Source organism: Actinopolyspora mortivallis (genome assembly GCF_003001495.1).
GTDB classification, from domain to species: domain Bacteria; phylum Actinomycetota; class Actinomycetes; order Mycobacteriales; family Pseudonocardiaceae; genus Actinopolyspora; species Actinopolyspora mortivallis_A.
Map to the genome: position 1 here is coordinate 1 of NZ_PVSR01000028.1, position 52,928 is coordinate 52,928.

The 52,928-nt window shown below is 69.0% G+C and carries 47 protein-coding genes and 4 tRNA genes; 17 read left to right on the forward strand and 34 right to left on the reverse strand.

What is annotated here, in order from left to right:
• On the reverse strand, positions 1 to 960 hold a 960-nt coding region (locus CEP50_RS14380; RefSeq protein WP_146134814.1), incomplete at its 3' end, for a DAK2 domain-containing protein.
• Positions 961 to 1,398: 438 nt separating this feature from the next.
• Here CEP50_RS14380 and rpmB point away from each other — a divergent pair.
• Positions 1,399 to 1,590, forward strand: coding sequence for a 50S ribosomal protein L28 (gene rpmB / locus CEP50_RS14385; RefSeq protein ID WP_106114476.1), 192 nt, complete (start codon positions 1,399 to 1,401; stop codon positions 1,588 to 1,590).
• Positions 1,591 to 1,732: 142 nt separating this feature from the next.
• On the opposite strand, the gene CEP50_RS14390 is transcribed toward rpmB, so the two are convergent.
• Together CEP50_RS14390 and CEP50_RS14395 are read right to left on the reverse strand one after the other, a co-directional pair.
• Positions 1,733 to 2,410, reverse strand: a complete 678-nt coding sequence (locus tag CEP50_RS14390; RefSeq protein ID WP_106114477.1) for a uracil-DNA glycosylase — start codon at positions 2,408 to 2,410, stop codon at positions 1,733 to 1,735.
• A 96-nt stretch (positions 2,411 to 2,506) separates the two neighbouring features.
• The gene (locus CEP50_RS14395; RefSeq protein WP_106114478.1) at positions 2,507 to 3,475 is read right to left on the reverse strand and encodes a thiamine-phosphate kinase; all 969 of its coding nucleotides are present in this window, start codon (positions 3,473 to 3,475) and stop codon (positions 2,507 to 2,509) included.
• Positions 3,476 to 3,577: 102 nt separating this feature from the next.
• Here CEP50_RS14395 and CEP50_RS14400 point away from each other — a divergent pair, with 102 nt between their 5' ends.
• Positions 3,578 to 3,811 (forward strand): Lrp/AsnC ligand binding domain-containing protein, encoded by a 234-nt coding sequence (locus tag CEP50_RS14400; protein ID WP_019854895.1) that lies wholly within the window; start codon positions 3,578 to 3,580, stop codon positions 3,809 to 3,811.
• A 69-nt stretch (positions 3,812 to 3,880) separates the two neighbouring features.
• On the forward strand, positions 3,881 to 4,468 hold the full coding sequence (locus tag CEP50_RS14405; protein ID WP_258175253.1) for a DUF3515 domain-containing protein: 588 nt from the start codon (positions 3,881 to 3,883) through the stop codon (positions 4,466 to 4,468).
• An 80-nt stretch (positions 4,469 to 4,548) separates the two neighbouring features.
• Here the strand turns inward: CEP50_RS14405 and CEP50_RS14410 are convergent, their stop codons facing one another.
• Together CEP50_RS14410 and pdxR are read right to left on the reverse strand one after the other, a co-directional pair.
• Positions 4,549 to 5,640, reverse strand: coding sequence for a D-alanine--D-alanine ligase family protein (locus CEP50_RS14410; protein WP_106114508.1), 1,092 nt, complete (start codon positions 5,638 to 5,640; stop codon positions 4,549 to 4,551).
• A gap of 46 nt (positions 5,641 to 5,686) precedes the next feature.
• Entirely contained in the window at positions 5,687 to 7,096 is a 1,410-nt protein-coding gene (gene pdxR / locus CEP50_RS14415) for a MocR-like pyridoxine biosynthesis transcription factor PdxR (protein WP_106114480.1), read from the reverse strand.
• A 59-nt stretch (positions 7,097 to 7,155) separates the two neighbouring features.
• Here pdxR and CEP50_RS14420 point away from each other — a divergent pair, with 59 nt between their 5' ends.
• Both CEP50_RS14420 and CEP50_RS14425 read left to right on the forward strand, forming a co-directional pair.
• The gene (locus CEP50_RS14420) at positions 7,156 to 7,818 is read left to right on the forward strand and encodes a pyridoxamine 5'-phosphate oxidase family protein (protein WP_106114481.1); all 663 of its coding nucleotides are present in this window, start codon (positions 7,156 to 7,158) and stop codon (positions 7,816 to 7,818) included.
• Positions 7,815 to 8,267, forward strand: a complete 453-nt coding sequence (locus CEP50_RS14425) for a GNAT family N-acetyltransferase (RefSeq protein ID WP_106114482.1) — start codon at positions 7,815 to 7,817, stop codon at positions 8,265 to 8,267. Before CEP50_RS14420 ends, CEP50_RS14425 begins: the two co-directional genes overlap by 4 nt.
• A 47-nt stretch (positions 8,268 to 8,314) precedes the next feature.
• On the opposite strand, the gene CEP50_RS14430 is transcribed toward CEP50_RS14425, so the two are convergent.
• From CEP50_RS14430 to CEP50_RS14445, 4 genes are all read right to left on the reverse strand, one after another.
• On the reverse strand, positions 8,315 to 8,761 hold the full coding sequence (locus CEP50_RS14430; RefSeq protein WP_106114509.1) for a cysteine dioxygenase: 447 nt from the start codon (positions 8,759 to 8,761) through the stop codon (positions 8,315 to 8,317).
• Between the two features lie 343 nt (positions 8,762 to 9,104).
• The gene (locus CEP50_RS14435; protein WP_219905487.1) at positions 9,105 to 10,253 is read right to left on the reverse strand and encodes a cystathionine gamma-lyase; all 1,149 of its coding nucleotides are present in this window, start codon (positions 10,251 to 10,253) and stop codon (positions 9,105 to 9,107) included.
• A 37-nt stretch (positions 10,254 to 10,290) separates the two neighbouring features.
• Positions 10,291 to 11,325: an NAD(P)H-dependent glycerol-3-phosphate dehydrogenase gene (locus CEP50_RS14440; RefSeq protein WP_106114483.1), complete on the reverse strand. Its 1,035-nt coding sequence runs from the start codon at positions 11,323 to 11,325 to the stop codon at positions 10,291 to 10,293.
• Entirely contained in the window at positions 11,318 to 12,097 is a 780-nt protein-coding gene (locus tag CEP50_RS14445; protein WP_181188399.1) for a lysophospholipid acyltransferase family protein, read from the reverse strand. The genes CEP50_RS14440 and CEP50_RS14445 overlap by 8 nt, the downstream gene beginning before the upstream one ends.
• 106 nt (positions 12,098 to 12,203) lie before the next feature.
• Here CEP50_RS14445 and cofC point away from each other — a divergent pair, with 106 nt between their 5' ends.
• The 3 genes from cofC to CEP50_RS14460 all read left to right on the forward strand — a co-directional run bounded on the left by cofC (position 12,204) and on the right by CEP50_RS14460 (position 16,283).
• Entirely contained in the window at positions 12,204 to 12,860 is a 657-nt protein-coding gene (gene cofC, locus CEP50_RS14450) for a 2-phospho-L-lactate guanylyltransferase (RefSeq protein ID WP_106114484.1), read from the forward strand.
• A 93-nt stretch (positions 12,861 to 12,953) separates the two neighbouring features.
• Entirely contained in the window at positions 12,954 to 15,248 is a 2,295-nt protein-coding gene (locus tag CEP50_RS14455; protein WP_106114485.1) for an RNA degradosome polyphosphate kinase, read from the forward strand.
• Between the two features lie 6 nt (positions 15,249 to 15,254).
• Positions 15,255 to 16,283, forward strand: coding sequence for an NUDIX hydrolase (locus CEP50_RS14460; RefSeq protein ID WP_106114486.1), 1,029 nt, complete (start codon positions 15,255 to 15,257; stop codon positions 16,281 to 16,283).
• A 186-nt stretch (positions 16,284 to 16,469) separates the two neighbouring features.
• Here the strand turns inward: CEP50_RS14460 and CEP50_RS14465 are convergent, their stop codons facing one another.
• The 3 genes from CEP50_RS14465 to leuC all read right to left on the reverse strand — a co-directional run bounded on the left by CEP50_RS14465 (position 16,470) and on the right by leuC (position 19,418).
• On the reverse strand, positions 16,470 to 17,084 hold the full coding sequence (locus CEP50_RS14465; protein WP_106114487.1) for an HU family DNA-binding protein: 615 nt from the start codon (positions 17,082 to 17,084) through the stop codon (positions 16,470 to 16,472).
• Between the two features lie 208 nt (positions 17,085 to 17,292).
• On the reverse strand, positions 17,293 to 17,895 hold the full coding sequence (leuD, locus tag CEP50_RS14470) for a 3-isopropylmalate dehydratase small subunit (protein ID WP_106114488.1): 603 nt from the start codon (positions 17,893 to 17,895) through the stop codon (positions 17,293 to 17,295).
• Between the two features lie 122 nt (positions 17,896 to 18,017).
• On the reverse strand, positions 18,018 to 19,418 hold the full coding sequence (gene leuC, locus CEP50_RS14475) for a 3-isopropylmalate dehydratase large subunit (RefSeq protein WP_106114489.1): 1,401 nt from the start codon (positions 19,416 to 19,418) through the stop codon (positions 18,018 to 18,020).
• A gap of 86 nt (positions 19,419 to 19,504) precedes the next feature.
• Here leuC and CEP50_RS14480 point away from each other — a divergent pair, with 86 nt between their 5' ends.
• Entirely contained in the window at positions 19,505 to 20,206 is a 702-nt protein-coding gene (locus tag CEP50_RS14480; RefSeq protein WP_181188400.1) for an IclR family transcriptional regulator, read from the forward strand.
• 146 nt (positions 20,207 to 20,352) lie between these two features.
• Here CEP50_RS14480 and CEP50_RS14485 read toward each other — a convergent pair.
• The 5 genes from CEP50_RS14485 to gltX all read right to left on the reverse strand — a co-directional run bounded on the left by CEP50_RS14485 (position 20,353) and on the right by gltX (position 23,417).
• Positions 20,353 to 20,425: transfer RNA gene (locus CEP50_RS14485), tRNA-Glu, on the reverse strand.
• An 86-nt stretch (positions 20,426 to 20,511) separates the two neighbouring features.
• Positions 20,512 to 20,584, reverse strand: a tRNA-Glu gene (locus CEP50_RS14490).
• 42 nt (positions 20,585 to 20,626) lie between these two features.
• Positions 20,627 to 20,698, reverse strand: a tRNA-Gln gene (locus CEP50_RS14495).
• Between the two features lie 203 nt (positions 20,699 to 20,901).
• Positions 20,902 to 21,690 carry an HAD family hydrolase gene (locus CEP50_RS14500; RefSeq protein WP_106114491.1) on the reverse strand — a complete coding sequence of 263 codons (789 nt, stop codon included), beginning with the start codon at positions 21,688 to 21,690 and terminating at the stop codon, positions 20,902 to 20,904.
• A gap of 194 nt (positions 21,691 to 21,884) precedes the next feature.
• A complete protein-coding gene (gltX, locus tag CEP50_RS14505; protein ID WP_106114492.1) occupies positions 21,885 to 23,417 on the reverse strand; it encodes a glutamate--tRNA ligase in 1,533 nt (510 codons plus the stop codon).
• A gap of 99 nt (positions 23,418 to 23,516) precedes the next feature.
• On the opposite strand from gltX, the gene CEP50_RS14510 reads away from it, so the two are divergent.
• The gene (locus CEP50_RS14510) at positions 23,517 to 24,755 is read left to right on the forward strand and encodes an FAD-dependent oxidoreductase (RefSeq protein WP_106114493.1); all 1,239 of its coding nucleotides are present in this window, start codon (positions 23,517 to 23,519) and stop codon (positions 24,753 to 24,755) included.
• Between the two features lie 141 nt (positions 24,756 to 24,896).
• On the opposite strand, the gene CEP50_RS14515 is transcribed toward CEP50_RS14510, so the two are convergent.
• The 8 genes from CEP50_RS14515 to CEP50_RS14550 all read right to left on the reverse strand — a co-directional run bounded on the left by CEP50_RS14515 (position 24,897) and on the right by CEP50_RS14550 (position 34,637).
• Positions 24,897 to 25,679, reverse strand: a complete 783-nt coding sequence (locus tag CEP50_RS14515) for a fumarylacetoacetate hydrolase family protein (protein ID WP_106114494.1) — start codon at positions 25,677 to 25,679, stop codon at positions 24,897 to 24,899.
• 67 nt (positions 25,680 to 25,746) lie between these two features.
• Entirely contained in the window at positions 25,747 to 27,432 is a 1,686-nt protein-coding gene (gene cimA / locus CEP50_RS14520; RefSeq protein ID WP_106114495.1) for a citramalate synthase, read from the reverse strand.
• A gap of 304 nt (positions 27,433 to 27,736) precedes the next feature.
• Complete coding sequence (locus CEP50_RS14525) at positions 27,737 to 28,780, reverse strand: 3-isopropylmalate dehydrogenase (RefSeq protein WP_106114496.1); 1,044 nt, start codon at positions 28,778 to 28,780, stop codon at positions 27,737 to 27,739.
• Positions 28,781 to 29,041: 261 nt separating this feature from the next.
• Positions 29,042 to 30,637, reverse strand: coding sequence for a phosphoglycerate dehydrogenase (gene serA / locus CEP50_RS14530; protein WP_106114497.1), 1,596 nt, complete (start codon positions 30,635 to 30,637; stop codon positions 29,042 to 29,044).
• Positions 30,638 to 30,891: 254 nt separating this feature from the next.
• Complete coding sequence (locus CEP50_RS14535) at positions 30,892 to 31,137, reverse strand: DUF397 domain-containing protein (protein WP_026449144.1); 246 nt, start codon at positions 31,135 to 31,137, stop codon at positions 30,892 to 30,894.
• 114 nt (positions 31,138 to 31,251) lie between these two features.
• Complete coding sequence (gene ilvC, locus CEP50_RS14540) at positions 31,252 to 32,247, reverse strand: ketol-acid reductoisomerase (protein ID WP_106114498.1); 996 nt, start codon at positions 32,245 to 32,247, stop codon at positions 31,252 to 31,254.
• 42 nt (positions 32,248 to 32,289) lie between these two features.
• Positions 32,290 to 32,796: an acetolactate synthase small subunit gene (gene ilvN / locus CEP50_RS14545; RefSeq protein ID WP_019854921.1), complete on the reverse strand. Its 507-nt coding sequence runs from the start codon at positions 32,794 to 32,796 to the stop codon at positions 32,290 to 32,292.
• An 8-nt stretch (positions 32,797 to 32,804) separates the two neighbouring features.
• Entirely contained in the window at positions 32,805 to 34,637 is a 1,833-nt protein-coding gene (locus CEP50_RS14550) for an acetolactate synthase large subunit (protein ID WP_106114499.1), read from the reverse strand.
• 296 nt (positions 34,638 to 34,933) lie between these two features.
• On the opposite strand from CEP50_RS14550, the gene CEP50_RS14555 reads away from it, so the two are divergent.
• Together CEP50_RS14555 and ilvD (CEP50_RS14560) are read left to right on the forward strand one after the other, a co-directional pair.
• Positions 34,934 to 35,509 (forward strand): PH domain-containing protein, encoded by a 576-nt coding sequence (locus CEP50_RS14555; protein WP_106114500.1) that lies wholly within the window; start codon positions 34,934 to 34,936, stop codon positions 35,507 to 35,509.
• Positions 35,510 to 35,676: 167 nt separating this feature from the next.
• Positions 35,677 to 37,521 (forward strand): dihydroxy-acid dehydratase, encoded by a 1,845-nt coding sequence (ilvD, locus tag CEP50_RS14560; RefSeq protein WP_106114501.1) that lies wholly within the window; start codon positions 35,677 to 35,679, stop codon positions 37,519 to 37,521.
• Positions 37,522 to 37,573: 52 nt separating this feature from the next.
• Here ilvD (CEP50_RS14560) and CEP50_RS14565 read toward each other — a convergent pair whose 3' ends face one another.
• The gene (locus CEP50_RS14565; RefSeq protein ID WP_258175256.1) at positions 37,574 to 38,281 is read right to left on the reverse strand and encodes a DoxX family protein; all 708 of its coding nucleotides are present in this window, start codon (positions 38,279 to 38,281) and stop codon (positions 37,574 to 37,576) included.
• Between the two features lie 196 nt (positions 38,282 to 38,477).
• Here CEP50_RS14565 and CEP50_RS14570 point away from each other — a divergent pair, with 196 nt between their 5' ends.
• Entirely contained in the window at positions 38,478 to 39,668 is a 1,191-nt protein-coding gene (locus CEP50_RS14570; RefSeq protein ID WP_258175258.1) for a PQQ-dependent sugar dehydrogenase, read from the forward strand.
• Between the two features lie 66 nt (positions 39,669 to 39,734).
• Here CEP50_RS14570 and gatB read toward each other — a convergent pair whose 3' ends face one another.
• The 4 genes from gatB to gatC are packed head-to-tail and all read right to left on the reverse strand — an operon-like array spanning position 39,735 to position 43,280.
• Positions 39,735 to 41,243: an Asp-tRNA(Asn)/Glu-tRNA(Gln) amidotransferase subunit GatB gene (gene gatB, locus CEP50_RS14575; protein WP_106114502.1), complete on the reverse strand. Its 1,509-nt coding sequence runs from the start codon at positions 41,241 to 41,243 to the stop codon at positions 39,735 to 39,737.
• Positions 41,240 to 41,434, reverse strand: coding sequence for a hypothetical protein (locus CEP50_RS14580; RefSeq protein WP_106114503.1), 195 nt, complete (start codon positions 41,432 to 41,434; stop codon positions 41,240 to 41,242). Before CEP50_RS14580 ends, gatB begins: the two co-directional genes overlap by 4 nt.
• Positions 41,431 to 42,981 (reverse strand): Asp-tRNA(Asn)/Glu-tRNA(Gln) amidotransferase subunit GatA, encoded by a 1,551-nt coding sequence (gene gatA / locus CEP50_RS14585; RefSeq protein WP_106114504.1) that lies wholly within the window; start codon positions 42,979 to 42,981, stop codon positions 41,431 to 41,433. Before gatA ends, CEP50_RS14580 begins: the two co-directional genes overlap by 4 nt.
• Positions 42,981 to 43,280, reverse strand: a complete 300-nt coding sequence (gatC, locus tag CEP50_RS14590) for an Asp-tRNA(Asn)/Glu-tRNA(Gln) amidotransferase subunit GatC (protein WP_019854930.1) — start codon at positions 43,278 to 43,280, stop codon at positions 42,981 to 42,983. Before gatC ends, gatA begins: the two co-directional genes overlap by 1 nt.
• A gap of 295 nt (positions 43,281 to 43,575) precedes the next feature.
• On the opposite strand from gatC, the gene CEP50_RS14595 reads away from it, so the two are divergent.
• On the forward strand, positions 43,576 to 44,229 hold the full coding sequence (locus tag CEP50_RS14595) for an amino acid-binding protein (protein WP_026449145.1): 654 nt from the start codon (positions 43,576 to 43,578) through the stop codon (positions 44,227 to 44,229).
• An 82-nt stretch (positions 44,230 to 44,311) separates the two neighbouring features.
• Here CEP50_RS14595 and ligA read toward each other — a convergent pair whose 3' ends face one another.
• The 3 genes from ligA to CEP50_RS14610 form a co-directional block, all read right to left on the reverse strand.
• Positions 44,312 to 46,456, reverse strand: a complete 2,145-nt coding sequence (gene ligA / locus CEP50_RS14600) for an NAD-dependent DNA ligase LigA (RefSeq protein ID WP_106114514.1) — start codon at positions 46,454 to 46,456, stop codon at positions 44,312 to 44,314.
• Between the two features lie 195 nt (positions 46,457 to 46,651).
• The gene (locus CEP50_RS14605) at positions 46,652 to 47,356 is read right to left on the reverse strand and encodes a hypothetical protein (protein WP_106114505.1); all 705 of its coding nucleotides are present in this window, start codon (positions 47,354 to 47,356) and stop codon (positions 46,652 to 46,654) included.
• 254 nt (positions 47,357 to 47,610) lie between these two features.
• Complete coding sequence (locus tag CEP50_RS14610; RefSeq protein ID WP_181188402.1) at positions 47,611 to 48,819, reverse strand: L,D-transpeptidase; 1,209 nt, start codon at positions 48,817 to 48,819, stop codon at positions 47,611 to 47,613.
• 420 nt (positions 48,820 to 49,239) lie between these two features.
• On the opposite strand from CEP50_RS14610, the gene CEP50_RS14615 reads away from it, so the two are divergent.
• From CEP50_RS14615 to CEP50_RS14625, 3 genes are all read left to right on the forward strand, one after another.
• Positions 49,240 to 49,312: transfer RNA gene (locus CEP50_RS14615), tRNA-Lys, on the forward strand.
• A gap of 114 nt (positions 49,313 to 49,426) precedes the next feature.
• Positions 49,427 to 50,263 carry a phosphatase PAP2 family protein gene (locus tag CEP50_RS14620; protein ID WP_106114507.1) on the forward strand — a complete coding sequence of 279 codons (837 nt, stop codon included), beginning with the start codon at positions 49,427 to 49,429 and terminating at the stop codon, positions 50,261 to 50,263.
• 115 nt (positions 50,264 to 50,378) lie between these two features.
• Positions 50,379 to 51,056, forward strand: a complete 678-nt coding sequence (locus tag CEP50_RS14625) for an alpha/beta hydrolase (RefSeq protein ID WP_106114515.1) — start codon at positions 50,379 to 50,381, stop codon at positions 51,054 to 51,056.
• Between the two features lie 14 nt (positions 51,057 to 51,070).
• Here the strand turns inward: CEP50_RS14625 and ilvD (CEP50_RS14630) are convergent, their stop codons facing one another.
• Positions 51,071 to 52,747: a dihydroxy-acid dehydratase gene (ilvD, locus tag CEP50_RS14630; RefSeq protein ID WP_106114516.1), complete on the reverse strand. Its 1,677-nt coding sequence runs from the start codon at positions 52,745 to 52,747 to the stop codon at positions 51,071 to 51,073.
• Between the last annotated feature and the right edge of the window lie 181 nt (positions 52,748 to 52,928).

Here is a 52,928-nt window from a genome sequence, read left to right on the forward strand (position 1 = left end):
GGCCTGCCGCCCGTCCCCGTTCCCCGTGTTCCCCGCGGCCGGTTGGTCCGCGAACCGGGTAACCCGGATACCGTGCGGCCTTCCCAGTTCGACACCGATCTCGATCGCGGCACCGACGTCGTCGCAGTGCACGTGCACCGCCCAGAGGTCCGCGGAGGACCCCACACCGGTGCTCTCCCCCGTGTCCGCCACGGACACGCAGTCCCCGATGCGCCCCAGACGTTCCCGCAGCTCCCCCGCCGTGGCGCGGACCTCGGACAGCAGGTACATCACCTCGTAGGAGTACGCGGAGTCGTGACCGTGCGCGGCGGGGACGACGGCATCCCCCGGATCGGGGACCTCGGGGACCAGTCGTCCACCGTCCCGGACCACAGCGTGCAGCGCGTCCAGGACGAGGAGCAGTCCGCGTCCGCCGGCGTCCACCACCCCGGCAGCGGCCAGTTCGGGACGTTGCTCCGGCGTTCTCCGCAGGGCGGTGATCGCCGCGGTGGTGGCCGCGTGTACCGCCGCGGAAAGTTCCGTGCCGTCCTCGCAGGCGTCGACCGCGGCGCGCAACACCGTCAACATGCTGCCCTCCACCGGTTCGGCGACGGAGGCCGCGGCCAGCTCGTGTCCCCGTTCCAGCGCCGACCGGAAACACCGCCCGTTCACCACGGGCCGCTCGCGGGCCCCCAGCGCGAACCCGCGCAACATCTGGGCCAGCAGCAGACCGGAGTTGCCGACCGCCCCGTGCAGCGCCCCTTCCGCGAACACGGACAGGGCGGACTCCGGGTCCCCGGCGGGGTTCCGCTCCAGACGCAGCACCGCCGAACGCAACGTCCGCACCAGGTTGGTTCCGGTGTCGTTGTCCGCGACGGGGAACACGTTGATCCGATCCAGCGCGGCACGGTTGGCGGTCAGGGCGAGCACGGAGACTTCGCCCCATCTGCGTACGGCGGATCCGTCCAGCGCGTGCAGCACGAATTCCTCCCTGAGTCGGCCACCTCGCCGCGGGTGCCGCCGAGAATAGTCCTTTGCTTCCGCACGGACGTCACGGGCGGGACAACGGCGTGCGGGAGGGGATGACGGCCGGTCCGCACGGCCGGGCGGTGTTGAGCGACCGCCCCTTCCGGAAGGGCTTTCCTCCCGCTCCGGAGGGCGGGGCGGCCCCGGCGGGGACAAGGTGAGCGCGGCCGGGCGTACTCGGTGGGTTAGAATAGGGCGGTTCCCGGAGGTCGTGTACCGATTACCGGGTCGGTGCCACCGGAGGAGCGGTGCACGGGCACGCAGTCACCCCTGGGTGGACGGCTTCACCAACGTGGGGGGCGCCGCGTGGCCTCTCAGCGCTGTCACCGCACGAGCATGGCCCGCGCCGGGCGGCGCGGGATGGACATTCGAGCGAAGTTAGGGGTGTCTGACGTGGCTGCCGTCTGCGACGTCTGCAACAAGGGACCGGGTTTCGGTATGGCTGTCTCCCACTCGCACCGGCGTACCAAGCGCCGGTGGAACCCGAACATCCAGACCGTGCGCGCCAAGGTCAGCACGACCCAGCGCAAGCGGCTGAATGTGTGCACCTCCTGCCTGAAGGCAGGCAAGGTCGTGCGCGGCTGAGCCGCCGTACCGACCGTGAGGTCCCGCGAAACCACGAACGCTCGGCCGGTGGAACCGGCCGAGCGTTCGTCGTGAGAGGGGTCGGGGACCTCCGCCCCGTGGCGGAACGACGCTCCGTCCCGCCACGGGTACGGCTTCGGGCTCAGGTGAGTTTCCAGTCGACCGGCTCCGCCCCTCGTTCCCGCAGCAGTTCGTTGGCCCGACTGAAGGGACGCGAACCGAAGAAGCCACGATCGGCCGACATGGGGCTCGGATGCGGAGACTCCACACACCCCACTCCGGGCATCAGCGGACGCAGACTGCGCGCGTCCCTGCCCCACAGGATCGCCACCATGGGCTGCGGCCGTTGTGCCAAGGCCCGGATGGCCTGGTCGGTCACCACCTCCCAGCCCTTGCCCCGGTGCGAGGCCGACTTGCCCGGCTGCACCGTCAGCACGCGGTTCAACAGCAGCACACCGCGCTCGGTCCACGGAGTCAGGTCGCCGTTCGAGGGCTGCGGATATCCGAGATCGTTGCTGTACTCCCAGAAAATATTGGCCAGACTACGCGGAACCGGGTCGACGTCCGGGGCCACCGAGAAACTCAGCCCGACGGGATGCCCCGGCGTGGGGTAGGGATCCTGGCCGACTATGAGCACCCGCACGTCCTCGAACGGCTGCTGGAAAGCACGCAGCACGTTCTCACCGGCGGGAAGGTACTCCCTGCCCGCGGCGACCTCCTCGCGCAGGAAGTCCCCCATCGTGGCGATCTGGTCCGCCACCGGTGCGAGCGCTTCGGCCCAGCCTGGTTCCACAATCTCATGCAACGGGCTCCTGGTCACGAACCACGACCCTAGCTACCTCCGCGATCATCGCTGTCAACCCCCTGGTGGGAGTACCCCGCAGACACGGGCATCCCTGTCTGCGTTCTCGGCGCGTCAGCCCGTCCAGTGCTGCCAGCCGGTCTCCTCGGCGTACTCCGAGCCGTCCACGGTCACCCCGCTGCCCTCGGTCACAGCACCGATCGGCTGCCAGCCGGGCGGAAGAACCGCGTCGTGGGGGAAACTCGCCACCAGGGCCTGGTCCTCCCCTCCGGTCAGCACCCAACGCCAGGGGTTCGCCCCCAACGCGGAGGCCACTTCCGACAGCCGCTGGGGAACACCGATCCGGTCGCTGTGGAGGTCGATGGCGACCCCGGAGGCCTCGGCGATGTGTCCCAGATCCGCGAGCAGTCCGTCCGAGACGTCGATCATCGCCGTGGCCCCGGCGTCGGCGGCCAGCGGCCCCGCCGAGTAGGGCGGTTCGGGAACCCGGTGCGCCCCGACCACCGCCAACGGGGAACGGAACCCCCGGGCCAGCACGGCCCAGCCCGCCGCGGCCCAACCGAGCCGTCCCGCGACGGCCACCACGTCTCCGGGACGAGCTCCGCCGCGGGTCACCGGAGCTCTCCCCTGGAGATCCCCCAGGGCGGTGACGGAGATCGTCAGGGTGGTCGAGGTCACCATGTCGCCCCCGACCACGTCGGTACCGACCAGCCCGGCCTCCTCCCGCATACCGGACGCGAGTCCGTCCACCAGCTCGGTCGGCGCGTCCGAGGCGCACCCCAGCCCGACGAGCAGGCCGGTGGGCACCGCCCCCATGGCGGCCACGTCCGAGAGGTTCACGGCCACCGCCTTGCGTCCCACCTGGTGGGGGCTGGACCAGTCCAGCCTGAAGTGCACGTCCTGCACGAGCACGTCGGTGGTGGCGACCACCCTGCCGTCCGGGGCGGCGAGCACGGCGGCGTCGTCCCCCGGGCCGAGAAGTGTGTTCGTCGAGCCGGTTCCCTGGGCGGTGACTCTCCGGATGAGGCCGAACTCGCCGAGCTGGGAGACAGTTCGCTCGTTCGGTCTCTGCTCGGACTCCACTGGATCTTCCTTTCCTGAGGCATCGACTCGGGGCGATGCGGTAACTTGCCTGCCTGGTTTCCTGTCTCGGACACAGTCGACCGGACGAAGGGACGTACTCCCATGGTGCAGGCCTACATACTCATCCAGACCGAAGTCGGCAAGGCGGCCGAGGTCGCCGGCGAGATCTCCGGCGGAACCGGAATCATCAGTGCCGAGGACGTCACCGGCCCCTACGACGTCATCGTGCGTGCCGAGGCCGAGAACGTGGACCAGTTGGGGAAGATGGTGGTGGCCAACATCCAGAACGTCGAGGGCATCACCCGCACCCTCACCTGCCCCGTGGTGCATCTGTGAGCACCACCTCCCCCGGGCCGCGACCCGGCCGGTGTGCCCCGGACGAGGCGCACGTGCTGTAGTGGTGGCGTGCAGAAGCAATCCGGATCAGGGCTGCCGAGGAGTGTGGTGGCCGTGGCGGTCTCGCTGGGAGTGCTGCTGGCCCTCGGCGTGGCCGCGCTCGGCCTCCTCCACGGATCCGGCGGCTCCCACCAGCAGGAAGCGGCCAGGGAGAGCTCGACCCCCGATCCGCGTGCCGGGAACGGCCCGCTGGCGCTGCCGCCGGTCGACGCGCCGGAGGCCGACTCCTCCGCCTGCGCCGAGGTGCTGGAGGAGCTGCCCGCCGAGCTGGACGTCCGGGGAACCGGTGTCGCCCGCAGGGAGCTCGCACGGCCGGCTCCTCCCGGAACCCTGGCCTGGGGGGACGCGGAGCACGCCCCGATCACCCTCCGGTGCGGGATCACGGCACCGGCCGAGCTGACCAGGACCTCCGAGCTGATGAACGTCTCGGGAGTCGACTGGTTGCCGATCAGCAGCGGCGGGACCACCAGCTGGATAGCGGTCGACCGACCCGTCTACGTGGCGCTCACCGCCTCGGAGGAGATCGGGAGCGGACCGGTGCAGGAGATCTCCGAAACACTGCGCGGAACGCTCGCCAAGCAGGAGGTCTTTCCCTGAACCGAGCCCGTTCGCCGGAGCCGGCCTGGTGGCGTGACCGCCCCGGCGCCGGGAGGCGGCCACGCCGGTGAGCGACGGGCTCAGCGCAGACCGGTTCCACGGGCCAGGGCGGTGTCTATCAGCGTGCTCAACAGCTCGGAGTACTCGACCCCCGCGTGAGCCCACATGCGCGGATACAGGGAGATCGAGGTGAATCCCGGCATGGTGTTCACCTCGTTGACCACCACCTCCCCGGAGTCGGTGAGGAAGAAGTCGACCCTGGCCAGCCCCTGGCAGTCCAGGGCGCGGAAGGCGGTCAACGCCGCCTGGCGCAGGCGCTCCGTCTCGCTGTCGGAGACTTTGGCCGGGATGTCGAACTCGGTGACGTCCTCCAGGTACTTGGACTCGAAGTCGTACCACCCCGAGTTCCCCTCCACCCGCAGTTCGGCGGGCATCGAGGCGGACACCCCGCCGTCCGGGAACTCCAGCACACCGCACTCGATCTCGCGCCCGGAAACGGCGGACTCGACCAGCACCTTGGGGTCCGTCCGTCGTGCCTCGGCGATCGCCTCGTCCAGGTCGGCGTGGTCGGTGACCCTCGTGATCCCCACCGAGGAACCGGCGCGAGCCGGTTTGACGAACACCGGCAGTCCGAGACGTTCTCTGCGCGCGGCGTCGAGAGTCCCCTCGTCGGGACGCAGTACCTCGTAGTGACCCACGTCCAGCCCCGCTGCTGAGAGCAGCTTCTTGGCGAACTCCTTGTCCATGGCCACCGCGCTGGACAACACTCCGGGGCCGGCGTAGGGGACACCGGCCATTTCGAGCAGTCCCTGGATGGTGCCGTCCTCGCCGTAGGAACCGTGCAGCATCGGAAGCACCACGTCCACGGCGGACAACACCTCCCCCACACTGCCCTGGTGCAGCGAGATCAGTTCCCTGCGAGAGGGGTCCGCCGGGAGCGCGAGCTCGGTGCCCTCGCTGATCTCGGGGACCTCCCGGTTCCGGATCCGCAGTGGTTCCGGGGAGTCCGGGCCGAGCACCCAGCTCCCCCTCCGGGTGATGCCGACGGGAACGACCTCGAAACGGTCCCGATCCAGATGCTCCAGCGCGCTCGCGGCCGAGGCACAGGAGACGCCGTGCTCGTCGCTGCGTCCACCGAAGACAAGGGCCACCCGGATCCTGCGTTCTACCATGGGCCAGACGATACCCGCGTCGGCGGACACGTCGCCGGGCGGCCGATCACTTTCCGGTGAACTCCCGAACCAGCAACGGCAGGGTCTCGAGCAGCTCCCGCCGCGAGCAGGCCGCGTAACCGAGCGCCACTCCGTACCACTGTTGCGTGAAACGATGGTGTCTGGCCAAACCGTCCACCACCACACCGTGTTCCCGGAGTGCGGCTATGGTGGCGCGTTCCGCGGACGCCTCCTCCAGCGGGATCACGACATGGGCACCAGCGCGGTCTCCGACCGGTTCGATCCCGGCCCGCCCCAGCGCGTTCACGAGCAGCTCCCTGCGGCCGGAGAGCTCCCGACGCAGCCTCCGCAGATGCCGTCCCAGATCGCCGTTCCTGGCCAGCTCGGTGAGCAGCCACTGCCCCGCCGGGGCCGGACGGGTACCCGTCCGTTCCCGGTACTCCAGAATGGCCTCGGTCACCCGTTCGGGAGCCAACAGCCACCCCACCCCGAGGGTGGGGGTGAGGATCTTGCTCGTGGTGCCCAGGTGAACCACCACGTCCGGGGCCATCGAGGCCAGCACCGGAAGCGGGGCCACGTCGTAGCGCAGCTCCCCGTCGTAGTCGTCCTCCACGATCAACCAGCCGGAGCGGCGGGCGCGTTCGATCAGCGCTATCCGTCGCCGGGCGGGCAGTCGCCCCCCGAGGGGGTACTGGTGGGCGGGGGAACAGTAGACGGCGCTGACGTGTTCGGGAATGTCCTCCACCACCACCCCGGCGTGGTCCACCGGCACGGGAACCACCTCGATCCCCACCGCGCACAGCGCCTCGGCCGCTCGTTGGTAGCCGGGCTCCTCCACGGCCACCCGGGCTCCGCGGGGAAGGACCGAGGCGGCGAGCTCCGCCACGGCGCTGGTCGTGCCGCCCGTGGCCAGCACCGAGTTCTCCGCCGGGCCCTCCACGACCAGTCCCCGGTGCCGCAGCAGGTGTTCCACCACGGCGGCCCGGTACTCGGGAACACCGGCACGGTGCGGCAGGGTGTCCGGGGCGCGGTCCCCCGCGGCTCTCCAAGCCCGCCGCCAGGCGGCGCGATCCACTCCCTCCGCCCACGGAGCTCCGGGGGTGAGCAGCACGCGGAACGAGGGGGTCGCCTCCTCCTGCACCTCCCCTCCCCGGTGGGAGTGTTCACTGCCCGGAGGTGCCGCGGTGACGTAGGTGCCGGATCCGCGTCGCCCCGAGATCCAGCCCTCGGCGTGCAGCTGGTCGTAGGCGGCGGCCGTGACCGTACGGCTGACGGAGAGGTGGCGGGCCAGCGCGCGTGTGGACGGAAGTCTGTCCCCGGTGCGCAGCTGCCCGCGGGTGGCGGCCCTGCGCAGCGCGTCGGCCAGCTGGACCGCCAGCGGACGCTTCGCCGTGCGGTCGAGTTCGATCACCAGCTCCAGGAGGGGGGAACTGGGAGCGGGAATACTGGGTGGCATCTCGAAACACTCCCTGATTGGCCCTTCAATAATGCCACTCGGGAGCGGATCTTCGTCGTGTGTCCCACGAAGAGCTCTCCCCCACGGAACGCAGTACGGTGCGACGCGGCAAACACCGCGCTCGTTCGGAACGCGCGGAACTCCACGAGGTGCTGGACAACGCCCTGCTGTGCCACGTCGGTTTCACCGTCTCCGGTCACCCCCGTGTCCTGCCGACGGCGTTCGCACGGGTGGACGAAACGATGTATCTGCACGGCTCCACGGGCTCACGCCTGCTGCGCGAGGCGGCGAACGGGACCGAGATGTGCGTGGCGGTGACCCTGTTGGACGGCGTCGTCTACGCCAGAGCGACCGCCCACAACTCGGTCAACTACCGTTCGGCGGTCATCCACGGCCGCCCGTTCGCCGTCACCGACCCGGAGGCCAAGTGGAGCGCCCTGCGCGCGATCACCGAACACCTGGCCCCCGGCTCCTGGGAACACGCCAGACACCCGGACCGCCGTGAACTCGCGGGCACCGCCGTGGTCGGCCTGGACCTGGCCGAGGCCTCGGTCAAGACACGCGAGGGCGATCCCGGCGACACTCCGGAGGACGTCGCCGAGGACCGGGTGTGGGCCGGCGTACTGCCCCTGCACAGCTACTGGGGAACCCCCCGACCGAGTTCGGAACAGCCCCGGCGACGCCCCGTACCGGAACACGTGAGCACGCGGAGGACCCCGTGAACATCCGAGAACTGGACCGTGCCGAAGCCCGGATCGCCCACCCGGTACTGCGCGAACTCCGCCCCTGGCTCGAGTCCCCCGAGGACTTCCTGGCCGCCGTGACCCCTCAGTTCGACCAGGGGTACCGCCTGGCCTGTGTGTTCGACACCGGTCCCGAGGCCCTGGCCGCCGTCGGTTTCCGTGTCGGCGACACACTGGCCTGGGGCCGTCATCTCTACGTCGACGACCTGTGCACGCTGCCCGAAGCTCGGGGAAACGGGTACGCGACCGGGCTGCTGGAGTGGGTGGAACGCGAGGCCGTACGGCTCGGTGTCCGGCAGCTGCACCTCGACTCGGGAACCCAGCGCCACACCGCGCACCGGCTCTACACCGGCAACGGGTTCGTCATCTCCTCGCTGCACTTCACCAAAACGCTCGACGAGGCGGTCACCGAACCGGAACGGAACTGACCGGGCTCCCTTCCGGAGGCCGCCGACGGCTTTCCCCGGCGACGTGTTCAGGTCGTCGGGGTGACGGCCCGTCCCGGGCGGTACACGTGCACGCTGATCGCCGGATCCGGTCCCTCGTTGTGCACCTGGTGCGCGTAGTGCGGGCCGAACACCCGCGACTGTCCGGGCACGAGGACGTGCAGCGCCTCGGCGTTGTGCCGGCCGGAGTCCGAACGCACCGCCCGTTCGGTCAGCACCCCCGAGACCACGGTGAAGGCCCCGTCGGAGCCTCCGTGGTCGTGCAGTTCGGTGCGCTGACCCGGCAGCCAGCTCAACACCCACACCTCGTACTCGTCGGTGCTGTACAGCAGCAGGGACCAGCGTGTGTCCCGGTCGTAACGCACCCGGTGGGCCCAGCGGCGGCGGTCCTCCGCGACCTCGCGGGCGACACGGACGGGGTGCGCCAGGCCGGACTCGGACGCGTTCGGAAGCGTGTTCGGGGGAACGGCGAACAAGGAGGGGTCCTTCGTGGTCGAGGGAATCGGGGACTGAACACGTGACGCGGGCGGATCGATCACTCGTCTCCGCCGATCCGCGTCGTTCAACACGAAGGACACAGCGCGCTGGACACCAGGCGTAGCTCGACGTGGCGACGCGCACCCTGCCGGGTCCGCTCCGCCGTCGGGAAAGCCTTCCGCACACGCGCCAACACGACGTCGAGTCAAGCAACGGCCTTCCCCTACGTCAAGGCCGATTCCGGCACGCGCGTGCGATATCACACGGTCGTGGGTCCTCCGGAACCACAGGCAGGCGGTCCCCCCTTCGAGGGGACACCGTCGGCGAGGCCCCGTCGGCTCCTCAGTCCAGCGCGCCGAGCACGTCCGCCACCAGGTCCTCGGTGTCCTCGCATCCGGCGGAGAACCGCACGAACCCCTCGGGAACGGGATCCCCCCACTGGGCCCTGCGGTCGGCCGTACTGTGCACACCACCGAAACTGGTGGCCCCCGAAACCAGGCGACTGCGTTCGAGCATGCGCTCCACCGAGGCCGCGTCCGGCAGTTCGAAACGCAACACCCCGCCCCACCGCCGCATCTGACGAGCGGCCGTCTCGTGGGCGGGGTCGGAGGGCAGTCCCGGCCAACGCACTCCCGAGACGGCGGGATGTTCGACCAACGCCGCGGCGAGCGCGGCCGCGTTGGCGGCCTGCCGCTCCAACCGCAGGTCGAGGGTGGCCAGACTCCGGTGGGCCAACCAGGTCTCGAAGGGCCCGGGCACCGCCCCCGAAAGCCCACGGGCCCGGTTCAGACGCTCCGCCGTCTCCCTGTCGGCGGTACTGACATGACCCAACAGCAGGTCACTGTGTCCGCACACCGCCTTCGTGTCACTGGCGACCACCACGTCGGCCCCCAGTTCCAACGGCCGTTGACCCAACGGTGTGGCAGTGGTGTTGTCCACCGCCACCACCGCCCCGGCCCGGTGGGCGTACTCGGCGACCGTCGCGATGTCACAGACGTCCAGCCCCGGGTTGGAGGGGGTTTCCAGCAGCACCACACGCGCCCCGGCGAAGTCCTCGGCGGAGAGTTCCCCCGCAGTGGGCAACCGGCGGACCCGCAGGTTCAGCTCGGACAGCTCGGTGTGCACGAACTCCCTGGTCGCGTAGTAACCGTCCGCGGGAAGCACCAGAGTGTCCCCCTCGTGCAGCAACGTCCGCAGCAGGGTTCCGATCGCGGCCATGCCGGAGGGGAAGAGTACGCAGTGCCCCCGGTCGAGTTCGCCGAGAGCGTGTTCCAGCGCCCGCCACCCGGGATTGCCCGCTCTCCCGTAGAAGTCGGCCTCGCCCACGCGGTCCGCGCCTCCCAGATGGTAGGGGGCGGCGAAGACCGGGCCGGGCATGAACGGCTCCCCCGCTCCGGCCTCCGGCTCTCCGGCGTGCACACAACGCGTTCCGTCGCCGAACAACGACAGCTCCTCCGTCTCGATCCTCGTCCGTTCCGCGTCTCGGGACACCGGGCCGAACGGCCCACGGTTCCGGGAGCACACGGGACTACTCGGGCTTGCGTTCCCTGCCGAGAAGTTCGGCGGCGGCGGGAACGGGATCCAGCCCCTCGTGACACACCCGGTGCACGACTTCGGCGATCGGCATCTCCACCCCGCATCTGTCGGCCAGGGCGCACAGCGAGGTGCAGGACTTGACCCCTTCGGCGACCTGACCGTGCGCGGCCCGCTGCGCCTCGACCAGGGACTCGCCCCGGCCCAGCCGTTCCCCGAAGGTGCGGTTGCGGGACAACGGGGACAGGCAGGTCGCCGCCAGATCCCCCATCCCGGCCAACCCGGCGAAGGTCATGGGCTCGGCCCCCAGGGCCACGCCCAGCCTCGTGGTCTCGGCCAGCCCTCTTGTGATCAACGTGGACATGGTGTTGGCCCCGTAGCCCAATCCCGAGGCCACGCCGCAGGCGAGCGCGATCACGTTCTTGCACGCCCCCGCCACCTCGACCCCGACCAGGTCGGTGTTGGTGTAGGGACGGAAGTAACCGGTGGAACAGGCCCGCTGCAACGCCACCGCCCGCTCGTGGTCGGAGCAGGCGACCACCGTCGCGGTCGGCTGTTCTGCGGCAATCTCCTTGGCGAGGTTGGGACCGGAGACCACGGCGATCCGCTCACCCGCCACACCGGCCACTTCGGAGATCACCTGACTCATCCGCTTCAGGGTGCTCAGCTCCACCCCCTTGGCGAGACTGACCAGAGTGGCCCCCTCCGGCAGGAACGGCTGCCAACCGGCGAGGTTCTCCCGCAACGTCTGGCTCGGAACGGCCAGGACGATCGCCTCGGCCCCACGCACCGCCTCCGTCGCGTCGTCCGTGGCGCTCAGTCCCCGGGGCAACTCCACTCCGGGCAGGTACTCCTCGTTGACCCGTTCACGTTCGATCCTGTCGGCCACGGAGGAACGCCGCGCCCAGAGACGGACCTCGGTTCCCGCGTCGGCGAGCACCTTGGCGAAGGTGGTTCCCCAGGAGCCCGCTCCCAGCACGGCCACTCGTTCGATCTCTCGCCGGGACACGGCGGAGGTCCCCTCAGGCATGGTCCTCTTTTCCGCTCGTGCGCTTCCGGGCCGAGTAGAAGGACGTGGGGGCCGGCTCGCCCCGCACCTCGGCCAACAGCTCGCGGACCCTGGTCATGACCAGGTCGGTGACCTCCCGCAGAGTGCGGGTGTCCGGTTCCTTCGTCCGGTACTCCGCCAGGTCCAACGGCTCGCCGAACACGGTGGTCACCCGTTTGCGCGGCAACGGGCGGAAACGCTTGCCGTAACCGTCGTAGATCTCCCGCGTACCCCACCGGGCCACCGGGATGACCGGAACGTCGTGTTCCAGCGCGAGCCGGGCCACACCTATCTTGGGCACCATCGGCCAACCGTCGGGGTCCTTGGTGATGGTCCCGTCGGGATAGATCAGCACCACCTTGCCCGAGCGCAGGGCCTCGTGCGCCTCACGCAGACTCTTCTGGGCGTCCACGGTCCCCCGGTAGACGGGAATCTGTCCCAGACCGCGCAGGACGCCCCGCAGCACCGGGATGTTCCAGAGCGTGTTCTTGGCCAGGAAACGCGGAAGCCGTCCGGCGCGGTGCACGGCGACCGCGTCGTAGATCGGGTCGATGTGCGAGACGTGGTTGAGCACCAGCAGCGCGGGCCCCTCGGCGGGGATGTTCCGCAGTCCTGTCAGTCGTGTCCGCCCCAACAGGGTCTTGAGCGGGTAGAACACCACGACCGCGATTCCCAGCCACAGCTTGCCCGTCACACCGCGGACGCGCTCTCGGGTCCCGCTGCGAGCACGCCGCAGGCTCTTCGGCTCGAACACCCCAACTCCTTCCCGTTCCGGCGACAGCCAACATACCCGCACCGTCTTCCGCGCGGCCCCTCCCGGGGCATGGCGACGGGGCGCGCCTCCGGAGCACCATGGTGGGGTGTCTTGCGGGGTTCATCTGCTCGTTCCGATCAAACCGCTGCGGGTTGCCAAGAGCCGTCTGCGGGCGGCCAGCCCGACTGCGCGGGCACACGCCGCACTCGTCACCGCACTGGTTTCGGACACGGTGCTGGCGGCACGCGCGGCCGAGGGCGTCGCCGGGGTTGCCGTGGTCACCTCGGACCCGACCCTGGAGGCCCGTTTCCGCGCGCACGGCGTCGAGGTCATCGCGGACTCCCCCGACCGGGGACTCAACTCCGCGCTCGAACACGGGGCGAGGGTGCTGCGCGAACGCCGCCCACGGGCCCGGTTGGGGGTGCTGCAGGCGGACCTGCCGGCACTGCGACCCGCCGAGCTGGACGCGGCGATCGCCGAGTCCGCGGGGCAACGTGCCTTCTGCGCCGACAGGCACGGCACCGGAACGACATTGCTGCTCGCCCGGGGCGACACCGACCTGCGCCCCGGCTTCGGGACCGATTCGGCCCGGGTGCACGGACACGGCGGGGCGCGGCGGTTGGCGCGGGCGGCGGAGTCGCTGCGTTGTGACGTGGACGTCCCCGCCGATCTGGAGGTCGCCGAGGCGCTCGGACTGGGTGAGCACACCCGGTCGGTGCTGCGTGGGCAGCTCCGCGCGGACTGTGTGGGCCACTCGGCGTGACGGCCCTGGCCGGGTGGCGGCAGCGACCGAGATCACGTTCCCCCCATTCGATCGGGTGAGCGTGTTCCCACTCTCATGGGCGAGAATGGAAGCGTGAGCACGGACGGCGACGACCGGCTTTCCGAGTCGGTCCCACAGCGAGGTAACGAGCGCGAGGCCGCCCCGCCGCACGGCTCCCCCTCAGCGTGGGAGACGGACCAGAGTGAGGTCTCCTCCTCGGTACCGGAGGACCCCGTCGAACGGGGGGAGACGCGCGTCCGGCCGGAGAGCGAGTCGGACAGGGCTCGGGTACCCGCCGCACCGCCCGCGGTCACCCGAGCCGCGGCGAGCACCGACCTGCCGGAGAACCGGTACCTGAACCGCGAGCTGTCCTGGTTGGATTTCAACGCCCGTGTACTCGCCGTGGCCGAGGACCGCTCCCAGCCGCCGCTGGAACGGGCCAAGTTCCTGGCCATCTTCGCCTCGAACCTGGACGAGTTCTACATGGTGCGCGTCGCCGGACTCAAAAGACGCGAGGAGACCGGGCTCTCCGTGCGCAGCACCGACGGACTCTCCCCCCACGAACAACTCGTCCGCATCGCGGCACGCAACCAGGACCTGGTCGAGAAACTCGACCGCGTGTTCCTGGACGAGCTGCTCCCGGAGCTGGAGGCCAACGGGATCCGGATCCTGAGCTGGGCACAACTGGAGGACGAGGACAAGGCCCACCTCACGCGCTACTTCCAGGACCACGTCTTTCCCGTCCTGACTCCGCTCGCCGTCGACCCCGCCCACCCCTTCCCCTACATCTCCGGGCTCTCCCTGAACCTCGCCGTGATGGTCACCGACCCGGACGCGGGCATCAAACGGTTCGCCCGGGTCAAGGTGCCGGACAACGTGGCCAGGTTGATCCGGGTCGAGGAGCAACGGGACCGGCAACGAACCACCTTCGTCCCGCTGGAGGAGCTCATCGCGGCCCACCTGGACAAGCTCTTCCCGGGGATGGAGGTCACCGAGCACCACATATTCCGCGTCACCCGCAACGCGGACCTGGAGGTCGAGGAGGACCGGGACGAGGACCTGCTCCAGGCCATGGAACGCGAGCTGGCGCGACGTCGCTTCGGCCCTCCGGTGCGGCTGGAGATCGCCGAGACGATGAGCCGCACCATGCTGGAACTGCTGCTGCGCGAACTGGACGTGGACCCGCACGACGTCGTCGAGGTGCGCGGACTGCTCGACCTGTCCTGTCTGTTCCAGCTCGAACGGCTCCAGCGCCCCGATCTGAAGGGGGCACCGTTCGTGCCCGCCACCCACCCGGCCTTCGCCGAGGGCAACACCTCCAAGAGCATCTTCGCCACTCTGCGCGAGGGGGACGTGCTGGTGCACCACCCCTACCACGCCTTCTCCACCTCGGTGCAGCGGTTCATCGAACAGGCCGCGGTGGATCCGCAGGTCCTGGCGATCAAGCAGACTCTCTACCGCACCTCGGGGGACTCGCCGATCGTCAACTCGTTGATAGACGCCGCCGAGGCGGGCAAGCAGGTGGTGGCCCTGGTGGAGCTCAAGGCACGTTTCGACGAGCAGGCCAACATCCAGTGGGCACGTGCGCTGGAACGCTCCGGCGTGCACGTGGTCTACGGGCTGGTCGGACTCAAGACGCACTGCAAGACGGCACTGGTGGTCCGCCAGGAGGGATCCACACTGCGCCGGTACTGCCATCTGGGCACCGGGAACTACAACCCGAAAACGGCTCGGATCTATGAGGACCTCGGTCTGCTCACCGCCGACGACGACATCGGTGCCGACCTCACCGACCTGTTCAACGTGCTCACCGGCTACGCCAGACACGACACCTACCGACGCATCCTGGTCTCCCCCCAGGGGATCCGCACCGGTATCGTCGAAAGGATCGAGGGCGAGATCGAGCTGGCCAGAGCGGGCAAACCGGCCGGAATCCGGATGAAGGTGAACTCACTGGTCGACGAACAGATCATCGACGCCCTCTACCGGGCCTCCCTGGCCGGGGTGGAAGTGCGGGTGGTGGTACGTGGTATCTGTGCCCTGCAGCCGGGGGTACGCGGGCTGAGCGAGAACATCGAGGTCCGTTCCATCCTCGGACGTTTCCTGGAGCACTCCCGGGTGTTCCACTTCCAGGGAGCGGGGGAGCACTGGATCGGCAGCGCCGACATGATGCACCGCAACCTCGACCGACGTATCGAGGCCCAGGTGCAGGTCACCGATCCCAGACTCACCGGCGAGCTGGACGCGCTGCTCGACTCCGCCCTCCACCCGCAGACACGGTGCTGGATCCTCAACGAGAAGGGCGACTGGGAAGCGTCGCCCCACCAGAACCAGCACGTCAAGGACCACCAAGTGGAAATGCTGCGACAGCACGGCGCGAAGGTGTGAGAACACATGCCCCAGCACGGAGCGGGCTCCGAGAGGGAGGTCCCCGAGGAGCCGACGACGTCGACGGCTCCCGCCGAACCGGTGGGCGAGACCCGGGAGCCCGAGGTCCACGCGGCCGGGGCGGTGTTGTGGCGTTCCGGTCCCCGGAGCTTCCCGGAGATCGCCGTGGTCCACCGCCCCCGTTACGGGGACTGGTCACTGCCGAAGGGAAAGGTGGACCCCGGCGAGACCGTCGCCCACACCGCGGCCCGCGAGATCGCCGAGGAAACCGGCCTGACCTGTGTGCTCTCCCGCGGTCTCCGCGGAGTCAGCTATCCCGTGCCCACTCCCGACGGGGGGCGGGCGCTCAAGCACGTGCACTACTTCGCCGCCAGGGCACTGCCCGGTGAGTTCGTACCGAACGAGGAGGTGGACCAGCTGCGCTGGGTTCCGCTCTCCGAGGCGCACGAGTGGCTCACCTACCCCACCGACAACAGCGTGGTGGACTCCTTCGGCGAACTGCCGCCCGCACTGCACACCGTGTTGCTCGTCCGCCACGCGCGGGCTGGCAGACGCGCCGACTTCTCCGGTGACGACACACTGCGGCCGCTCAGTGCCGAGGGATGGCGCCAGCAGCACTCACTGCACACGCTGCTCACACTGTTCGGCCCGGAAAAGGTTCGTGCCGCCCCACGGCTGCGTTGCGAACAGACCGTGGCGTCCCTGGCCGAGGAACTCGGCCAGGCCGTCGGGCAGGAGAGCACGCTGTCCGAGGAGGCCTACCGGCAGGACCCGGAGGCTGGGGTACGGCGGGTGCTGAGCCTCGCCGCCACCGGCGAGACCACGGTGGTGTGCAGCCAGGGCGGTGTCATCCCGGACCTGCTCACCCGACTGGCGCATTCCTCGGGGCTGTCCCTCGGAGAGGTCGGCAGCCGCAAAGCCAGCGTGTGGGTGCTGTCCTTCCTGCCGGGGACGCACTCCGGCAACGGCACGGGCCCCGCTCCGCGGTTGGTCGCCGCGGACTACTTCCCCGAGCCGGCTCCGGAACACTCCTGACTTCGGTCCCCGCGGCCTTCCCGCACGAAGGCCCGTGCTTGCCCGGGGTACGTCGGTTCCCCGAAGGGACGGTCGACACGCGACCGTCCTCTCTCCCCCTACCGACCACGGATCGGATGGTCCGCCCTCCACGTCTCATCCCACCCGACACCACCGGGCAAGCACGGGCGACAGCGGTTCCGGACATCACTTCCTGGTCGTGCGTGTGGTGGACTTGCGGGTCGAGCTCGTGGAACCCTTGGTCGCCGTTTTGGCGGTGGTGCTCTTGGCCCCACCCCGGGAACCACCCGTGGACTTGCTCGCGGTCGAACCCGTCGTACGTGTCCCCGAGGACTTCGCGGCCGTCGTCTTGGCCCCACCCGTGGACTTGGAGGAGGTGCCCGTCGACTTCGACGTACGCGACTTCGTCCCCGTGGACGCGGTGGTGGACTTCGCCGTACTTCTGGTGGTCGTGGCGCTCTTCGCGGCGGCGGAGGTGCCACGGCCCGCCGTCGTCGACCGGGAGGAGCCCGTGCGGGGCAGTTTCCGCTGTCCCCCCACGACCTCCTTGAACTGCGTGCCCGCACGGAAGGCCGGAACATTCGTCTTCTTGACCCGCACCGCCTCCCCGGTGCGCGGATTACGGGCCGTGCGCGCGGCCCGGGCCCGTTTCTCGAAAACACCGAAACCGGTGATGTTCACCTTCTCGCCCTTGTTGACGTTGCGGACGATGAGGTCGACGACGTTGTCCACTGCCTGACTGGCGGTCTTTTTGTCTCCGAGGCGTTCGGCCAGCGCCTCGATCAGCTGCGCTTTGTTCACGTCAGTCCCTCCCAGGACAACCAACGGCCCGTCGGGCCTACTCAGGGGCCACGGTAAATCTCCGCACCAGCGGATGCCATTCGCCACGCCAGCTTTCCCCGTGACGACGCGCCGTTGTCCCGACGGGAACCGCGCGGAAGGACCACGCGAACGTTCTCACGTCCTCCGGGTGTGTTTTCCCGGCGGGAAAACACACCCGGACTCCGTTTCAGCCCGACGGAGTGGGCAGAGTACGGGGCAGAAAACCGGGCCTGGAACGTTCGAAGGAATCGATGGCCTCCTCCGCACGCATCGTCAGACCGATGTCGTCCAGCCCCTCCAGCAGACGCCACCTGGTGTACTCGTCCACCTCGAATCCGATGGTCAGGTCCTTGGCCCGCACGGTGCGGGCGTTCAGATCAACGGTGATCCGGGTTCCCGGTTCGGTTTCCAGCAACTTCCACAACAACTCCACATCGGACTGCTCGCACCGCGCGGCCAACAGTCCCTGTTTGCCGGCGTTGCCGCGGAAGATGTCGGCGAAACGCGAAGAAATGATCACGCGGAACCCGTAGTCCTTCAACGCCCAGACCGCGTGTTCCCGCGAGGAACCGGTTCCGAAATCCGGTCCGGCCACGAGCACGCTTCCCCGGTTGAACGGTTCGACGTTCAGAACGAAATTCTCATCGGAGCGCCAGGCGGCGAACAAGGCGTCCTCGAAACCGGTTCTGGCGACACGTTTGAGGTACACGGCGGGAATGATCTGGTCCGTATCCACGTTGGACCGCCGTAGCGGCACTCCTATGCCGGTGTGGGTGGTGAACGGTTCCATGTGTGTCGCTCCTGTGCGGGCCGGCCGCCTCGTACGGCCGGGAGGTTTTCGGCTACGTTCTTCGGATGTCACGGGACCGGCGACGACTGCGCGGTCTCGGGGGCCGAGTGGCCACCCCGGGTTCAGAGGTCCTCCGGAGAGGAGAGGGTGCCGCGCACCGCCGTGGCCGCCGCGACCGTCGGCGAGACCAGATGGGTGCGTCCCCCCTTGCCCTGCCTTCCCTCGAAATTCCGGTTGGAGGTTGAGGCCGCCCGTTCCCCGGGAGCCAGCTGGTCGGGGTTCATCCCCAGGCACATGGAACACCCCGCCGAACGCCACTCCGCCCCGGCGGCGGTGAACACCTCGTCCAACCCCTCCTGCTCGGCCTGCTGACGTACGCGCATCGAGCCGGGCACCACCAGCATCCGGACGTCGGGGGAGACCCTGTGCCCGCGCAGGATCTCGGCGGCACTGCGCAGATCCTCGATCCTTCCGTTGGTGCAGGAACCGAGGAAGACGGTGTCCACCGCCACCTCCCGCAGCGGGGTCCCGGCGGCCAGTCCCATGTACTCCAGCGCCTTCTCCGTGGCGGCCCGCTGCTCGTCGTCGGCGATGAACTCCGGATCGGGAACCCTTTCCCCGAGCGGAGCGCCCTGCCCCGGGTTGGTCCCCCAGGTGACGAAGGGAGTCAGCTCGTCGGCGTCGACGGTCACCTCGGCGTCGTACTCGGCGTCGGGATCCGTACGCAACGACTTCCAGTACTCGACGGCGGCGTCCCAGTCCGCCCCCCGCGGGGCGTGCGGCCTCCCCCTGAGGTACTCGAAGGTCGTCTCGTCCGGGGCTATCATCCCGGCACGGGCCCCGGCCTCGATCGACATGTTGCACATGGTCATCCGGGCCTCCATGCTCATGGCCTCCACGGCCGAGCCCCGGTACTCCAGCACGTAGCCCTGACCACCACCGGTACCGATCCTGGCGATGACCGCCAGGATGACGTCCTTGCTCGTCACCCCCGGCCGCAGGGTCCCCTCCACGTTGACCGCCATGGTGCGGAAGGGACGCAGCGGCAGGGTCTGGGTGGCGAGCACGTGCTCGACCTCGGAGGTGCCGATCCCGAAGGCCAGCGCTCCGAAAGCGCCGTGCGTGGAGGTGTGGCTGTCCCCACAGACCACGGTGGTCCCCGGTTGGGTCAATCCCAGCTGTGGCCCGACGACGTGCACGATGCCCTGTTCGGTGTCCCCCATCGAGTGCAGGCGGATCCCGAACTCGGCGCAGTTCTTGCGCAGGGTGTCCACCTGCGTGCGCGAGACCGGGTCGGCGATGGGCAGTTCGACCCCCTCGGTGGGGACGTTGTGGTCCTCCGTCGCCAACGTCAGGTCCGGGCGGCGCACCTCGCGTCCCGCCAGCCGCAGTCCCTCGAAGGCCTGCGGGCTGGTCACTTCGTGCACGAGGTGGAGGTCGATGTAGAGCAGGTCGGGTTCGTCTCCGGAACCACGGCGCACCAGGTGCTCGTTCCATACCTTCTCGGCGAGCGTGCTACCCATCGCTCCTCCCCTCGTGGACGTGGAAGCCGAGTGGTACGGCTCCCACTTCGTGGACATCTCATATAACGAGACGTTAATATCGCCTCGTGGGAGAGCATAGCGGTATCGGTGTTCTGGACAAAGCGGTGGCCGTCCTTCAGGCGGCCGCCGAGGAACCGTGCGGCCTCGCGGAACTCTGCGAACGCACGGGTTTACCCAGGGCAACGGCACACAGACTGGCAGTCGGACTGGAAACGCACCGGATGCTTCGGCGCGGTTCGGACGGACGTTGGCGTTCCGGACCCGCACTCGGGGAACTGGCGGGAGGAGCCGTGGACCCGCTGCTGGAGGCCGCGTCCTCCGTCCTTCCCAAACTCCGCGACATCACCGGCGAGAGCGTGCAGCTCTACCGCCGCGACGGGATGCAACGCACCTGCGTGGCCACCGCCGAACCCCCCAGCGGACTGCGGGACACCGTCCCCGTCAACACCGCGCTGCCCATGACGGCGGGGTCCGGGGCGAAGGTGCTGGCCGCCTGGGCCGACTCGTCCACCCAGCGGGCGGTGCTGGCCGAAGCGGTCTTCGGGGAACGCACCCTCATGGAGGTACGTCGACGCGGGTGGGCCCAGAGCGTCGCGGAACGGGAGTCCGGAGTGGCCAGCGTCTCCGCCCCCGTGCGCGACTCCTCGGGTGCCGTCGTGGCCGCCATCTCGGTCTCCGGCCCCATAGACCGCATGGGCCGCAGACCGGGAAGCAGATGGGCCGCGGACCTGCTGGCCGCGGCGGAGGGGCTGCAGAACAGACTGTGAAACGCCACGGAGGGAACCGGACACGGGTTCTCCCGCCCCGGTACCGCACCGGCGCGGGAGAACCGTCGGTGGTGTTTCCTCCGGAGGTGACCGCCCCATACACGAAAGCGACCCGGTGTGCTCCGCACACCGGGTCGCTCACGGAGTAGTCCCGATGGGATTCGAACCCACGTTACCGCCTTGAGAGGGCGGCGTCCTAGGCCACTAGACGACGGGACCAGGTTCGCTGTGAACTTGTTCGAGCCAGCCCGTTCCGCAGCCGAACAGCGATCCGGCCGCACATCCGCAGAACGGACGTGGCGGAGTAGTCCCGATGGGATTCGAACCCACGTTACCGCCTTGAGAGGGCGGCGTCCTAGGCCACTAGACGACGGGACCACGGACAAACACTCACACACCCGATTGTGTGAGGTTTTCCAGCTGGGGTACCAGGATTCGAACCTAGACTAACTGAACCAGAATCAGTCGTGCTGCCGATTACACCATACCCCATCGGCTCCGCAGAACATCGTACCACTCTCCGGTTTCCCGATCTCCCTCGGGGGTTCCGAGCGAGTGGCCTCTGTTCATCGCGTTGGTGAATATACTAGACCATGCCCACGCACCCGCGAAAAGCACCCCCCTGATGATCCCGAATCAGCAGGTAAGCGCGGCGAGAACACCACGCGGACGGGTGAACTCGCCGCGCCGGACACTCACCCGGAGACGACGAGGCCGCCACCCCGGAGGACCTCCCCGATCTCCTCCCTCGGGTAAGACAGGTCACAGACGAGCAGTTCCGGGAGCTCGTACAGGCTCGATATGACCGACACCCCAGCACTCCGGCAACGCCCCCGCGCGGAGTCCCCCGCGCTCCGGTCCAGCCACACGCCGTGCATTCCGGCCCGCGCCGCCCCCTCGGCGTCCACCTCCAGGCTGTTGCCCACGTGGGCCACCTGTCGGGGGGCGAGCCCCAGGGAGGAACAGGCCGCGTAGAAGATCTCCTCGGAGGGCTTGGACACCCCGTACTCACCGGAGATCAACATCACGTCGAAGACCTCGGCCAGTCCCACGGCGGCGAGCTTGTGCCGCTGGTACTCCCCGGGGGCGTTGGTGATCGCGGCCACGGCCAGACCACTGGCCCGCAACCAGTCCAGGCACTCGGAGACGTCGTCGAACAGTTCCCAGCACTCCCGCATCGCGGCCATGCGACGCCGCTCGCGTGCTCGCACCTCGTCCTCGTCCAACCGCTCCCCGAAAGCGGCGAAGAAGTCACGCGTACGCCACAGGCACATCGTCTCGAAGTCGATCTCGCCCGCCGTCATACGCGCGTGGTACTCGGCAGTGATCCGTTGCCATACGGGCCATGCGGCGTCGTTGCCGGTCAACGTGGCGAAAGCGCGTCTCGCCGAGTTCTGGCTGTCCAGCAAGGTGTCGTCGATGTCCAGGCATACGGCCTTGATCCTGCCGGCTTCGTGGGTCGATAGCTCACGTGCGGATGTCACCCCGTGAGGCTAGGCCCCCACCTGGAGTGGTCGACTCGCCCAAGTTGGTGATACTCAGATCACTGTCACGGTTTAGTCCCGGCGTGCAACAGCACGTGCAGCGGAGCGCGGAACCACGTCCGGAGCAACGGCACCGTGTCGGACCCACGGTCCGCACCGGCCCCGGGGTTCCGGGGCCGGCTCCGCCATCCCGGTCAGGAACCGCTCTCGGTGGATTCCGCGCGCGTGCGCTCCAGGGCAGCACGCAACCGTGAAAGACTGGTCCGCCTGCCGAGCAGCTCCATGGACTCGAACAGGGGAGGGGAAACGGTACGGCCGGTGACAGCCACCCGCACGGGTGTGAAGGCCTTGCGCGGCTTGATCCCCAGCCCCTCCACGATCGCCGACTTCAACGCGTTCTCGATCGCCGAGGTCTCCCATTCGTCGAGCCCGTCGAGCGCCTCGACGGCCGCAGACAGCACCGGTTCGGCGTCGGCGCCGAGAGCCTTCCGGGCAGCGTCCCCGTCCGGCTCGAACTCCTCGCCGGCGAAGAGGAACCCCATCATCCCCACCGCGTCCGAGAGCACCACCACCCGCTCCTGGACCAACGGGGCGGCCCCGCGTACGAGCTCCCACTGCTCGGAAGTGGGACGGGCGGGCAGCACACCCCCCTGCACCAGATAGGGGACGACCCGCTCGACGAACTCGTCCACGGACAGCGCACGCAGGTGAGCGGCGTTGATGGCGTCGGCCTTCTTCTGGTCGAACCGCGCGGGGTTGGCGCTGACCCTTCCGATGTCGAAGGAACGCACCATCTCCTCGACGCTGAACACGTCCCGGTCATCCGAAATGGACCAGCCCAGCAGGGCCAGGTAGTTGAGCAGTCCCTCGGGCAGGAAACCACGTTCCCTGTGGTGGAAGACGTCGGACTGCGGATCACGCTTGGACAGTTTCTTGTTGCCCTCACCCATGACGAAGGGCAGGTGACCGAACCGGGGGGTGATGTCGGTGATCCCCGTGCGCTGCAACGCCTCGTAGAGCGCGATCTGCCGTGGTGTGGAGGACAGCAGGTCCTCCCCCCGCAGCACATGGGTCACCCCCATGAGGGCGTCGTCGAGCGGGTTGGTCAGCGTGTACAGCGCGTCCCCGTTACCGCGTACCAGCACGGGGTCCGGCACGCTTCCCGCCGGGAAGGTGACCTCACCACGGACGAGGTCGGTGAACCCGATGTCGCGGTCGGGCATGCGCAACCGCAGCACCGGAGTGCGTCCCTCCGCACGCAGCTCCGCCTTTCGCTGCTCACTGAGGTCACGATCCGCGTTGTCGTAACCCAGTTTCGGGTCGCGCCCCGCCTCCCGGTGACGCTGCTCGACCTCCTGGGGAGTCGAGAAGGACTCGTACAGCTCCCCCGCCTCCAGCAGGCGGCGTGCGACGTCGGCGTAGATCTCGTGTCGCTGGCTCTGCCGGTAGGGACCGTGGGGGCCGCCCTTGTCGGGCCCCTCGTCCCAGTCCAGCCCCAGCCAACGGAGCGCCTCCAGCAGGGACTGGTACGACTCCTCGCTGTCCCTGCTGGCGTCGGTGTCCTCGATCCGGAAGATCAACGATCCGTTGTGGTGTCTGGCGAAAGCCCAGTTGAACAGGGCGGTGCGAATCAGCCCGACGTGCGGTGTCCCCGTGGGTGACGGGCAGAAACGAGCGCGCACGGGACGGTCGGGCTCGGCGGCTGTGGTGACATTCGACGTGCTCATGACTGGTTCAGCCTATCCGGCGCCCGGGGTGGGTTGACCGGCGCGTCCGTTCCACCCATGCTGACTTTATTCAACAATCGTTGAATTTTGGGAGGAACGATGACCAGAACCACCTGCTGCATCGTCGGAGGCGGCCCCGCGGGCATGGTGCTCGGTCTCCTGCTGGCCCGGGCTGGCGTGCCCGTGACCGTGCTGGAGAAACACGCCGACTTCCTCCGCGACTTCCGGGGGGACACGGTCCACCCCACGACCATGTCCCTGTTGGAGGAGCTGGGGCTGGCGGAGCGCTTCGCCGAACTTCCCCAGAACCGGATAGACCGCATCGCGATCCCCGTCGGCCCCGAGGGACGCTCCCAGCTGCTGGCCGACTTCCGCCGAGCTCCCCTGAAGTACGACTACGTGGCCATGGTTCCCCAGTGGGACCTGCTCAACCTCCTCGCGGAGGAGGCCCGCCGGGAACCGAACTTCACCCTGCTGACGCGCAGCGAGGTCCTCGGGCCGCTGCGCGAGCACGGCAGGGTCAACGGTGTCGTTCACCGCCGCGCGGACGGAAGCACCGAACGGCTGCGGGCCACGCTGACCGTGGCCTGTGACGGCAGGGACTCCTTCGCCCGACGGATCCCGGAGACACGCCCCCGGACCTATCCCACTCCGATGGACGTGCGGTGGTTCCGCATCCCACGCCGACAGGGGGACCCGCAAGGGGTCTACGCCTCGATCAGCGGAGGCGCGTTCACCGTTCTGCTCGACCGGCACGACTACTACCAGGTCGCCTCGATCATCCCCAAGGACTCCGACGCCGGGGAACGCCACCGCCCCGTCGAGGAGTTCAACGAACGGCTCCGGCAACGACTGCCCTGGCTCGACGACGGCCGCGAGCTCGTCCGGGACTGGGAGGACGTCAAGCTCCTGCGCGTGAAACTCGACCGACTGCGCAGGTGGCACGTGCCGGGACTGCTCTGCATCGGCGACGCTGCTCACGCGATGTCCCCGGTGGGCGGAATCGGCATCAACCTCGCGGTGCAGGACGCCGTGGCAGCGGCCCGCCATCTCGCGGACCCCCTCCGGGGGGGACGCCTGCGCAGACACCACGTTGCCGCCGTCCAGCGCCGCAGGAAACCGGTGACCGCCCTGCTCCAACGGGCACAACGCGCCGTCCACGACAACGTCGTCGAACCGGCTCTGCGGGGCGACATCGACTTCGGCGCGCGTGCGGGGCTTCCGCTCCCCCTGCGACTGTTGCCACGGATTCCGTTGCTGCGCGCGATCCCGCCGTACGTCTTCGCCTACGGGGCCCTGCCGGAACGTCCCCCCACCAGCGCCCTCCGACACGGGTGAGCCTCGCGGGAGTCCCGCGCGGACCGGGACACCCGCGGAGGGGCCGATCCCTCACGGCCTCGCGGCGTCCCGGGTGGTGACGCCCCGCCCGGTCCGGTCCGGTTCGGCCGGGGTCGCGGCCGAACCGGACCGGTGACGAGCTCAGGCCCGCTGGACGGGGTTCGTCAACGTGCCCAGTCCCTCGATGGAGACCGAGACCTTCTGACCGGGCTGCATGGGCCCGACACCGGCCGGAGTGCCGGTGAGGATCACGTCACCGGGCAACAGGGTCATGACCCGGGAGACGTAGGAGACCAGTCCCCCCACGTCGTGCAACAACAGGGAGGTGCGGGACTCCTGCTTGAGCTCACGGTCGAGCTCCGTGCGCAGCCCCAGGTCGGAGGCGTCCACGGCGGTGTCGATCCACGGACCGAGCGGGCAGAAGGTGTCGTAGCTCTTCGCCCGCGTCCACTGCCCGTCCGCCCGCTGCAGATCGCGGGCGGTCACGTCGTTGGCGATCGTGTAACCGAGCACCACGTCGGTGCCCCGTGCCTCCGGGACGTCCTTGCACGGCTGTCCGATCACGACCGCCAGCTCCCCCTCGTAGTCCACCCGCTCGGCGTCGGGCGGCATCTTGATGGGGGCGCTCGGGCCGATGATCGTCGTGGAGGGTTTCATGAACAGAACCGGGTTGGACGGCACCTCCGAGCCCATCTCCCGGGCGTGTTCGGCGTAGTTCTTGCCCACGCACAACACCTTGGTCGGCAGGATCGGCGCCAGCAGTCGCACGTCGGCCATCGGCCACTTGCGACCGGTGAACGTCGGCTCCCCGAACGGGTGCTGGTCGATCTCGACGGCGAGTACCTTCTCGCCAGGAGAGTTGGGGTCCGGCTCCAGGGCGACGAACGAGACCCCCTCGGGTTGAGCAACACGTGCCAGGCGCAAGCGAAACCTCCGTTGTCTACGTTCCCCCGAACAGCCTACGTGTCGGGACGGGCAACGACTCGCCTGGTCATCCGCCCTTCGGCAGGCTCGCCTCGGCCACCTCGGAACGTCGTATCGCCTTGTGGGCGAAGGCGTCCCGCAACGCGTACCAGCTGGCTTCGACGATGTTGCCGTGCACTCCCACCGTGGTCCACTCCCGGTGTTCGTCCCTCGACTCGACCAGCACCCGGGTCACCGCGTCCGTGCCCGAGGTGTCGGTGAGAATGCGCACCTTGTAGTCCACCAACTCCACCTCGTCCAGCCACGGCAGCCGGGGGACGAGGGCCGTGCGCAGGGCCGCGTCCAGAGCGTTGACCGGCCCGTTGCCCTCCGCGGTGGCGATGACGCGCTCCCCGCGCACGTGGAGTTTCACCGTGACCTCGGAAACCACCTGCCCGTCCGGGCGGTGGTCGAGCGAGACCCGGTAGGACTCCAGCTCGAAGGGGGCTCCGAAGGAGTCCCGGGGTGCCACCCCGTCCTCCGTCCCTCGGGCGCGCTGCTCGGCCAGGGCGAGCTCACGACGCAGCAGCAGTTCGAGGGAGGCGTCGGCCCCTTCGAACGACCAACCGTGCGCCTCCAGCTCCTTGACCCGCTGCACCGCGCCGGTCACCGCCTCCGGGGAACCGCTGAGGTCGAGCCCGAGCTCGGCCGCCTTCAGTTCCAGACTGGCTCGCCCGGCCATCTCGGTCACCAGCACGCGCATCCCGTTGCCGACGCGTTCCGGCTCGATGTGGTTGTACAGCTCGGGGTCCACCTTGATCGCGCTGGCGTGCAGTCCCGCCTTGTGCGCGAAGGTGGAGGTACCCACGTAGGCCTGGTGCGTGTCGGGGGCGAGGTTGGCCACCTCGGCCAGCGCGTGGGAGACCCTGCTCAGCTCACCGAGGTTGCCCTCCGGAAGGACCGGGATGTCGAGCTTGGTCTCGAGATTGCCGATCACGGCGAACAGGTCCGCGTTGCCGGCGCGCTCGCCGTAACCGTTGGCCGTGCACTGCACGTGGGTGGCCCCGGCCTGCACCGCGGCCAGGGTGTTGGCCACCGCGCACCCGGTGTCGTCCTGGCAGTGGATGCCGACGCGGAACCCGGTGCGTTCGACGACCTCCTCGACCGTGTGCGCCAGGCCGGTCGGGAGCTGACCGCCGTTGGTGTCGCAGAGGCAGACCAGATCAGCTCCGGCGTGCACGGCCGCCTCCAGCACGCGCAACGCCGTGTCGGAGTCGTGGGCGTAGCCGTCGAAGAAGTGTTCGGCGTCGAGGAAGACCCGACGTCCGTGCTCGACGAGGTGGCGCACGGTGTCGGCGACCATCGCGCAGTTCTCCTCCACCTCGGTGCGCAGGGCGCGCTCGATGTGCCTGCGGTCGGATTTCGCCACCAGGGTCACCACCGGCGCCCGGGAGTCCAGCAGCGCGGCGACCTGGGCGTCCTCCCGCACGGAGACACCCGGTCTGCGTGTGGCACCGAAGGCGGTGAGCACGGAGTGCCTGAGTTCGAGCTCCCCGTCCGCCGCTCGCTGGAAGAACTCGGTGTCCTTCGGCAACGCGCCGGGCCACCCACCCTCGATGAATCCCACGCCGAGCGAATCCAGTGTCCGCGCGACCGCGAGCTTGTCGGACACCGAGTAGGAGATTCCCTCGCGCTGAGCTCCGTCCCGGAGTGTCGTGTCGTAGACGTGGAAGGTGTCCGCGGACGGTGTTCCTGCCGGGCTGGTGCGGTTCACTGTCCCTCCCAAGGGGCGAAGTCCTTTCGGTCCTGGTGGCGTGGACGGGAGTTCGGTCTCGCGCGGAACAAAAAAAGACCCCTCGCGGCCGCGAGAGGTCTGCGCGTCGGGTGTCGAAACCGAGTTCACCCGACGCGCCCGCCGATAATGTCCCGTACGTGCCGGACCATGGGTACATGGTCGCACACGCCGCATCTCCACCACACAGTGGGCTCGGCTTCCCACTATGCGGACACCGGACGGGGCCCGACACGGGTCCGCGCCGGAGGGCTCCGGAGGAACCGGATCCGCGTCGGGCAGCCGTTCAGGCCTGTTGAACGACCTCCCTGGAGGAGACGAGCGCGGCCAACCGGTCACCGATGGCGTGCGTCGCGCCCGGGGCGGAGTGGTCCCTGGTGGCCAGGTCGAAGGCCACCGAAGCCTGCACCCGGCGGGCCGCCTCGGTGTAACCCACGTGGTCGAGCAGCAGAGCCACGGACAGCACCGCCGCCGTGGGATCGGCGACCCCTTGGCCCGCGATGTCCGGCGCACTGCCGTGCACGGGCTCGAACATGCTCGGGTTCCGCCTCGTGGCGTCGATGTTGCCGCTGGCGGCACGACCGATACCACCGGTGACCGCTCCGGCCAGGTCGGTGATGATGTCGCCGAACAGGTTGTCGGTGACGATCACGTCGAACCTGCTCGGATCCTGCACCAGATGGATCGTGGTGGCGTCCACGTGTTCGTAGGCCACGGTGACGTCCGGATACTGCAACGACAGCTCCTCGACCACGCGGGACCACAGCGAACCGGCGTGGCTGAGCACGTTGGTCTTGTGCACCAGGGTCAGATGTTTGCGCGGACGTGCGGCGGCCCTGGCGAAGGCGTCCCGGACCACGCGTTCGACGCCGAAGGCCGTGTTCAGGCTGACCTCGGTGGCGACCTCCTGGGGGGTGTCCTTGCGCAGCAGGCCACCGTTGCCCGCGTAGGGACCCTCGGTCCCCTCCCGCACGACCACCATGTCGATGTCGCCCGGGTCCGCCACCGGGCTCTGCACCCCCGGATACAGCCGCGCCGGGCGCAGGTTCACGTGGTGGTCGAGCTCGAAGCGCAGGCGCAGCAGCAGTCCCCGTTCGAGTATTCCGCTGGGCACCGACGGGTCGCCCACCGCACCGAGCAGGATGGCGTCGTGTTCACGCATCTCACCCAGTACGGACTCGGGCAGTAGCTCCCCGGTGTTGTGCCAGCGAGCAGCGCCCAGATCGTATCGGGTGATCTCCGTTTCGGGCACCACTTCCCCGAGTACCTTCAGCGCCTCGGCCACCACTTCCGGCCCGATCCCGTCCCCTGGGATCACAGCGAGCCGCATGCACACACCTCCCGAGTACTGCCCCGACTTGGGACTGAAACGTTGTGCGGCAGACTACCCCGTGCCGATCAACGCTCGGCACGCCGGACCCTCTGAGTGGACGGCATCTCCCGCACCGTGGGACACCTGATCGAGTGAATGTCCTTCGTTCGGACGACAGGCGTACCGACCACACACGAACGCGCCGGGGGTCGCCGCGTGTGGCGGCGACCCCCGGCGCGAACACCCTCGAAGAACACCCGGGAAGACTCCCGGAAGGGCTCACTCGAAACTGACGGTGCGTACCGTCTTGGCTCCCACCGCGGCACCGATCGGCTCCAGCACCCCGGTGTCCACCGGACGGTCCACCCGCAGCAGCATGATCGCGTCCGAACCGTCGAAGGTCTGACTGATCTGGGCGGCCTCGATGTTGATCCCGACCTCGCCGAGCAGGGTGCCGACCTTGCCCATGACACCCGGGCGGTCCGGGTACTCCAGCAGCAGCACACTGCCCTCGGCCCGCAGGTCGAAATGCCTGCCGTTGACCTCGACCAGCTTCTCGGTCTGGTTCGGGCCGTCCAGGGCACCGGAGACCACCCCGGTACGCCCGTCGGACAGCACCGCGCGCACCGAGACCACGCTACGGTGGCTGGCGCTCTCCGGAGCGGTCTTCACATCGATGTCCACCCCGAGGTCCTCGGCCAGCTGCGGAGCGTTCACGAAGGTCACCTGGCTGTCGACGGCCCCGGCGAAGAGCCCCCGCAGGGCGGCCAGCTGCAGGATCGAGACGTCCTCGTCGGCCAGCTCGCCCCGGGCCTCGACCGTGACCGAGCTCGGCGTGCTTCCCAGCACGGCCGAGAGCAGGGAGCCGAGCTTCTGGGTCAGCGGCAGGTAGGGACGCACCTCCTCACCGACGGCCCCACCCTGCACGTTGACGGCGTCGGGCACGAACTCGCCACGCAGTGCCTGCAACGTGGAGTGGGCCACGTCGGTTCCGGCGCGGTCCTGCGCCTCCACCGTGGAAGCCCCCAGGTGCGGGGTCACGACCACGTTCGACAGCTCGAACAGCGGGCTCGAGGTGGTCGGCTCGGTGCTGTAGACGTCGATCCCCGCTCCACCGAGGTGGCCACTGCGCAGGGCGTCGGCCAGCGCGTCCTCGTCGATCAACCCGCCGCGGGCGGCGTTGACGATGATCGCGCCCTGTTTGCACTTCTTGAGTTCCTCGGCCCCGATGAGACCGAGGGTCTCCGCCGTCTTCGGCAGGTGGATGGACATCATGTCGGCCCGCTGCAACAGCTCGTCGAGGCTGACCAGCTCGATACCGAGCTGGGCTGCGCGGGCGGCGGAGACGTAGGGGTCGTAGGCGATCAGCTTCGTGCCGAAGGACTCCAGACGCTGCGCGACGAGCTGACCGATCTTGCCGAGACCGATGACACCGACGGTCTTACCGTTGAGCTCCACACCACTGAAGGCGCTGCGCTTCCACTCGCCGCCACGCAGACTCGCGTCGGCGACCGCGACGTTGCGAGAGACGGCCAGCAGCAGCGCGATGGCGTGTTCGGCCGCGGAGACGATGTTGGAGGTGGGGGCGTTGACCACCATGATGCCGCGCTCGGTGGCCGCGGGGACCTCGACGTTGTCCAGTCCCACACCGGCGCGGGCGACGATCTTCAGCCGCGTGCTCGCGGAGTAAACCTCGGAGTCGACTTTCGTCGCCGAACGGACCAGCAGCGCGTCGGCGTCGGCAACGGCCTCGAGCAGTGCGGGGCGATCGGTGCCGTCGACGTGGCGGATCTCGACCTCGTCTCCGAATGCTTCCAGCACCGAAGGAGCCAGCTTCTCGGCGATCAGGACGACAGGACGGCTTGCGTTGGTCACGGGCGCGCTCCAGTAACAGAGGTCAGGGTCGAAGCAAAGGCACGCCATTGTGCCGGACGGTGCAGCAGTTTAACGCTGATATGAGAATCCGTTCACACAAGTGTTGGACGTATCACCGTAACGCCGGGGAACCCGACCCGGTCGGAAAACGGCGCCCCGGAGGCGCGTTCGCCGTGCGAACAGGCACGAACGGCGCACCCCCGAGCACTCCCCGTACGAAGTCGGGCCGTGCGAAGTCGGGGCAACCGACCGACTCACGGCTCGTCGAACTCGCCGTCCTTGGCGCCGGCGACGAACGCGTCCCACTCCTCGGGGGTGAACACGAGCACCGGTCCATCCGGGTCGGCGCCGTTGCGCATCCCCACGTAACCGTCCACGAAGGCGATCTCGACGCCCGGTTCGTCGTCCTCGTCGGTACTGGTGATCCACTCAGCGTTGCTGAAGTCGAGCTGATCCCTGATGTGCGCCTTGTCATCGACCGGCTGCGTTTCCTCGCTCACGGAGCGAATAATAGCGCCCCGCCACACCGGCCCGTCCAGCACGGTCGACCCACGAACGGAGGCGGGCCGCTCGTCCGGTGGGCACCCGACGAGCGGCCCGGCGGAACCGGCCTCTCAGTTCCTGGTCCAGGACATCAGCGACCGCAGTCGCTTCCCGACCTCCTCGATCTGGTGGGCGTTGCCCTCGGCCTGCAACTCCTTGAACCTCGGCCTGCCCGCCTCGTCCTCGGCGATCCACTCCTTGGCGAAGGAGTCGTCACGGATCTCGGACAGCACCTGGCGCATCGACTCCTTGACGTGCTCGTCGATGACCCTGCGGCCCCGGGTGAGGTCACCGTACTCGGCGGTGTCGCTGCAGGAGTACCGCTGGCCCGCGATACCGCCCTCCCACATCAGGTCGACGATCAGCTTGAGCTCGTGCAGCACCTCGAAGTAGGCGATCTCGGGCTGGTAACCGGCCTCGACGAGCACCTCGAACCCGGTCTGCACCAGCGCGCTGGTCCCGCCGCACAGCACGGCCTGCTCACCGAAGAGGTCGGTTTCGGTCTCCTCGGTGAACGTGGTCCTGATGACCCCGGCCCGCGCGCCGCCGATCCCGGCCGCGTAGGCCAGGGCGAGCTGCTGGGCGTTGCCGCTGGGATCCTGCTCCACCGCGATCAGGCAGGGCACACCCTTGCCGTCGACGAACTGACGCCGCACCAGATGACCGGGCCCCTTCGGGGCGACCATCGCCACGTCCACGTCCGAGGGCGGCTGGATCAGCCCGTAGCGGATGTTGAACCCGTGACCGAAGAACAGCGCGTCCCCGCTGTTGAGGTTCGGTGCGACGTCCTCGGCGTAGATCTGCCGTTGCTTGGTGTCCGGGGCCAGGATCATGATGAGGTCGGCCTCGGCCGAGGCCTCGGCGGGAGTGACCACCCGCAGCCCCTCCTCGGAGGCCTTCTCCCGCGACCCGGAGTTCTCCGGCAGTCCGATCCGGACGTCGACACCGCTGTCGCGCAGGCTCAGCGCGTGCGCGTGTCCCTGGCTGCCGTATCCGATGATGGCGACCTTGCGCGACTGCACCAGGCCGAGGTCGGCGTCGGACTCGTAGAAGATCTCGGTTGCCATGTGACTGTGTTCCTCGTTCCTTTCTCCGGTGTCCCGGTGGGATCACCGCACTGCGGTTGCCGTGATCGAACGTGCTCCGCGGCCGATGGCGACCATTCCGGACTGGACCATCTCGCGAACCCCGTAGGGTTCGAGCATGCGCAGCAGCGCGTCGAGCTTGTCCGAGTCCCCGGTGGCCTCGATGGTCAGTGCCTCCGGCGAGGCGTCGACCACCTTGGCCCGGAACAGTTGCACGGTCTCCAGCACCTGACTGCGCACCGAGGCGTCGGCCCGCACCTTCACCAACAACAGCTCACGCTGGACCGAGGAGCCCGGGTCCAACTCGACGATCTTGATGACGTTGACCAGTTTGTTGAGCTGCTTGGTGACCTGTTCCAGAGGTTGTTCCTCCACCGAGACCACGATCGTCATCCGCGAGATCTCGGGATGTTCCGTCGGGCCGACGGCAAGGGACTCGATGTTGAAACTGCGCCGGGAGAACAACCCCGAGACCCTGGCCAGCACCCCGGGAACGTTTTCCACCAGCACGCTGAGTGTGTGTCGGCTCATCGGCGCGCTCACCCCTCGTCGTCGTCGAACAGCGGGCGGATTCCGCGCGCCGCCATGATCTCGTCGTTTCCGGTGCCCGCCGCCACCATCGGCCACACCTGCGCGTCCTTGCCCACCACGAAGTCGATGACGACGGGTTGGTCGTCGATCTCCATGGCCCGCTCGATGACGCTGTCGACGTCGGAGGCGGACTCGCACCGCAGTCCCACCCCGCCGAGGGCCTCGGCCAACAGCGAGAAGTCCGGGATGCGGTGCCGGTGGGTGCCGAGGTCACTGTGTGAGTAGCGCTCGGCGTAGAAAAGGTTCTGCCACTGTCGGACCATACCGAGGTTGCCGTTGTTGATGACCGCCACCTTGATCGGAAGGCGCTCGATGGCGCAGGTGGCCAGTTCCTGGTTGGTCATCTGGAAACAGCCGTCGCCGTCGATGGCCCAGACCTGACGGTCGGGGGCCCCGGCCTTGGCTCCCATGGCGGCGGGCACGGCGTATCCCATGGTCCCGAGACCGCCGGAGTTCAACCAGCTTCGCGGGCGTTGGTAGTTGATGAACTGGGCCGCCCACATCTGGTGCTGCCCCACCCCGGCCGTGTAGACGGCCTCCGGGCCCGCCAGCTGCCCGATCCGCTCGATCACGTACTCGGGCGAGAGCGTCCCGTCGGAGGGCCAGTCGTATCCGAGGGGGAAACGCTCGCGCCACCCCGAGAGCTGTTCCCACCACTCGGTGAGATCGCCGGAACCGTGCTCGCTCTCGGCCTGGTCGACGGCCTCGGTCAGCTCGGCGATGACCTCCTTGCAGTCGCCGACGATCGGCACGTCGGCGACCCGGTTCTTGGATATCTCCGCGGGATCGATGTCGGCGTGCACGACCTTGGCCTCGGGGGCGAACCCGGACAGCTGTCCCGTGACCCGGTCGTCGAAGCGCGCCCCCAGGGCGATCAACAGATCGGCGCGCTGCATCGCGGCCACGGCGGGCACCGTTCCGTGCATACCGGGCATCCCCAGGTGGGAGGGGTGCGAGTCGGGAAGGGCGCCGCGGGCCATCAGGGTGGTGACCACGGGGATGCCGGTGCGGTCGACGAGTTCGGCCAGCTCGGCGGAGGCCTCCGCCTTGAGCACCCCGCCACCGACGTAGAACACGGGCCTTCTCGCCGTGGTCATCAGCCTGGCCGCTTCGCGGATCTGCTTGCCGTGGGGCTTGCCCACGGGGCGGTAACCGGGCAGCCGTTGCTCCGGGGGCCAGGAGAACGACGTGGTCAGCTGCTGGACGTCCTTGGGGATGTCGACCAGCACCGGCCCCGGGCGCCCGCTCGAGGCGATGTAGAAGGCCTCGGCGATGGTGCGGGGAATCTCGGCGGGATCGGTGACCAGGAAGTTGTGTTTGGTCACCGGCAGGGTGATCCCGCAGATGTCGGCCTCCTGGAAGGCGTCGGTGCCGATCAGACCGGTGCTCTGCTGGCCGGTGATGGCGACGACCGGGACCGAGTCCATGTGCGCGTCGGCCAGGGCGGTGACCAGGTTGGTGGCCCCGGGGCCCGAGGTCGCCATGCAGACCCCGGTCCTTCCCGTCACCTGCGCGTACCCGGTCGCCGCGTGTCCGGCGGCCTGCTCGTGTCGGACGAGCACGTGGCGGACCCTGGTCGAGTCCAGCAACGGGTCGTAGGTGGGAAGGATCGTTCCGCCCGGGATGCCGAAAACCACCTCGCAGCCCACGGCTTCCAGTGAACGGACCAGCGCTTGGGCGCCGGTGGCTCTGACGGGGGCGCCGTTGGGCGGAGCCGGTTTCGGACGCTGCCCCGAGGATGTTTCCGGGGTCGGATTCTGCCTGGTTTTGGCGCTGGTCATCGATTCTGCCTCGTGGTCGATGAATGGGGCCGGGCACGAAAAAACCCTCGCCGGCACGGGGCCGAACGAGGGTTGGCGCGTCGACGCTTCGTACTCCTCAGGCGTCGACGCGCCCGGGAAGTACGAGAATGTCGTTGATGCGCAGCATGGTGCGAACGTTAGTCCGAGCGGCGACGGAAGTCAAACCCACGGGAAGAACTTCCCACATAGTGGTCACAGATGGAGGCGGAGGTGCGGTGGACACGGGAGTCCGCGCCGTCGAACCACCCCCGCTGCCCAGGTGAGACCATCGAGGAATGAGCCAAGCCAGTACCCCGGAGCCGACGCCGGACAGCACCCCCCACGACTCCCACCCGCGACAGGAAGAGACGGAAGCCGCCACCGGGGGGGACAGCGACGAGCAGCGCACCGACTCCGCCCCGGAGGGCACGGACTCCGGGAGCGGGTCGGCGGAGGAGGACGCCCTGCCGGAGAACCCCCGCATGGTCTTCCGGTTCACTCGTGTCGCACTGCTGGTGATCCTGGTGGTGGCCGTGGGCATCAGCCCGGCGGCGATGGCCCTGCCCTGGTTGTCCGTGCTGTACGTGATCCCTCTCGGCCTGCTCTGCTGGATCTTCCGCACGAGCACGGTGGTCGACCGTTCCGGCGTGACCGCGCGGACGCTGTTCCGCACCCGCCACCTGGAGTGGTCCGAGATCAGGGCCCTGAGCCTGGACGAACGGCGCTGGGTTCGTGCGGTGACCGACACCGAGCGCGGGATCGTGCTGCCCGTCGTGAGAGTGCGGGACCTCCCCCGGCTGTCCGTGCTGAGTGGCGGGAGGATCCGGGATCCCCTGGCCACGACACCACCGGAGACCGACCACTCCTCCTGAACGCCGGCTAGTCTCTCACGATACGGACAGAGTCCGCATAAGGAGACCGCGAGACGAACCGAAAAAGCCCCAGAGTAGGCTCGTACTCACCGCGAACGTCACGACGCCCACAAGGCGCGACGAACTTCGCCGTCTCCGGCGACTTCCCACGAAGTGAGAGTTACCCCATGCCCGAGTTGCGTTCCCGCACGACGACACACGGTCGCAACGCCGCGGGCGCCCGCTCCCTGTGGCGCGCCACCGGCATGAGCGACGACGACTTCGGCAAACCGATCGTGGCCATCGCCAACTCCTACACCCAGTTCGTCCCCGGGCACGTACACCTGCGTGACCTGGGAGGGGTGATCGCGGAGTCCGTTCGTGCCGCCGGCGGCGTTGCCCGCGAGTTCAACACCATCGCGATCGACGACGGGATCGCCATGGGACACAGCGGCATGCTGTACTCGCTGCCCTCCCGGGAACTCATCGCGGACTCGGTGGAGTACATGGTCAACGGCCACCGCGCCGACGCTCTGGTGTGCCTGTCGAACTGCGACAAGATCACCCCGGGGATGCTCAACGCCGCGATGCGGCTGAACATCCCGACCGTGTTCGTCTCCGGAGGGCCGATGGAGGCGGGCAAGGCCGTGGTGGTCGACGGCGTGGCCCACGCTCCCACCGACCTGATCACCACGATCGCCGCCTCGGCCAGCTCCGAGGTGGACGAGGCCGGGCTGACCGAGGTGGAACGGTCCGCCTGTCCCACCTGCGGCTCGTGCTCGGGCATGTTCACCGCGAACTCGATGAACTGCCTGACCGAGGCCCTCGGCCTGGCCCTTCCCGGCAACGGCTCGACCCTGGCCACCCACCGCAAACGCCGCGACCTGTTCGAGGACGCGGGACGCACGGTGGTCGAGCTGGCCGAACGCTGGTACCGACACGACGACGCCACGGTGCTGCCGCGCTCGATCGCCGACAAGAAGGCCTTCGACAACGCACTCGCCCTGGACATGGCCATGGGCGGCTCGACGAACACCGTGCTGCACACTCTCGCGGCGGCCCGCGAGGGTGAGATCGACTTCACGCTCTCCGACATCGAGGAGATCAGCAGGCGGGTTCCCTGCCTGGCCAAGGTCAGCCCCAACTCCACCTACCACATGGAGGACGTCCACCGGGCGGGCGGCATCGCGGCGATACTCGGCGAACTCGACCGTGCCGGTCTCCTCCACCGCGACGTCGGCTCCGTACACAGCGCGAACCTCGACGAGTGGCTGTCCCGGTGGGACGTTCGCGGGAAGTCCCCGAGTCCCCGGGCGGTGGAACTCTTCCACGCCGCCCCGGGTGGGGTGCGCACCACCGAGGCGTTCTCCACCGACAACCGCTGGTCCTCACTGGACACCGACGCCGCGAACGGATGCATCCGCGACGTGGCCCACGCCTACACCTCGGACGGCGGGCTGGCCGTGCTGCGCGGCAACCTGGCTCCGGACGGGGCGGTGGTCAAAACGGCGGGCGTGGACGAGGAGCTCTGGCGCTTCCACGGCAGGGCACGGGTGCTGGAAAGCCAGGAACAGGCCGTCTCCGCGATCCTCAACAAGGAGATCGAGGCCGGCGACGTGCTGGTCATCCGGTACGAGGGACCCGCAGGCGGTCCCGGTATGCAGGAGATGCTGCATCCGACCGCCTTCCTCAAGGGAGCACGCATGGACCGGGAGTGCGCCCTGGTCACCGACGGGCGTTTCTCCGGTGGAACCTCGGGACTGTCGATCGGACACGTCTCCCCCGAAGCCGCCAACGGCGGAACGATCGGACTCGTCCAGGACGGTGACGAGATCCTCGTCGACGTGGCGAGGCGTGAACTCGAACTGCTCGTCGACGACGAGACGCTGGAACGGCGCCGGGCCAGGATGGACAGCTCCGAGCACCCGTGGCAGCCGCACGAACGGCAGCGGGAGGTGAGTACCGCGCTTCGCGCCTACGCGAGCCTGGCCACCTCGGCCTCGTTCGGTGCGGTGCGTTCCCTCGAGCGGTGAGTTCCCCGGTCGGCGTCCCGAGGGGAGCCGACCGGGTGTGCCACGGAACCGCTCAGCGCAGCCCCACCAGCACCCCGGTCACCACGGCCGCGGCCAGCAGCAGCCCCACGGTGCCGCTGAGCACCGGACGTCGGAACCAGACACTGCCGTTGTCCACGGAGGCCCTGCCCGGGCCGGTGAACAGCAGCCCCAACGCCACCGCTGCCACCAGCAGCGGATACTCCGCTCCTCCCTGCTCCAGGAAGAACCCGTCCCCCGCACGCAGCAGCACGGCACCGGTCGTCACACCGAGCACCCCGGCGGCGGCCAGGGGGGTGAACAGCCCGAGGACCAACAGAATCCCTGCTCCGAACTCGGTGACCCCGGTGACCGCGGCCAGCACCTCGGTGCGGCGGAACCCCGCGGCGGCCAGCACCTCGGCGGTGCCGTCGAGCCCCGCTCCCCCGAAAGCCCCGAAGAGCTTCCTGGCACCGTGGGCGACGAGCACCACCCCCAGCACCGAACGCACCAGCAGCAGACCGAGATCGAGGCCCCGGTGCCAGGCCGTGCCCTCCGGGACGGTGGGGAACTCGTCGTGGAACTCCAGATCCCCGCGCAGCGCTCCCGCCCCGGTGTCCCCGTAGGCCTCGTCGTCGTAGTAGTCGAGTCCGGTGGCGGCTCCCGTCCGGGGCGGGGCGACACCGAGGGGGTCCCCCCGCGAGGAATCGTTCGGTGACACGGCCCACCCGTCCTCGTCGGGCCGATCATCGTGGATGCGCACGCTGGCAGGCTAGGACATCCACATCGGAGCGTGCGACCCTTTCGGTGCGATCCGCGGGGTTCCTTCCGAGGGGGTGCCGCGAAAAGACCTCCTCCGGACCGCCCCCTCCACGGGGACTGACGGAGACGGTCCCCGCGGCGACCGGCGCTCGGCCTCACGTGCCGTGTTCACCGCGCAACGGCTATCGTCGGTGACCGTGGTGCTCCACTCAGGCAACCGAGAACCCCGCGGCCGCGTACCGGGCAGGTACGCGGTCGCCGGTGCCGTGCTGACCGCCCTCGCCCTCGTGGGGGGGTGCGCCGACTTCCCCGAGCAGCACCCGCGGAGCTGGCGGGACCAGCCCTCGCTGCGTCCCCAGGCCGGCCCGGAACCCCGGGTCGAGGGGGAGGAACAGGAACCGCCCTCGGGAGAGCGTCCCCGCTCCGGCCCGGAACAACCACCGGAAGGATGCACCGACCCCGACCCGGCCGTGGTCGCCACCTGCCTGGCACCGGTGGGTGCGGTGGCCGCGCTGCCGGGAGGGAACTCCGCGCTGGTGGGGGAACGCACCACGGGGCGCGTACTGCGGGTGCACGCCGAGCGCCCCACCGAGGAGATCGCCAGGATCCCGGTCGACCCCTCCGGAGGAGGAGGTCTGACCGGGCTCAGCCTCTCCCCCAGCTACGCCGAGGACGGTCTGGTCTACGCCTACGTCACCACCGAGACGGACAACAGGGTGGTGCGCATAGCCCCCGGGGACCCACCCGAGGCCGTGCTCACCGGCATCCCGCGCGGGCCCAGCGGAAACGGCGGGGCCATCACCGTGGGAGGTCGGGACTCGCTGATCGTCGCCACCGGCGACGCGGGCTCGCCGAAGCGGGCCTCCGATCCGGAGAACCTGGCCGGCAAGCTCCTGCGGATCGACTCCTTCGGCGATCCCGCCGAGGACAATCCCTCCCCGGACTCCCCGGTGGTCTCCGCGGGGCTCACCGCCCCGGAGGGAGTGTGCGCAGCCGAGCGCGGCAGGGCCTTCTGGGTCGTCGACCGCGGCTCGGACCGCGAGATACTCCACCGGCTCGTCCCCGGGGAGGAAACGGGTCCTCCCGCGTGGAGCTGGAGGGACAACCCGGGGGTCTCCGACTGCGCCACCGTGGGGGCGAGCCTGGTCGTCGCCCTGAGCGGACAACAGGCCGTCTCCACCATGCGCCCGGGTCCGGAGGGAACCTTCACCGGAGAGCCCCAGCGGGGGCTGGAGGACACCTACGGACGTTTCTCTGCGGCGGCGGGAGGACCGAACGGAATGCTGTGGCTGGGCACCTCGAACAGGAACGGCGGAGATCCGGTCTCCAGCGACGACCGGGTGATTCGGGTCGAGCCGCCCTCCGGAGGCGGAGGAGGCAAGGAGTAGCCCCGACCGCTCGGCCTCGCCGCGGAGCACGCGGCCGTGGGTGGCGGCCGCGTGCTCCGCAGGGGGTCACTGCTGCCCGCAGGCCTCCAGCACCAGCTCGCGGACCCGTTTGGCGTCGGCCTGCCCGTTGGTCGCCTTCATCACGGCGCCGACGATCGCGCCGGCGGCCTGGACCTTGCCACCACGGATCTTCTCGGCGGCGTCGGGCTGGGCGGCCAGGGCCTCGTCCACGGCGGCCCGCAGCGAGGAGTCGTCGGAGACCACCTCCAGCCCGTCGGCCGCGATGATCTCGTCGGGCTCACCACGCCCCTCCAGCACACCGTCGACGACCTGCCGGGCGAGCTTGTGGGTGAGTTTGCCCTCCCCCACCAACTCGATCACCCGGGCCACCTGGGACGGCGTGATCGGCAACGCGGCCAGCTCGACACCACGCTCGTTGGCCCGCTGGCTCAAATAGGCCACCCACCAGGAACGGGCCTCGGAAGGCGTGGCCCCGGCGTCCACGGTGGCCGAGACGAGATCCAGGGCACCGGCGTTGACCAGGTCACGCAGTTCCTCGTCCGAGAGCTCCCACTGCTGCTGCACCCGCCTGCGCCGTTCCCACGGCATCTCGGGGAGGGTGGCGCGCAGCTGTTCCACCCACTCCCGGGAGGGAGCGATGGGAACCAGGTCCGGTTCGGGGAAGTACCGGTAGTCCTCGGCCTCCTCCTTGCGCCGTCCCGATGAGGTCTCCCCCGTGGACTCGTCGAAGTGCCTCGTCTCCTGCACGATCTCCGAGCCGTTGCTCAGCAGCGTGGCCTGCCTGCGCATCTCGAAACGCACGGCGCGCTCGATGCTGCGGAAGGAGTTGACGTTCTTCGTCTCGGTACGGGTACCGAAGCCGGTCTCACCCCTGGGGGCCAACGAGACGTTCGCGTCGCAGCGCAGCGATCCCTGGTCCATCCGGACGTCGGAAACCCCCATGGAACGCAGCAGGTCGCGCAGCGCCGTGACATAGGCACGCGCGACCTCGGGGGCACGTTCCCCGGCTCCCGTGATCGGCTTGGTGACGATCTCGATCAGGGGCACGCCGGCCCTGTTGTAGTCCAGCAGGGAGTGCTCGGCACCGTGAATCCGACCGTCGGCACCCCCCACGTGGGAGGACTTGCCGGTGTCCTCCTCCATGTGTGCCCGTTCGATGCCCACACGGAAGGTCTGCCCGTCGTCGAGCTCCACGTCGAGATGACCGTCGAAGACGATCGGCTCGTCGTACTGCGAGGTCTGGAAGTTCTTGGGCATGTCCGGGTAGAAGTAGTTCTTCCGCGCGAACCTGCACCACTCGGCGACCTCGCAGTTCAACGCCAGACCGATGCGGATGGCCGATTCCACGGCGGTGCCGTTGACCACGGGCAACGCACCGGGCATCCCCAGACAGACCGGGCACACCCGCGTGTTCGGCTCGGCACCGAACTCGTTGGCGCAGCCACAGAACATCTTGGTGGCCGTGGACAACTCGACATGCACCTCGAGGCCCAACGTCGGATCGAAACGACGCAGCACCTCGTCGTAATCCATGATCTCGGCGACCGCCGTCATTGCTGTCCCGCCTTACGTACCTCACGAACCGCCAACGCCACCCCGGTGATCAGCCCGAGAACGGTGACGACGGCGTCGGCCATCACCAGCCGGTCCCTGTCCCTGCGGGCCTGACGGATCTTGCCGCGCAGGCCGACCCCCCTGGACAACTCGGCTCCTACCGCGAGCAACGCCCGTAGCTTGGGATTCATCGGGCCACCTCCAACTGTGGAACACGGTCGATCAGCGCGCCGCCCGCAGCGGCGTTCCTGGCCGCCTCGTAGGCTGCCCCCACCCGGTACAGCCGTTCGTCGGCCATGGCGGGAGCCATGATCTGCAGTCCGACCGGCAGACCGTCCTCCGCAGCGAGCCCGGAGGGCACGCTCATGGCCGCGTTGCCGGCGAGATTGCTGGGGATCGTGCACAGATCGGCCAGGTACATGGCCATCGGGTCGTCGGCCCGCTCCCCGATGCGGAAGGCGGTGGTGGGCGTCGTCGGGGAGACGAGCACGTCCACCCGCTCGAACGCGGCCGCGAAATCCCGGCTGACCAGCGTCCGCACCTTCTGTGCCTGACCGTAGTAGGCGTCGTAGTAACCGGAGGACAGCGCGTAGGTTCCGAGCATGATCCGTCGTTTGACCTCGGCACCGAAGCCCTGTTCCCGGGTGAGGGACATGACCTCCTCGGTGCTGCGGTCCCCGTCGTCACCGACGCGCAACCCGTAACGCATGGCGTCGAACCGGGCGAGGTTCGAGGAGCACTCGCTGGGGGCGATCAGGTAGTAGGCCCCCAGGGCGTACTCGAAGTGGGGACAGGAGACCTCGACGACCTCGGCACCGAGTTCGGTGAGGGTGTCCACGGCGGTGCGGAAGGAGTCCAGCACTCCCTGCTGGTAACCCTCCCCGGAGAACTCGCGGACGACTCCCACACGGACCCCCCGGAGGTCACCCGCGGCTCCTTCCCTCGCTGCGGCCGTCACCCCGGGCACGGGCGCGTCGATCGAGGTCGAGTCCATCGGGTCGTGCCCGGCGATGACCTCGTGCAGCATGGCCGCGTCCAACACGGTGCGTCCGCACGGTCCTCCCTGGTCCAGGGAGGAGGAGAAGGCGACCAGGCCGTAGCGGGAAACACCGCCGTAGGTCGGCTTGACTCCGACGGTGCCCGTGACCGCTGCGGGCTGGCGGATGGAACCGCCCGTGTCGGTCCCGATGGCCAACGGCGCCTCGAAGGCGGCCAGCGCCGCCGAGGAGCCACCACCGGAGCCACCGGGCACCCGCTCCAGGTCCCAGGGATTGTGGGTGACGCCGAAGGCGGAGTTCTCGGTGGAGGACCCCATGGCGAACTCGTCCATGTTGGTCTTGCCGAGAATCACCACACCGGCCTCGCGGAGGCGCGCCGCCACCGTGGAGTCGTACGGCGGTACCCACCCCTCCAGCATCTTCGAACCACAGGTGGTGGGCATGTCGGTGGTGGTGAACACGTCCTTGAGCGCCAGCGGCACTCCCGCCAGCGGCGAGACCGCCCTGCCCGCGGCGCGGTCCTCGTCGGCACGACGGGCCGCGTCGAGCGCCTCCTGCCGGTCCACGTGGAGGAAGGCTCCCACCTCGGGCTCCACCGCTTCGACGCGGTCGAGATGAGCCCGGGTGACTTCCACCGCGGACACCTCGCCGGAGGCGAGTCGGGCTGCCAGTTCGGAGGCCGTCAGACGGGTGAGCTCGGTGGCACCGCCCCCCTCCGGACCGGACGTCGTCGAGGTCATCACGCCTCCTCGTTCAAAATCCGTGGTACGCGGAACCTGTTCTCCTCGGTCGCCGGAGCTCCGGCCAGGGCCTGCTCCCGGGAGAGCCCCTCGCGTACCTCGTCGGGCCGAAAAACGTTGGTCACCGGTACCGCGTGGGACGTGGGCGGTATGTCGTCGGCGGCGACCTCGCCCACCCTGGCAACCGCGTCGAGAATCACATCGAGCTGACCTGCGAACCGGTCGAGTTCCTCCTCGGAAACGGCCAGTCTGGCGAGTCCGGCGAGGTGTGCCACCTCGTCACGGGAGATCGTGGACAATGCGCGGACCCCTTATCATGTCCGGTTCTTTCTGGTATCCGTTCGTTTCCGGCTACCACACGTGTTCGGGGTAATGAGGTGTCATCGAGTCTATGGGCAGCGGCCTCGGGGGCCCACGGGTGGTTCGCCCGCCGAGCTCCGGTTCACACGGCGTTCACGGCCACGCCCGATCGACAGCCTCCCACGTCTGTCACAATTTGGCCGGTCTGCTCCAAGCACGGCGGTCACGGGCCGCCGGTGAACCGTCAGGCGCGGACGGCGAGGTGCCGCGCACGAGGCTGGAGGCGTGAAACCGGTGTCCTTCCTCATCCGGGTCCAGATCCCGGACCGTCCCGGCACTCTCGGGGCGGTGGCGGGCGCGCTGGGCGAGATCGGAGCCGACATTCTCGGCGTGGACGTGGTGGAGCGGAGCAGTGACGGGGCGGTGGACGACCTGGTCGTCGAACTCCCCTCCGGCAGACTCCCCGACGTGCTGATCACGGCCGCCGAGTCGGTGGAGGGAGTGCGGGTCGACGCGGTGCGTCCCTACGCGGGAGTGCTGGACACGCACCGCGAGCTGGAGCTGGTCGAGGAGATCGCGGCCGAGCCGGCTCGTGGTCTGGAGCTGTTCGCCGAGGGAGTTCCCCGGATCATCCGTTCGGGGTGGGCGATGGTCTTCGCGCACCGGGCGGGGGGCTCCGAGCACCTCGCCTCCAGCGGCTCCGCCCCGGAGATCGAACACCTCCAGCTCCCCTGGCTGCCTCTTCCCCGGGCGACGGTCCTCGACGCGGACGACTCGTGGGTTCCGGAGACCTGGCGGGAGCTGGGGACCGAGCTGGCCGCCACCCCCATCGGCAAGCCCGACCGCGTGCTGCTGGCCGGACGCCCGGGCGGTCCGAGGTTCCGCACCTCGGAAGTGGCCCGGCTGGCCCACCTGGCCGGCATCGTGGCCGTGGTGCTGGACGGCTGAGCCCGCATCCCACGGTGCCCACCCGGCCCCGCTCCCGCGACCACGTCCCGACAGGGCGAGCGGACGGGGCCCGGCGACGGGGTCATCCGGTCTCCAGGGCCCTCTCCTCGGCCGCCTCGGGGCCCCGTTCCAACAGCACCCGGAACCCCTCCTCGTCCAGAACCGGCACACCGAGCTGGACCGCCTTGTCGTACTTCGATCCGGGGGCGTCACCGACCACCACGAAGGCCGTCTTCTTCGACACCGACCCCGCGGCCCTGCCCCCGCGGTTCATGATCGCCTCCTTGGCCTCGTCCCGCGAGTAGGTCGGCAGAGAACCGGTGACCACGATCGACAGCCCCTCGAGGTTGCGCGGCACGGCGGAGTCGCGTTCGTCCTCCATCCGCACCCCGGCGGCACGCCACTTGTGGACCACCTCACGGTGCCAGTCCACCTCGAACCACTCGCGGACAGCCCTGGCGATCGTGGGACCCACCCCGTCCACCGCCGCGAGTTCCTCCTCGTCCGCCTTCTCGACGGAGTCCAGCGAACCGAACTCACGGGCCAGCGCCTGGGCCGCCGTGGGGCCCACGAAACGGATCGACAGCGCCACCAACACCCGCCACAGCGGTTGCTGCTTGGCCGACTCCAGATTGTTCAGCAGCTTGTGCCCGTTGACCGTCAGCGAACCGTCCTTGGCCCGGAACAGCTCGGTGCGCAGCAGCTTCTCCTCGTCCAGGTGGAACACGTCGCCCTCGTCGACGAGCACCCCCGCGTCCAACAGCGCCGAAGCCGACTCGTAGCCCAGCACCTCGATGTCGAAGGCCCCCCTGCCCGCGAGGTGGAACAGTCGCTCACGCAACTGCGCCGGGCACGACCGTGCGTTCGGGCAGCGGATGTCGACGTCGCCCTCCTTCTCCCGCCGCAGCTCCGAACCGCATTCGGGGCAGGTGTCGGGCATGGTGAAGCTTCGTTCGGTCCCGTCCCGGGCGTCCACCACCGGCCCCAGCACCTCGGGAATGACGTCGCCGGCCTTGCGGATCACCACGCGATCGCCGATCAGCACCCCTTTGCGCCGCACCTCGTCGGCGTTGTGCAGCGTGGCCATGGCCACCGTCGAGCCCGCCACCTTCACCGGACGCATCACGGCGTAGGGAGTGACCCGCCCGGTTCGACCGACGTTGACACGAATATCGGTCAACTCCGTGGTCGCCTGCTCGGGTGGGTACTTGTAGGCGATGGACCACCGGGGGGCGCGTGAGGTCGTCCCCAGCCTGCGTTGCAGGGCCACGTCGTCGACCTTGATCACGATTCCGTCGATCTCGTGCTCGGCGTCGTGGCGGCGCTCACCCCAGTAACGGACGTGCTCGACCAGCTCCTCCAGGGAGGACAGCACCACGGTGTGCTCGGAAACGGGCAGTCCCCAGGCACGCAACGCCGCGTAGGAGGCCGACTGGGTGGCCGGTTCGAACCCCTCCCGTTTCCCGAGGCCGTGGCAGATCAGCCGCAACGGTCTGGTCTTGCTGATCCGCGGGTCCTTCTGCCGCAGCGAACCGGCGGCACCGTTGCGCGGGTTCGCGAACGCCGTTTTGCCCGCCTCCACCAGCGAGGCGTTGAGCTCGGCGAACTCGTCCAGTCGGAAGTAGACCTCGCCGCGGATCTCCACCAGGGAGGGCACGGGGTACTCCGAACTCTCCGCCAACCGGTCCGGCACGTCCCGCATGGTGCGGACGTTGAGCGTCACGTCCTCCCCGGTCCGGCCGTCCCCCCGGGTCAGCGCCCGTTCCAGCCTGCCGTCCCGGTACAGCAGGTTGACCGCCAGCCCGTCGATCTTCGGTTCGCACAGGAAGTGCGGCGTGGTGCCGGTCTCACGTTCGACCCGGTGCACCCACGCGGACAGTTCCTCGACGTTGAACGCGTTGTCGAGGCTGAGCATCCGTTCCAGGTGGTCGACAGCGGTGAACTCCGTGGAGAAGGTTCCACCGACCTGCTGGGTGGGAGAGTCCGGACCACGCAGCGCCGGGTGTTCCTCCTCCATCCGCTGCAGGGCGACGAACAGCTCGTCGAACTCCCCGTCGGTGATGGTGGGGGAGTCGAGCACGTAGTAACGGAACTGGTGGAAGCGCACCTGCTCCACGAGTTCGTCGTAGCGAGCACGCGTCTGCCGGGGAACGTCCTCCAGCCCCTCGGCCTGTTCGGTGTCCGGGGAGTCCGGTGGGAGGTCCTGCCGTTCCGGCTCCCCGGTCACCGTCGCCGTGTTCCGCGGATCGTGCTCGTGTGTGCGTTCGCTGCCGGTCACGTCCCGAGACTAACCAGCGGCCCCGACACCGGCGCGCGCTCCCCGCGCTCCGCACCCCGCCGGGTGAACACCGCGGGGCTTCCGTTTCCGAGCACGGCTCGTGCCCGATCCGGACGGCGTTTCCGCCGCGCGGGCCCGGATCGATCAGTCTTCCGCATCCGTCCCGGAAGCGTGCTGTCCGGCCAGGGCCCGCACCCGCTCCCGAAAACTCAGCAGATCCACCGCTCCCTCCGGGGGGACGACGGCCGTCTCCACTCGTCCCAGCCGGTCGGCCGCGAGCCTCTCCCCCAGAGTGGCGTGCAGGGGCAGAAACGTCAGCGCCTCCCGCTCGGCGGTCTCCAACTCGGCGAACCCGGGGTGGTACACGGCGACGTCGACCAGCTGCCTGCTCTCGTCGTACTGGGCGGCCACCCGAACCTGCCGGAGCGGATACCCCTTGCCGTGCAGGTTCACCGTCACCTCCGTGGGGTCCGGCACGGGCGGCACCGCGTCGTGGTACTCCCAGAGCGAGTCGGGTTCGGGGGCCTCCGCCTTCCACGCGTCGGTGTAGGGACGCAGCTCCGGATCCGCCTGGGAGGTGAGCACCAGGGCGTAGACGGCTTCCGTCCCCCGTTCGATCGAAAAGTTCAACCCGGGATGCAGTTCGGCGACCGCCTCGGCCAGCTGGTGGTCCACCCGGTGCGGGGTCCCGTCCCCCAGGGCCGAGCCCACCAGGGGAAGCAGTTCCTCCCAGCGCCGCCAGAAGACGCGGGCGCGCCGCCGGGCCTCCTCCGTGGAGACCACACCCCGGGGCTCCCGGTTCCGTCCGCGCCTCCACCGACCGAGTACGCGCCGCACGAATCCCAGCACGGTCCCGCTCCTTCCTGTCCCGGTGTTCGGTAACGAGCACGGCAGCCGAGGTCCCCTCCGCGCGCCGGAAGCCGCCCGGCCGGTGGGAACCGCCGAACAGGTGAGCACCGTCCGGCGAACCCACGGTGCCGACGCCCGGGCCGTTCCCGTCGAAACGGGGCTCCTCGGCCACGGGGATTACAACCCCGGGGGACTTCCTATCAGGATCGCGTACCCGCTCGTGGGGTTTCGGGAGAACCCCGGGTCACCGTCGTTCACCTGTTGCCGGCGGTCCACTCGCTCCACGGGATCTGCCAGTCCCCGAAACCGTCCCAGGAGGCCAGCTGGTCTCCACCCGAGTTCGTGACCTCCACCACGTCTCCCTTCTTCACCAGGTCGTAGACCCACTTGGCGTCGGCGAGGCTCATGTTGATGCAGCCGTGGCTGACGTTGCGTTCCCCCTGATCGGCCACGGACCAGGGAGCGGCGTGCAGGAACTCCCCTCCGTTGGAGATGCGCACCGCCCACTTGACCCGGGTGCGGTAGCCTCCCTCGTCCAGGCCGAGTCCGTAGGTGGTGGAGTCCATGAGATAGCTGTCGTGCTTGCGCATCACCACGTGCGTCCCGTTGTGCGAGGGGAAGGAGGGACGGCCGAGCGAGACGGGCAGGGTCCGTTCGACCTCTCCGTTCACCTCGACCTTCATCCGGTGGCTCTGTCCGTCGGCCCGCAGGATCACGCGGTCACCGATACGGACGGTGGCGCTGCGGTCCTCTTCTCCGTAAACGCCGTTGCCCAGGTTCTTGCCGTAGACGTTCACGTCGATCGAGATCTTCGTCCCCGACTTCCAGTAGTTCTCGGGACGCCAGTGCACCTCGCGGTCGTCGAACCAGTAGAAGGCCCCCTCGACGGCGGGTTCCGTGTTGATCTCGATGGCTTTCTCGGCCCGTTCCTTGTTCGGGGCGGGCGCGTCCTCGCTGAAGTAGAACGCCAGGGGCTGACCCACTCCCACGGTCTGTCCGTCCAGGGGGTTCATGGAGACGTAGGTGAGGCTCTCGGGAGTCAGTGTGGTGAACTCCGAGCTCTCGGTCAGGGTCCTGCCGTCGCCACCCGTCGCCTTCGCGACGATCCGATACGTCTTGCCGTATCCGAGCGGTTCCCCGACTGCCCAGCTCGCCGCGTCCTCGGCCAGGTCACCGGCGACCTCCTCCCCGGAGGAGTTGGTCATCGTCACCTCCGTCAGTTCGGCGTTGAGCGCCTTCACCCCGATGTCATCCACCGGGGAGACGTCGGTGGCCCCTCCCTCGGGAGTGAACTCCAGGGCTGGCGGCCCGCTCGGTTCCTCCGCGGCGGAGTCCCCGTTCGCCCCGCCGCCCCCGGTGGCGGCTCCGCACCCCGTGGCCAGTGCCACGACGAGCCCCAGGACCACGCCCCGGACTCCGAGAAGAACCGACCTTCCTCCCGAAGAGTGATGTAACAGCTTCATCAGCGGCATTCCGTTCAAGACGATGTACCATTCCCCGCTCAGTCGTACGGAGATCAATACCTCAAAGGGTGAGGGTCGAGAAGAACATCCCCCATAAGGACACGAAGAGTGAAAACCGTACGACTTTCACTCGGGATGACGCCGTCACCCCACCCGGGGTTGTCACCGCGACCGCTCCGTAGCCATTCCGTGACCTCGCCCTCGCCCACGAAACCGACCCCTTCGGCGAAACCCGGCCCGACCGAACCCAACCCACGAACCGAACCCGCACGACGGAACAGCAGCGCACAAGCACCTCACCGCACACACCACGAGCGAAACGCCCCCCCTCGAAACCGCTCCGCTGCCAGCGTGCTAATGTTTCACATGTCGCCAGCGAGAGGGACGACCCGGCAGGCGAACAAAGTGAAAACAACACAAGCGCCAATAGCTCAAGTGGTAGAGCAACTGACTCTTAATCAGTGGGTTTGGGGTTCGAGTCCCTATTGGCGCACATCGGATCCCGGGCTTCGGCCCGGGATTTTTCGTTTCCGCGGCGAGACACGTCCGTAAACTCGACACCGACGCACGGCAGTCATCCCCACCCGCGGAGTAACATCCCATGACAATGGCCCCACCCGGTGAGGAACACCACACTCCGGATCGGAGCGGGCGACACGGAGCCGAGCCCGGTCACGCCGGTTGGCGCGAACTGGTTTTCTGGTATCCGTGGGTTCTTCCCGTGCTCGGGTTGACCCTGGCGGTGCTCGGCTTCCGGGTCTTCGCCGCGATCACGGAGCAGGTCTACGAACACAGCGCGCTGCTCACCCTGGACCGGGAACTGTTGGAACGGATCGCGGTGCTGCGGGATCCGACCACGGTGGCGGTCTTCAACATCATCACGTACCTGGGCGACGGGATCACACTCGCCCTCGTGGTGCTCTCCGTGTCCGTGTGGCTCGGTTTCCGGGCCCGCAGCTGGGCTCCCCCACTGCTGATGCTGCTCACCTCGGCAGGAACCGCGACCGTCGTCTTCCTGGTCAAGATCACCATAGCCCGCCCCCGTCCTGTTCCGGCTCCCAACGCGCTCACCGAGGACAGCTTCGCGTTTCCCTCGGGTCACTCGGCCCACTCCGCCGCCGTCTACCTGATGCTGGCGTTCCTGCTGGTCCAACATTCGGGTGTCCCCCGGAGGCGGTGGTACGGGGTCGGGGGCCTGGCGGTACTACTGGTACTGGTCACCGGTCTTTCCAGACTGGTTCTGGGAGTGCACTCACCCTCCGACGTGCTGGCGGGCTGGATGCTCGGTACGAGCCTCACGCTCCTGCTGATCAGTCTGTGGACCCTGTCGGACCGACTCGCTCCGCTACGCGGCAGACTGGTCGAACGCGCCCGCCTACGCCGTGGACGACAACACCCACCTTCCACCGGGGCGGACGACACCCACCATCCCCCCACCGGTTGAGTACCGGCCCGACCGAACAGAGACCATGCGTGCACGAACCCGACATCCGATCCCTCTGGTCGGCGGATCTCCCGCCACGGCTCGGCTTCACAGACTCACAACCTCCACGGCGCCCGTGGCAGTCCTGGTCCTGCACGGAGGACGCCCCCACAGCAAGAAACCGATGCGCCCCTGGCGATTGGCCTATCTGCGCATGTGGTGGCTGGCGCGAACCCTGCGCGCGGCCGTGAGCGCCACCTCACGACCGGCGACGGTGTGGCTGCTCCGCAACCGTCTGCGCGGGTGGAACGAGCCGCTCCGCGATCCACTGGTCGACGCCCGATGGGCGACGGCGGCCATCCGGGCCCGGCAGCCCGACACGAGAATCGTGCTCGTGGGGCACTCCATGGGCGGCCGAGCCGCGTTGCTGCTGGGGGACGAACCCGGTGTGGACGGGGTCTGCGCGCTCGCCCCCTGGGTGGAAACCTCCGATCCCTGCGAACACCTCGGCGACACCGAGGCGCTCCTCGTCCACGGTGACCGGGACAGCACCACGTCGGCCAGAGCCTCGGCCGACTACGCACGACGCGCCGCACAGGCCGGCCACCGGGTCCGTTTCCGCCGCGTACCCGGTGGTGGACACGCGATGCTGCGCCACCACCGGGAATGGGCGAATCTGGTTCGTGAATTCGTCGTACGGGCCGTCGAGGAGGCGGGAAGCAGACGGGGTTCGGAGCACACCTCCGAGAGACCACCGTCAGCTCCCCACTCCCCGGAGAGTCCCGACGACGACACACGGCCGCGAACCGGGTGAGTTCCCGGCAGGACTCAGCACACGGCTCCCTGTGCGGCGGAGCCCACCAACCTGGCGTACTTGCCGAGCACCCCGTGGCGGTAGCGGGGCTCCGGCGGGGACCAAGCGGAACGACGCCGTTGCAGTTCCTCCTCGTCGACGAGCAGGTCGAGAGTACGTTCCCGCAGATCGAGCCGGATCGGATCTCCGTCCTCCACCAGGGCTATCGGCCCCCCGTCGGTGGCTTCAGGGGCGACGTGCCCGATGCACAGCCCGGTGGTACCGCCGGAGAAACGACCGTCGGTGAGCAGGAGCACGTCCCTGCCCAGACCGGCCCCCTTGATCGCTCCCGTGACCGCCAGCATCTCCCGCATGCCGGGTCCGCCACGCGGTCCCTCGTAGCGGATGACGACCACGTCACCGGAACGGAGCGAGTCGGCCTCCACGGCGTCCATCGCGGCCTGTTCCCCGTCGAACACCCTTGCGGTGCCCTCGAAACGGGCGGTGTCGAAACCCGCACTCTTCACCACAGCCCCTTCGGGGGCCAACGAGCCACGCAACACGGTGAGGCCGCCGGTGGGATGTATCGGATCGGACAGTCGGTGCAGCACGGAACCGTCCAGTTCCGGAGGAGCGAGTTCCTCCAGGTTCTCGGCGACGGTGCGGCCGGTCACCGTGACACAGTCCCCGTGCAGGAGCCCCGCGTCCAGCAGGGCCTTCATGACGACGGGAACCCCACCGATGCGGTCGACTTCCGTCATCACGTACTCGCCGAACGGTTTCACGTCGGCCAGATGGGGGGTCCGGTCTCCCACTCGGTTGAAGTCCTCCAGGGTCAGCTCCACCCCGGCCTCGTAGGCGATGGCCAGCAGGTGCAACACGGCGTTGGTCGAGCCCCCGAAGGCCATCACCACGGCGATGGCGTTCTCGAAAGCCTCCTTCGTCAACACGTCCCGCGCCGTGATGCCCCGCTCCAGCATGCGCACCACCGCACGTCCCGCTTCCCGCGCGCCGGCGTCCCTCCGTCGGTCCACGGAAGGGGGGCTGGCCGAACCGGGCAGGGACATCCCCAGCGCCTCGGCGGCACAGGCCATCGTGTTGGCGGTGTACATGCCGCCACAGGCACCCTCGCCCGGGCAGATCGCCCGTTCGATCCGGTCGACCTCGGAGCGGGAGATCAGCCCGCGGGCGCAGGCACCGACGGCTTCGAAAGCGTCGATGATCGTGACGTCCCTGCCGTCGACCTTCCCGGGAAGGATCGATCCCGCGTAGATGAAGACGGAGGCCAGGTCCAGCCGCGCGGCCGCCATCAGCATACCGGGCAGGCTCTTGTCGCATCCCGCCAGCAGCAGCGAGCCGTCCAGTCGTTCGGCCTGCATCACGGTTTCCACCGAATCGGCGATCATCTCCCGGGACACGAGCGAATAGTGCATTCCTTCGTGACCCATGGAGATTCCGTCGGAAACCGAGATCGTGCCGAACTCCAGCGGATACCCGTTGGCCGCGTGGACGCCTTCCTTGGCACTGCCCGCGAGGCGTTTCAGGGACAGGTTGCAGGGGGTTATCTCGTTCCAGGAAGAGGCTACGCCGATCTGCGGCTTGGAGAAATCGTCGTCGCGCATACCGACGGCACGCAGCATGCCACGTGCGGCCGCCCGTTCCAGGCCGTCGGTGACCTCGTGGCTACGTGGCTTGAGCGGACTCCGGGGGATACCGGACTCGGAAACCTTGTCATCCCTCAAGACGGTGTCTTCGTTCACACGTCGAGGGTAGTAGGTGACTGAAATTCGAGGGTGGGTGTGGTGGGGGGTCGGCGGTGTCCGTGGTTCCCGCACTCGTGGGGGTGCAGTAGGTCGGGCGCTGGAGGGCTTAGCTGCCGGGTTCGGGATGGGG

Excerpts from the sequence above, each read along its gene's own strand:
- CEP50_RS14400 (WP_019854895.1), top strand. The coding sequence starts at position 3,578 with ATGGTGCAGGCCTACATACTCATCCAGACCGAAGTCGGCAAGGCGGCC.
- CEP50_RS14410 (WP_106114508.1), bottom strand. The coding sequence starts at position 5,640 with ATGGTAGAACGCAGGATCCGGGTGGCCCTTGTCTTCGGTGGACGCAGC.
- pdxR (WP_106114480.1), bottom strand. The coding sequence starts at position 7,096 with ATGCCACCCAGTATTCCCGCTCCCAGTTCCCCCCTCCTGGAGCTGGTG.
- CEP50_RS14440 (WP_106114483.1), bottom strand. The coding sequence starts at position 11,325 with ATGCCTGAGGGGACCTCCGCCGTGTCCCGGCGAGAGATCGAACGAGTG.
- CEP50_RS14460 (WP_106114486.1), top strand. The coding sequence starts at position 15,255 with ATGCCCCAGCACGGAGCGGGCTCCGAGAGGGAGGTCCCCGAGGAGCCG.
- leuD (WP_106114488.1), bottom strand. The coding sequence starts at position 17,895 with ATGGAACCGTTCACCACCCACACCGGCATAGGAGTGCCGCTACGGCGG.
- leuC (WP_106114489.1), bottom strand. The coding sequence starts at position 19,418 with ATGGGTAGCACGCTCGCCGAGAAGGTATGGAACGAGCACCTGGTGCGC.
- gltX (WP_106114492.1), bottom strand. The coding sequence starts at position 23,417 with ATGAGCACGTCGAATGTCACCACAGCCGCCGAGCCCGACCGTCCCGTG.
- CEP50_RS14510 (WP_106114493.1), top strand. The coding sequence starts at position 23,517 with ATGACCAGAACCACCTGCTGCATCGTCGGAGGCGGCCCCGCGGGCATG.
- CEP50_RS14525 (WP_106114496.1), bottom strand. The coding sequence starts at position 28,780 with ATGCGGCTCGCTGTGATCCCAGGGGACGGGATCGGGCCGGAAGTGGTG.
- ilvC (WP_106114498.1), bottom strand. The coding sequence starts at position 32,247 with ATGGCAACCGAGATCTTCTACGAGTCCGACGCCGACCTCGGCCTGGTG.
- ilvN (WP_019854921.1), bottom strand. The coding sequence starts at position 32,796 with ATGAGCCGACACACACTCAGCGTGCTGGTGGAAAACGTTCCCGGGGTG.
- CEP50_RS14550 (WP_106114499.1), bottom strand. The coding sequence starts at position 34,637 with ATGACCAGCGCCAAAACCAGGCAGAATCCGACCCCGGAAACATCCTCG.
- CEP50_RS14555 (WP_106114500.1), top strand. The coding sequence starts at position 34,934 with ATGAGCCAAGCCAGTACCCCGGAGCCGACGCCGGACAGCACCCCCCAC.
- ilvD (WP_106114501.1), top strand. The coding sequence starts at position 35,677 with ATGCCCGAGTTGCGTTCCCGCACGACGACACACGGTCGCAACGCCGCG.
- gatB (WP_106114502.1), bottom strand. The coding sequence starts at position 41,243 with ATGACGGCGGTCGCCGAGATCATGGATTACGACGAGGTGCTGCGTCGT.
- CEP50_RS14580 (WP_106114503.1), bottom strand. The coding sequence starts at position 41,434 with ATGAATCCCAAGCTACGGGCGTTGCTCGCGGTAGGAGCCGAGTTGTCC.
- gatA (WP_106114504.1), bottom strand. The coding sequence starts at position 42,981 with ATGACCTCGACGACGTCCGGTCCGGAGGGGGGCGGTGCCACCGAGCTC.
- CEP50_RS14610 (WP_181188402.1), bottom strand. The coding sequence starts at position 48,819 with ATGAAGCTGTTACATCACTCTTCGGGAGGAAGGTCGGTTCTTCTCGGA.
- CEP50_RS14620 (WP_106114507.1), top strand. The coding sequence starts at position 49,427 with ATGGCCCCACCCGGTGAGGAACACCACACTCCGGATCGGAGCGGGCGA.